This window comes from Streptomyces noursei, assembly GCF_001646665.1.
In the GTDB taxonomy this organism is placed as follows: Bacteria; Actinomycetota; Actinomycetes; order Streptomycetales; family Streptomycetaceae; genus Streptomyces; species Streptomyces lavendulocolor.
Window position 1 is genome coordinate 1 of the sequence record NZ_LWBU01000376.1, and the last position, 56132, is coordinate 56132.

General features: G+C 76.1%; 50 protein-coding genes. 24 read left to right on the forward strand and 26 right to left on the reverse strand.

Annotation, left to right across the window (positions count from 1 at the left end):
• From A4V12_RS29440 to A4V12_RS29470, 7 genes are all read right to left on the reverse strand, one after another.
• Positions 1 to 1953 (reverse strand): SWIM zinc finger family protein (locus A4V12_RS29440; protein ID WP_064072509.1); only part of this gene is annotated, 1953 nt, incomplete at its 3' end.
• On the reverse strand, positions 1950 to 5900 hold the full coding sequence (locus tag A4V12_RS29445) for a vWA domain-containing protein (protein WP_079137441.1): 3951 nt from the start codon (positions 5898 to 5900) through the stop codon (positions 1950 to 1952). The genes A4V12_RS29445 and A4V12_RS29440, both read right to left, overlap by 4 nt.
• Positions 5897 to 7075: an ATP-binding protein gene (locus A4V12_RS29450; RefSeq protein ID WP_064072510.1), complete on the reverse strand. Its 1179-nt coding sequence runs from the start codon at positions 7073 to 7075 to the stop codon at positions 5897 to 5899. The genes A4V12_RS29445 and A4V12_RS29450 overlap by 4 nt, the downstream gene beginning before the upstream one ends.
• 241 nt (positions 7076 to 7316) lie before the next feature.
• Entirely contained in the window at positions 7317 to 12365 is a 5049-nt protein-coding gene (locus tag A4V12_RS29455) for a DNA-binding protein (RefSeq protein ID WP_234372373.1), read from the reverse strand.
• Positions 12362 to 13228, reverse strand: coding sequence for a DUF4132 domain-containing protein (locus A4V12_RS29460; protein WP_064072511.1), 867 nt, complete (start codon positions 13226 to 13228; stop codon positions 12362 to 12364). The genes A4V12_RS29455 and A4V12_RS29460 overlap by 4 nt, the downstream gene beginning before the upstream one ends.
• Before the next feature lie 193 nt (positions 13229 to 13421).
• Entirely contained in the window at positions 13422 to 14963 is a 1542-nt protein-coding gene (locus tag A4V12_RS29465) for a PH domain-containing protein (RefSeq protein ID WP_064072512.1), read from the reverse strand.
• Positions 14960 to 15595 (reverse strand): PH domain-containing protein, encoded by a 636-nt coding sequence (locus A4V12_RS29470; RefSeq protein ID WP_079137442.1) that lies wholly within the window; start codon positions 15593 to 15595, stop codon positions 14960 to 14962. Before A4V12_RS29470 ends, A4V12_RS29465 begins: the two co-directional genes overlap by 4 nt.
• A 116-nt stretch (positions 15596 to 15711) precedes the next feature.
• On the opposite strand from A4V12_RS29470, the gene A4V12_RS29475 reads away from it, so the two are divergent.
• The 4 genes from A4V12_RS29475 (at position 15712) to A4V12_RS29490 (ending at position 18060) form a co-directional block, all read left to right on the forward strand.
• Positions 15712 to 16392, forward strand: a complete 681-nt coding sequence (locus A4V12_RS29475; RefSeq protein ID WP_064072513.1) for a TetR/AcrR family transcriptional regulator — start codon at positions 15712 to 15714, stop codon at positions 16390 to 16392.
• A gap of 199 nt (positions 16393 to 16591) precedes the next feature.
• Positions 16592 to 16999 carry an SH3 domain-containing protein gene (locus A4V12_RS29480; RefSeq protein ID WP_079137443.1) on the forward strand — a complete coding sequence of 136 codons (408 nt, stop codon included), beginning with the start codon at positions 16592 to 16594 and terminating at the stop codon, positions 16997 to 16999.
• 255 nt (positions 17000 to 17254) lie between these two features.
• Complete coding sequence (locus A4V12_RS29485; RefSeq protein WP_064072514.1) at positions 17255 to 17761, forward strand: hypothetical protein; 507 nt, start codon at positions 17255 to 17257, stop codon at positions 17759 to 17761.
• 41 nt (positions 17762 to 17802) lie between these two features.
• The gene (locus A4V12_RS29490; RefSeq protein ID WP_064072549.1) at positions 17803 to 18060 is read left to right on the forward strand and encodes an EF-hand domain-containing protein; all 258 of its coding nucleotides are present in this window, start codon (positions 17803 to 17805) and stop codon (positions 18058 to 18060) included.
• 185 nt (positions 18061 to 18245) lie between these two features.
• Here the strand turns inward: A4V12_RS29490 and A4V12_RS29495 are convergent, their stop codons facing one another.
• Positions 18246 to 18662, reverse strand: a complete 417-nt coding sequence (locus A4V12_RS29495; protein ID WP_064072515.1) for a CBS domain-containing protein — start codon at positions 18660 to 18662, stop codon at positions 18246 to 18248.
• 531 nt (positions 18663 to 19193) lie between these two features.
• Here A4V12_RS29495 and A4V12_RS29500 point away from each other — a divergent pair.
• The 3 genes from A4V12_RS29500 (at position 19194) to A4V12_RS29510 (ending at position 20676) form a co-directional block, all read left to right on the forward strand.
• Entirely contained in the window at positions 19194 to 19397 is a 204-nt protein-coding gene (locus A4V12_RS29500) for a hypothetical protein (protein ID WP_064072516.1), read from the forward strand.
• A gap of 259 nt (positions 19398 to 19656) precedes the next feature.
• On the forward strand, positions 19657 to 20055 hold the full coding sequence (locus A4V12_RS29505; protein ID WP_064072517.1) for a YunG family protein: 399 nt from the start codon (positions 19657 to 19659) through the stop codon (positions 20053 to 20055).
• Positions 20056 to 20112: 57 nt separating this feature from the next.
• A complete protein-coding gene (locus A4V12_RS29510) occupies positions 20113 to 20676 on the forward strand; it encodes a GNAT family N-acetyltransferase (protein WP_079137444.1) in 564 nt (187 codons plus the stop codon).
• Between the two features lie 39 nt (positions 20677 to 20715).
• Here the strand turns inward: A4V12_RS29510 and A4V12_RS29515 are convergent, their stop codons facing one another.
• The gene (locus A4V12_RS29515; RefSeq protein WP_064072519.1) at positions 20716 to 21297 is read right to left on the reverse strand and encodes a TetR/AcrR family transcriptional regulator; all 582 of its coding nucleotides are present in this window, start codon (positions 21295 to 21297) and stop codon (positions 20716 to 20718) included.
• 60 nt (positions 21298 to 21357) lie between these two features.
• On the opposite strand from A4V12_RS29515, the gene A4V12_RS29520 reads away from it, so the two are divergent.
• Positions 21358 to 21885 (forward strand): hypothetical protein, encoded by a 528-nt coding sequence (locus A4V12_RS29520; RefSeq protein ID WP_064072520.1) that lies wholly within the window; start codon positions 21358 to 21360, stop codon positions 21883 to 21885.
• Between the two features lie 19 nt (positions 21886 to 21904).
• Here the strand turns inward: A4V12_RS29520 and A4V12_RS29525 are convergent, their stop codons facing one another.
• The 4 genes from A4V12_RS29525 to A4V12_RS29540 all read right to left on the reverse strand — a co-directional run bounded on the left by A4V12_RS29525 (position 21905) and on the right by A4V12_RS29540 (position 25048).
• On the reverse strand, positions 21905 to 22510 hold the full coding sequence (locus A4V12_RS29525) for an HD domain-containing protein (protein WP_423549025.1): 606 nt from the start codon (positions 22508 to 22510) through the stop codon (positions 21905 to 21907).
• 210 nt (positions 22511 to 22720) lie between these two features.
• On the reverse strand, positions 22721 to 23377 hold the full coding sequence (locus A4V12_RS29530; protein WP_064072521.1) for a maleylpyruvate isomerase N-terminal domain-containing protein: 657 nt from the start codon (positions 23375 to 23377) through the stop codon (positions 22721 to 22723).
• A gap of 89 nt (positions 23378 to 23466) precedes the next feature.
• On the reverse strand, positions 23467 to 24198 hold the full coding sequence (locus A4V12_RS29535) for an alpha/beta fold hydrolase (RefSeq protein WP_064072522.1): 732 nt from the start codon (positions 24196 to 24198) through the stop codon (positions 23467 to 23469).
• Between the two features lie 70 nt (positions 24199 to 24268).
• Positions 24269 to 25048 carry a MerR family transcriptional regulator gene (locus A4V12_RS29540; protein ID WP_064072523.1) on the reverse strand — a complete coding sequence of 260 codons (780 nt, stop codon included), beginning with the start codon at positions 25046 to 25048 and terminating at the stop codon, positions 24269 to 24271.
• A 99-nt stretch (positions 25049 to 25147) separates the two neighbouring features.
• On the opposite strand from A4V12_RS29540, the gene A4V12_RS29545 reads away from it, so the two are divergent.
• Together A4V12_RS29545 and A4V12_RS29550 are read left to right on the forward strand one after the other, a co-directional pair.
• Positions 25148 to 26458 (forward strand): erythromycin esterase family protein, encoded by a 1311-nt coding sequence (locus A4V12_RS29545; protein WP_079137445.1) that lies wholly within the window; start codon positions 25148 to 25150, stop codon positions 26456 to 26458.
• A 117-nt stretch (positions 26459 to 26575) separates the two neighbouring features.
• On the forward strand, positions 26576 to 26839 hold the full coding sequence (locus A4V12_RS29550) for a hypothetical protein (RefSeq protein ID WP_064072552.1): 264 nt from the start codon (positions 26576 to 26578) through the stop codon (positions 26837 to 26839).
• A gap of 84 nt (positions 26840 to 26923) precedes the next feature.
• Here the strand turns inward: A4V12_RS29550 and A4V12_RS29555 are convergent, their stop codons facing one another.
• A complete protein-coding gene (locus A4V12_RS29555) occupies positions 26924 to 27502 on the reverse strand; it encodes a sigma-70 family RNA polymerase sigma factor (RefSeq protein ID WP_064072524.1) in 579 nt (192 codons plus the stop codon).
• Positions 27503 to 27662: 160 nt separating this feature from the next.
• Between A4V12_RS29555 and A4V12_RS29560 the strand changes: the two genes are divergently transcribed.
• Positions 27663 to 28826, forward strand: coding sequence for a MerR family transcriptional regulator (locus tag A4V12_RS29560; RefSeq protein WP_064072525.1), 1164 nt, complete (start codon positions 27663 to 27665; stop codon positions 28824 to 28826).
• On the opposite strand, the gene A4V12_RS29565 is transcribed toward A4V12_RS29560, so the two are convergent.
• The gene (locus A4V12_RS29565) at positions 28801 to 30174 is read right to left on the reverse strand and encodes a cryptochrome/photolyase family protein (protein WP_064072526.1); all 1374 of its coding nucleotides are present in this window, start codon (positions 30172 to 30174) and stop codon (positions 28801 to 28803) included. The genes A4V12_RS29560 and A4V12_RS29565 overlap by 26 nt on opposite strands.
• Positions 30171 to 31703 (reverse strand): SDR family oxidoreductase, encoded by a 1533-nt coding sequence (locus A4V12_RS29570; RefSeq protein WP_064072527.1) that lies wholly within the window; start codon positions 31701 to 31703, stop codon positions 30171 to 30173. The genes A4V12_RS29565 and A4V12_RS29570 overlap by 4 nt, the downstream gene beginning before the upstream one ends.
• 311 nt (positions 31704 to 32014) lie before the next feature.
• On the opposite strand from A4V12_RS29570, the gene A4V12_RS29575 reads away from it, so the two are divergent.
• From A4V12_RS29575 to A4V12_RS29585, 3 genes are read left to right on the forward strand one after another with little or no spacing between them, the layout of a single operon-like run.
• Positions 32015 to 33523 carry a phytoene desaturase gene (locus tag A4V12_RS29575; RefSeq protein ID WP_064072528.1) on the forward strand — a complete coding sequence of 503 codons (1509 nt, stop codon included), beginning with the start codon at positions 32015 to 32017 and terminating at the stop codon, positions 33521 to 33523.
• Positions 33510 to 34463 (forward strand): phytoene/squalene synthase family protein, encoded by a 954-nt coding sequence (locus A4V12_RS29580; RefSeq protein ID WP_064072529.1) that lies wholly within the window; start codon positions 33510 to 33512, stop codon positions 34461 to 34463. The genes A4V12_RS29575 and A4V12_RS29580 overlap by 14 nt, the downstream gene beginning before the upstream one ends.
• Positions 34460 to 35458, forward strand: a complete 999-nt coding sequence (locus tag A4V12_RS29585) for a DUF5914 domain-containing protein (RefSeq protein WP_064072530.1) — start codon at positions 34460 to 34462, stop codon at positions 35456 to 35458. The genes A4V12_RS29580 and A4V12_RS29585 overlap by 4 nt, the downstream gene beginning before the upstream one ends.
• 138 nt (positions 35459 to 35596) lie before the next feature.
• Here the strand turns inward: A4V12_RS29585 and A4V12_RS29590 are convergent, their stop codons facing one another.
• The 3 genes from A4V12_RS29590 to A4V12_RS29600 form a co-directional block, all read right to left on the reverse strand.
• Entirely contained in the window at positions 35597 to 37294 is a 1698-nt protein-coding gene (locus A4V12_RS29590) for an FAD-dependent oxidoreductase (protein WP_079137446.1), read from the reverse strand.
• The gene (locus A4V12_RS29595; protein ID WP_064072554.1) at positions 37291 to 38499 is read right to left on the reverse strand and encodes a lycopene cyclase family protein; all 1209 of its coding nucleotides are present in this window, start codon (positions 38497 to 38499) and stop codon (positions 37291 to 37293) included. Before A4V12_RS29595 ends, A4V12_RS29590 begins: the two co-directional genes overlap by 4 nt.
• Positions 38500 to 38785: 286 nt before the next feature.
• On the reverse strand, positions 38786 to 39454 hold the full coding sequence (locus A4V12_RS29600; RefSeq protein WP_064072531.1) for a maltokinase N-terminal cap-like domain-containing protein: 669 nt from the start codon (positions 39452 to 39454) through the stop codon (positions 38786 to 38788).
• Positions 39455 to 39636: 182 nt separating this feature from the next.
• Between A4V12_RS29600 and A4V12_RS29605 the strand changes: the two genes are divergently transcribed.
• Together A4V12_RS29605 and A4V12_RS29610 are read left to right on the forward strand one after the other, a co-directional pair.
• Positions 39637 to 40515 (forward strand): hypothetical protein, encoded by an 879-nt coding sequence (locus A4V12_RS29605; protein ID WP_064072532.1) that lies wholly within the window; start codon positions 39637 to 39639, stop codon positions 40513 to 40515.
• A 316-nt stretch (positions 40516 to 40831) separates the two neighbouring features.
• The gene (locus A4V12_RS29610; RefSeq protein ID WP_064072555.1) at positions 40832 to 41203 is read left to right on the forward strand and encodes an MmcQ/YjbR family DNA-binding protein; all 372 of its coding nucleotides are present in this window, start codon (positions 40832 to 40834) and stop codon (positions 41201 to 41203) included.
• 156 nt (positions 41204 to 41359) lie between these two features.
• On the opposite strand, the gene A4V12_RS29615 is transcribed toward A4V12_RS29610, so the two are convergent.
• Entirely contained in the window at positions 41360 to 42268 is a 909-nt protein-coding gene (locus tag A4V12_RS29615) for an ATP-grasp domain-containing protein (RefSeq protein ID WP_064072533.1), read from the reverse strand.
• A gap of 171 nt (positions 42269 to 42439) precedes the next feature.
• Between A4V12_RS29615 and A4V12_RS29620 the strand changes: the two genes are divergently transcribed.
• Positions 42440 to 42709: a hypothetical protein gene (locus A4V12_RS29620; RefSeq protein WP_064072556.1), complete on the forward strand. Its 270-nt coding sequence runs from the start codon at positions 42440 to 42442 to the stop codon at positions 42707 to 42709.
• Between the two features lie 29 nt (positions 42710 to 42738).
• Here A4V12_RS29620 and pstS read toward each other — a convergent pair whose 3' ends face one another.
• From pstS to A4V12_RS29635, 3 genes are all read right to left on the reverse strand, one after another.
• Entirely contained in the window at positions 42739 to 43833 is a 1095-nt protein-coding gene (gene pstS, locus A4V12_RS29625) for a phosphate ABC transporter substrate-binding protein PstS (protein ID WP_234372374.1), read from the reverse strand.
• 154 nt (positions 43834 to 43987) lie between these two features.
• Positions 43988 to 48652: a hypothetical protein gene (locus A4V12_RS29630; RefSeq protein ID WP_064072535.1), complete on the reverse strand. Its 4665-nt coding sequence runs from the start codon at positions 48650 to 48652 to the stop codon at positions 43988 to 43990.
• Between the two features lie 288 nt (positions 48653 to 48940).
• Positions 48941 to 49126, reverse strand: a complete 186-nt coding sequence (locus tag A4V12_RS29635; protein ID WP_064072536.1) for a hypothetical protein — start codon at positions 49124 to 49126, stop codon at positions 48941 to 48943.
• A gap of 213 nt (positions 49127 to 49339) precedes the next feature.
• Here A4V12_RS29635 and A4V12_RS37750 point away from each other — a divergent pair, with 213 nt between their 5' ends.
• Genes A4V12_RS37750 through A4V12_RS29655 form a run of 4 tightly spaced genes read left to right on the forward strand, consistent with a single transcriptional unit; the run spans position 49340 to position 52385 of the window.
• Positions 49340 to 49624: a hypothetical protein gene (locus A4V12_RS37750; protein ID WP_064072537.1), complete on the forward strand. Its 285-nt coding sequence runs from the start codon at positions 49340 to 49342 to the stop codon at positions 49622 to 49624.
• Positions 49621 to 50214: an RNA polymerase sigma factor gene (locus A4V12_RS29645; protein ID WP_159028953.1), complete on the forward strand. Its 594-nt coding sequence runs from the start codon at positions 49621 to 49623 to the stop codon at positions 50212 to 50214. The genes A4V12_RS37750 and A4V12_RS29645 overlap by 4 nt, the downstream gene beginning before the upstream one ends.
• Positions 50215 to 50219: 5 nt before the next feature.
• Positions 50220 to 51875: an IclR family transcriptional regulator domain-containing protein gene (locus A4V12_RS39590; RefSeq protein ID WP_064072539.1), complete on the forward strand. Its 1656-nt coding sequence runs from the start codon at positions 50220 to 50222 to the stop codon at positions 51873 to 51875.
• Between the two features lie 51 nt (positions 51876 to 51926).
• A complete protein-coding gene (locus A4V12_RS29655; protein ID WP_064072540.1) occupies positions 51927 to 52385 on the forward strand; it encodes an archease in 459 nt (152 codons plus the stop codon).
• Between the two features lie 98 nt (positions 52386 to 52483).
• On the opposite strand, the gene A4V12_RS29660 is transcribed toward A4V12_RS29655, so the two are convergent.
• Positions 52484 to 53893 carry an RtcB family protein gene (locus tag A4V12_RS29660; protein WP_064072541.1) on the reverse strand — a complete coding sequence of 470 codons (1410 nt, stop codon included), beginning with the start codon at positions 53891 to 53893 and terminating at the stop codon, positions 52484 to 52486.
• Positions 53894 to 54096: 203 nt separating this feature from the next.
• Here A4V12_RS29660 and A4V12_RS29665 point away from each other — a divergent pair, with 203 nt between their 5' ends.
• From A4V12_RS29665 to A4V12_RS38175, 3 genes are all read left to right on the forward strand, one after another.
• Entirely contained in the window at positions 54097 to 54303 is a 207-nt protein-coding gene (locus A4V12_RS29665) for a hypothetical protein (protein WP_064072542.1), read from the forward strand.
• 106 nt (positions 54304 to 54409) lie between these two features.
• A complete protein-coding gene (locus tag A4V12_RS29670) occupies positions 54410 to 54835 on the forward strand; it encodes an Hsp20/alpha crystallin family protein (protein ID WP_064072543.1) in 426 nt (141 codons plus the stop codon).
• Between the two features lie 79 nt (positions 54836 to 54914).
• Positions 54915 to 55079, forward strand: coding sequence for a hypothetical protein (locus A4V12_RS38175; protein WP_199831416.1), 165 nt, complete (start codon positions 54915 to 54917; stop codon positions 55077 to 55079).
• Positions 55080 to 55214: 135 nt separating this feature from the next.
• Here A4V12_RS38175 and A4V12_RS29675 read toward each other — a convergent pair whose 3' ends face one another.
• Together A4V12_RS29675 and A4V12_RS29680 are read right to left on the reverse strand one after the other, a co-directional pair.
• Positions 55215 to 55520, reverse strand: coding sequence for a DUF3040 domain-containing protein (locus tag A4V12_RS29675; RefSeq protein WP_064072544.1), 306 nt, complete (start codon positions 55518 to 55520; stop codon positions 55215 to 55217).
• A 102-nt stretch (positions 55521 to 55622) separates the two neighbouring features.
• On the reverse strand, positions 55623 to 56126 hold the full coding sequence (locus tag A4V12_RS29680) for an FBP domain-containing protein (RefSeq protein WP_064072545.1): 504 nt from the start codon (positions 56124 to 56126) through the stop codon (positions 55623 to 55625).
• Positions 56127 to 56132: the final 6 nt, after the last annotated feature.

The following is a 56132-nucleotide window of genomic DNA, read 5'->3' on the forward strand; positions in this document are numbered from 1 at the left end:
GCGGGCGCCCGCGGGGCGGGGGGGGCGGGGGGGGAGGGGGGGGGGGAGGAGACGGAACGGGCCGGGGAGCAGGAAGGGCGCGCCGGGCGGGGGGGGCCCGGCGAGGGCGGCGCGGCCCGCGCCAGGGGGGGGGGCCCGCCCGCCCCCCCCCCCCGGGCCCCGCCCGCCCCCCCCCCCCCCCCCCCCCCCCCCCCCCCCCCCCAGCAGCCCGCGCACCCGCCACAACGGCGATTCGGCCAGCGGATCCGGGGCGGGGCCGGCCGGACCCGGCGGGTCGCCGGCCGGGCGGTGCTCCGCAGGTGGCAGGTGCACGCCCTGGATCCGGTCGTAGCCGAGGTCGGCCCGGCCCAGCCACTCGTCCGGCAGGCGCAGCGTGTACTCCGCTCCGGGCACCGGCCCGGCAGCGAGCGCGCGCAGGGTCGCCGCCCGGGTCAGGTCCGGGCGTCCCAGCACCCGCAGCCGCAGGCCCGGGCGCTCACCCAGGCGGCGGAGGTTCCCCGTGTGCGCCAGCTCGGGGTGCGGGTGCCCGGGCAACAGGCGCAGGAGCGGCGCGTCCGGGGGAACCGTGCCGTCCGGGGAGAGCTCGCGGACCAGCAGGTGGTCGTCGGCCGGGGCCACCACCGCGACGTCGCAGCCGAGCAGCGTCTCCGCGGCGTCCGGGTCCGCCGTACGGGCGGCCACGGCCCGGGCCGCCGGGCGGGCGAAGAGCCCCGCCGCGGGCGCTTCCGTCCACGGGACGCCGCGCAGCGGGGTCGCCTTGACGCCCCGTCCGGCGCCGAGACGGCCGTCCGCGGAGACGGTGGCGCCCACGATCAGCAGGCCGCCGCGGGACAGCCCGGCGTGGTCGAGGGTGGCGCCGCCGAGCGCGACGGACGCGGAGCCTGCGCCGCGGGCCCGGGCGAGTCCGCCCGGCCGCACGTCGGACACCTGGTGCTGGGCGCCGTCCGGGGTGATCAGGTGCGTCACCACTCCCCCGTACCCCGTGGCGGAGAGCACGGGCTCGCGGCACAGGCCGTACGTGCGGAGGCTGCCGCCCTCCCGGTAGGCGCGCCGGGTGGTGCCGGTGAGGGACGGGCCGCCGCGGCCGGCGGCGACGGACCCGCAGACGTGGAGCAGGTCGCGGAACGCCTCCGCGAGGTGGGTCAGCCGCTGGGCGGCGCGCCGGTCACGGGTGTTGCGCAGACCGCGCACCACGCGCAGGGCGGCCGCCTCGGCGCGGGGCAGCCCGGCGAGCCGGGCTCCGTGCGCCGCCCGCAGCAACTCCGCCTGGACCACCGCGCCGGCCGCCGGCACCCCTCCCGCGAGCGCGTTGGCGGCCACGTGCCACAGGGCGCCCGCCGCCGCGGACTGGGCGGCGGTCGGGGCCGTGGTGCCGGCGTCGGCCGGTGCCGACGGGAGGCCGGCGGGGGACGGGAACGCGGGAGCGGCCCGGACCGCGGCCTGCACGGCGGTCGCGGTCGTGTTCCCGGTCGTGGTCCCGGCCGGTCGGGTGTCCGCTCCGGCGGAGGTCGTCACGGGCGTTCCGGGCGTGGTCGCGGGCGCCGGCGCGGTGCCGGGCGCCGGCTCCTCCGACGGGGCGTCCGGGGCCGGGTCCGGGGCGAGGTCCGGGCCGTGTTCCGGAGGAAGGTCCTCCGGTCCGGCGAGCGGCGCGGCGCCGAGCACGGCGGCGCGGTGCAGGCAGCGGGGGGCCAGCAGGCAGGTGCAGGTGGCCTGTTCGGGCCGGGTCACCGCGCCCGAGGGGCCGGGGCGCACCGTGACCTCGGCGTCCTCGCCGAAGCGGACGGCGACGGTGCCGTCCTCGCCGGGCCTGGCCAGGTCGGCGCAGCTCGCGACGGCCGCGTCGAGCTTCTTGCGCAGCCGCCCGGTCAGCCCCTCGACGGCTTCCGCGAGGACTTCCGGGGCGACGGGAGGGAAGGGCCCGGTGCCGGGTTCGCAGGGGTGCGTGGTGCTCAACGGGCTTCTCCACGGAGGCGGTCGCCGACCCAGCGGGCGAGGGCGAGGGGGCTGAGGGCGGCCACCGGCATCCCGGCCGCGACGAGTTGCCGGGCGACGGGGACCGAGTAGCGGGGGGTGCCCGTGTCGTCGAGGGCGGCGCACCCGAGCAGGTGGGCGCCGGAGCCGGCGAGGGCGCGCACCTCGGCGAGCAGCCCGCCGAGCGGGGCGCCCTCCTCGAAGTCGCTGACGACGACGACCAGGGTGCGGCTGGGGACCGTGACGAGCGTACGGGCGTGCGCCAGGGCCGACGCGATGTGGGTGCCGCCGCCGACGCGTACGTCGAGGAGGAGGGAGAGCGGGTCGTCGACCCGGTCGGTGAGGTCCACCACTTGGGTGGAGAAGGCGAGGAAGTGGGTGGACAGGGTCGGTACGCCGCCCAGCACGGCGGCGGTCAGCGCGGACCAGACGACCGATGCCTCCATCGAGCCGGAGACGTCGACGACCAGGACCAGCCGCCAGTCCGCGGCACGGCTCACCCTGGTGTGGAACACCGGTCGTTCGGGGACGACGACCGGGGTGCCGTCCTCCAGGAGCCGGGTGTGCGCCAGGTTGGCCCGCAGGGTGCGGGGCAGGTCGAGCCGTCCGCCGGGGCGGCGGGTGGGGCGGGGCGAGGTGATGCCGGTGAGCGCGGGGCGCAGCCGGGTGGACAGCTGCTCGGCCAACTCGTCGACCAGGCGCTTCACCAACGGGCGGAGGTGTTGCAATTGGCGTTCGGGCAGCCCTCCGGCGAGCGAGAGCACGGAGGTGAGCAGTTCCACGGACGGGCGGACGGCGGCGGGGTCGAGGTGGGTGAGCACGTCCGTACGGCCCGCGTCGGCCGCGCCGGCGAGCACTTCCTCGCGGACGTCGGCGCCGAACAGCGCCTCCAGTTCCTCGGACCACTCACGGGCGGTGGGGAACGGGGCCTCTTGTCCACCGCCCGCACCGCCTCCCCCGATCTCTTCGGCTCCTTCGCCGCGGCCCGCGCCGTACAGCTCGTCGAGGGCCGTGGCGTAGCGGCGGGCGTGGGAGGGCAGCCGGTCGTGCTGCCGGCCGAGCAGCAGCCGCCAGCGGTCGGCCGGCTGGATGCGCCGCGCCGGGCCGGCCGAGGCGGCGGCCGCTCGGGGGACCTCGGTGGCCGTCTGCGTGGAGTCGGTGTCCGCTTCGGCCCCGACGGCGGCAACGGGCCCGGCGTGGACGGCTTCGCTGTCCATGGCCTCGGTTTGCACCGTCGTGATGTCCACGGCCTTGGTGTCCACCGCTTCGGTGTCCACGTCCGCCCCGGCGGCATCGACGGTGTCCGGGCGCAGGCCGGCGGGGAGCGACGCCACCGCCGCCAGGCCGGCCGCGTCGGCGGCCGCCCACAGGGCGAGGAGCGCCGCCGGGGCGTCGAGGGAGAGGTCTACGCGGTCGCCGAGCCGGGCGGTGACCGTGTGCAGCAGCCGGTCGCGCGCGGCGGGGCTGAGCGCGTCGAAGCCCCCGCGCAGGGCCGGCAACCGGTCCAGGAAGTCCGGGTCGGTGAGGCCGTCCACCCGGTCCAGGAGCGGGTCCAGGGCCGTGGCCGACGTCGCCAGGAGAGGGCCGGCGGCGGACAGCAGGCCCCGCAGCCGGCGGGTGAGCCGGCGCCGGCCGTCCGCGTCCGTGGCGGTGTCGATCCAGCCGGTGACCCGACGGCCGAGCGCGGCGGCCGGTTCGAGGTCGAGCAGGACCCGGACGGCCAGCGCCGCACCCTGCATCAGGGGTGAGCCGGTCGCCACCAGCTCGCCCAGGGTCCCGTCGAGGCGCAGGCCGAGGAAGCGGCCCGCCGCCCGGTCGGCGAGGGCCACCAGGGCGGCCGCGTCGGCGTCGTCGTCGCTGCCGGCCAGGCCGGGCAGGGCTCCGACGGCGGACTCCAGCAGTTCGGCGGCGAGGTCGGAGGCGGCTGCCCGGCCCTCGGGCCCGGTGCCCGGCAGGTGCCCCCGGTGCAGGGCCTCCAGCAGGTCGACGGCTTGCAGGAGTTCGGGCAGGGTCGCCGAGGCGGGCAGCACGGCGGCGGCCTCGGCGAGCCGCTCGGTGACCAGTTCGGGCAGGTCGCAGCGGGCGGCGGCGTCCAGTCCGGCGAGGATCCGGGCGCAGGTGGCCCCGCCGTCGGCCGCCTCCCGGCGGGCGGTCTCCCGCAGGGTCCCGGCCGCGGCCATGGCCGCCGTCACGCCCCGGACGCCGGCCAGGTCGAGGCGGGCGGGCACGGTGGGTGTCCAGGACAGGCGCCACCGGGTGCCGAGCGCGGTGCCGTCCCCGGTCGCCGCGACGGGCAGGGGCGTGCCGTAGCCCGCGCCGCATGCCGCGAGCCGCTGGAGCAGGATCTCGCGGCGGCTGTCGAGTTCGGAGCGCAGCGGGTCGAGGCGTATCTCCCGGGACTCGGGGTTCTCAGGGCACGGCAGGCGCAGCCGCGCCAACTCCGCCTCCACGTCGGGGCCGAGGCCCGAGCGCGGGGTGCCCGGCGCGAGGACCCCGCGGCCGGTGCCGACCAGGACCGTCTCCAGCGCGGCGGCGAGGGCCCGGCCGCGGCCGAGCGGTTCTCCGTGGCCGAGCACGGTGGTGACGGCCTCCAGCAGCTCGCCGCGGCCGGGCGCGGGCAGGCCGCGCAGCCGGGCGAGGTCGCAGGCGAGGCGGAGGGTCTCGGCGGCCTCGCCGGTGCCGGCGGTGTGGCCGGCGGCGCGCAGTTCGCGGCAGACGTCGGTGACGGCGCGCGCGGCGGCGGCGTGCAGCCGGTCGGGGTCGCCGCCGGCCCGCAGCACGGCCTGCTGCCAGAGCGGGTCGCGGATGCCCGCCGGGTATCCGGAGCGGGAGTCGAGCAGGTCGAAGGAGTACGGGACCAGGGACGTCACCGCCGCGTCGGGCCCTGCCGGGGGCGCGCCGGCGCCGGCGGCCGGAACCGAGGGGCCGGCCGGGGCGGCAGGTTCCGCCGGGCCCGACAGGGCCGACGGGTCCGCCGGGTCCGACGGATGCGCCGGGTCGTCGGCCGTCCGGAGGCCGTCGGCCGGCACCGGGACGGCTGCCGTGAGGAGCGCGGGTGCGTGGAAGGCGCCGACGACCGCGGCGACGGTGCCGCCCTCCGCCGCGGCGGAGGCGACGACCCGCCGCATGTGGGCCTCGCGGGCGAGGTCCGTGGCCGGTATCCCGCCGTGGGCGGCGGCATCCTGGCGCAGTGCCCACCCGACGCCGAGGGCGGCGCGGCGGACCGCCTCGGGCGTGCAGCCCGGGGCGAGCACCTCGACGGCCCGGTCCCACAGGTCGTCGCCGTCGCGGCCGGTCCCGGCCGCGGTGAGGGCGTCGGCGAAGGACGGCGGTGCCCCGGGGCCCCGGGGCGTGTCCGTGCCGCGCGCAGGGTCCGGTGCGGTGGGGGCGGCGTCCGCGACGGAGCCGTCCTCGGCCGCCTCCGCCGGCGGCGCCCAGCCGCGGTCCGCCATTGGCAGGTCGCAGCAGAGCACGCGGGCGCCGCGCTCGCGGGCCCAGCGCAGGGCGGCGAGTTCCGGCGAGAAGTCGGCGAACGGGTAGAACGCGAGCCGGCCGTCGGTTCCGGCGCCGGCCAGCGCCACCGGGGCCCGGGTCTCCGGGTCGGCCAGGTGGGGCAGCCAGTCCTGGAAGTCGGCGGGCAGCTCCACGCAGACCACGTCCGCGCCCGAGGCGTCCAGCAGCGCGGGGATCACCGCGGCGAGGGCGGGGCTGTGGTGGCGTACGCCGAGGAGGTACGGCGTACGGGAGGTGGTGAGGGCGTCGACGGCGGACCGCGGGTCGGGGCGGTCCGCCCCGGCGCCGGACGCCCGGGCCGCGTCCGGGCCGGTGCCGGTCGGCGCCGGGACGGAGCCGTCCCGGTCGCCGGTCGTGCGGGCCCCGGGGCCGTGCGGCGGCGCACCGGAGGGTACGGGGGTGGGGGCGTGGTTCACCGGAGGCTCCCGCGCAGGTCCCACAGGCGGCGCCACATGGCGGAGCCGTCCTCGGCGCGGCGGCGGACCGGGCCGTCCCAGTAGCCCAGCAGCCTGCCGTGGTCGGCGGGGTCGTCCTTGCGGACGACGCCGAGCAGGTGGCCGGGGAGCAGGTCCAGGACGTCGCCGCCGGGGAGGTAGGCGGCGGCCACGCCCAGGGACGCGGCGACCTGCACGGCCTCGGCGGTGGACATCACCGTGCCGGGCCGCTCCACGTCCCAGCCCTCGGCGGAACGGCCGGTGCGCAGGTCCCGGAAGACGGTGACGAGGGCGTCCAGCACGGAGTCGTCCACCCCGAACGCGGCTCCGGCCCGCTGCACCGCGCCGACCGCCTGGCGGCGGATCAGGGCGGTCTCGGTGTCCGGGTCGGCGATGGGGTCCACGGTCTCGAAGTTGAAGCGCCGCTTGAGGGCGGCGGACATCTCGGAGACGCCGCGGTCGCGGAGGTTGGCGGTGGCGATGACGGTGAAGCCGGGTGCGGCGCTGATCTGCCCCTCCGCCTCGGCGCCCAGCTCCGGGACGCTGACGCGGCGGTCGGACAGGAGGGAGACCAGGGCGTCCTGGACCTCGGGCAGGCAGCGGGTGATCTCCTCGATCCGGGCGACCCGGCCGGTGCGCATGGCGGTGAGGACCGGGGAGTCGACGAGCGCCTGCGGGGTGGGGCCCTGTGCGAGGAGCAGGGCGTAGTTCCAGCCGTAGCGGAAGGCGTCCTCCGTGGTGCCGGCGGTGCCCTGGACGGTGAGGGCGCTGGTGCCGCAGACGGCGGCGGAGAGCAGCTCGGACAGCAGCGACTTGGCCGTGCCCGGTTCACCGACGAGCAGCAGGCCGCGCTCGCCCGCCAGGGTGACCACGCAGCGCTCGACCAGGGCGCGCTCGCCGACGAACTTGGGGGCGACGGCCATACGGGTGGGAAGCCCGGCGCGCGGCTCGGGGAGGGCGAGTTCCTCGCCGTCGCTGCCGCAGACGAAGGTGACCACCGCGCGCGGGGTCAGGGCCCAGCCGGGCGGCCGGGGGCCGGTGTCCTGGGCCGCGAGGAAGGCGAGTTCGGCTGCGTACCGCTCCTCTGCGGGGAGTACCTGCCGGGCGGCGGGGGGTGCCGCCGAGGGTGCGGCCGCGGGCTGGTCGGTGGTGGTCATCGGTTGTTCGTCCTGTTCTCGGTGGTGTGGGTGGGTGCGGCCGGTCCCCCGGGCCGGCCCGCGGCCTGCCCCGGAGGGAGGACGGCGGGCCGGCCGGGCCGGGACCGGGAGGAGCGGCCCGGGGACCGGGCCTGAGGTGGCACGAGCCGTGGTGGCGTGCGCGCGGTGGTTGTACGCGGTGAATGTGCGCGGGCCCTGGTGGGCGGGGCTCCGCGGGACCGGACGGTCCCGCGGGGACCGCTCAGCGCCGGCGAGCGCGGCGGCGGACCTTCAGCTCCGCGAAGCGCGGGGTGTCGCCCTCGCATATCCGCTGCCACGCCCTGCCGTAGAGCTCGGCCGCGGGCTCGGTGGGCACCAGGACGCCGAGGTGCGCCGTCCGGTCGGCCAGCAGGTCGAACAGCGGTGCCTTCCACTGCTCCAGCGGGACGGCGGGCGCGTGGGCCTCGACCCAGCCGCCGGGCAGGAAGAGACCGCGCCCGGCCCTGGTGCGGCGGGCCGCCACCACCAGGTCGGTGGCGGCCAGTTCGGCGCGGGCGGCCTTGGCCCGGGCCGGCTTCCAGCCCATCCACCGGGCGGTGTTGCGGTCGGTGGGGTCGGGCATCGCGAGCAGCATCAGGTAGAGGGCGGCGGCGTCGGTCCCCAGGCCGTACGTGGTCGCCGCCTCCGCCACTAGTTCGGGCACGGACCTGCCCGGGTCCTGGGGCCACCAGGTGCCCTCGGCGTCCGTCGCGCCCGCCACCGGGGCGCCCGGGTCGGCGAGGAGGGCGGCGAAGCGCGGGTCGGCGACGATCCGCAGGGCCGCCTCCACGGGCAGGAGGTTCTGGTCCGCGTTGCGCAGCAGCGGCAGGTAGGGGTCGCTGCCGGCCGAGTCCAGCAGGGCCGGGTACACCGCGGGCATGGGCTGGTCGTCGTGCGTGGCCATGACGACCGCGCCGTACTGCTCGAAGTGCTCGGTGGTGCGGGTCGGGGCGCCGGCCGCCTTGCGGAACGGGCCGAGGGCCACGTACCCGCGCAGGTTCAGCATCAGTTCGGGGAAGGCGAGCCGCCGGCGGACGGCGGTGAGCGCCGTGGGGAGCTGTGCCCGGAGGGGGTGGCCGGCGGGCAGGCGGTGTGCCAGCCAGGCGAGCGTGGCGACGGCTCCGGTGAGCACGTCGGCGGTGAATCTGTCGTCGGAGTCGGCCCGGCCGCCGGTGGTTCCGAGGGCGGCCGGCTGCTGGGGCGCGATCCGGTCGCCCTTGACCGTCCACGCCACGTCGGTGCCGAGGGCGGGCGAGGACGCTGGGTCGAGGACGGCCGGCAGGGCGCGGAGCGCCGGCCAGCTGCCCTTGAGGTGGGAGTGTGCCTCGGTGATCAGCCACTCCGGGAGCGGGGTGCGGCGGCCGACGCACCGGTTCCAGACCTCGGCGGCCGCGGCCACGTCCGGTCCGTCCGTCCACAGCCGGGCGGGGTCGGCCGGCAGCAGCGCGGCGACCAGCCGGCGGCGCACCTCGCCGGTCAGGGTGCGGATGTCCTCGCGGGCCACCGCGGCTTCGGCGACCTTGACGCCGAGGACGGACCGCTGTTCGGCGGTGAGGAAGCCGCGCTCGTACGCGTCCAGGCCGGGCAGGCCGGCCACCACGAGGCGGGCGACGGTGCCGGAGGCGCCGGTCAGGCGGACGAACTCCTCGGCGGCCTCCGGCAGCCAGGGCGCGGCCCCCCGCTCGGTGGCCATGGTCAGGAAGTCCGTGAGCCAGCCGGCCTCGCGGGCGGGGTCGCCGACGGGGCTCCCGCTGCGCGGCACGTAGGGCTCGGGCAGGGCGAACCGGCCCGCCGGATCGTGCTGGAGCGCCCCGATCTCGAAGCCTCCGGGCACCTGGGCGCAGTATTCGGTGGTGGCGAGGAACGCCCCTCCGCCCAGGGGGAGGACGGACTGGTGGTGGGCGTTGTGCAGGGTGCCGTCCGCCCGGCGGAGCTCCTGCTGCGCGAGGTGGACGACGACGCGGCGCCAGCGGCCGGTCGCGGCGGACGCCAGGCCCGCCTGGTCGACCTGGGCGAGCAGGGCCAGCAGGGCGGCGCGGTGCTCCTCGGAGGTGCCGGCGGCTGCCGCGCGGTAGGCGAGGGCGGCGGGGTGGTCCAGCAGCGACGTCCACGGGAGGACGGAGTGCGGAAGGGCGGGCATCTCGGTGTGCAGCCGGCGCGGGGCGGCGGCTGCCCCGGTGTCCGCGGCCGCCGTGGTGAAGGCGTGCAGGGCCTGGGAGACGCCGTCGTCCTCCCCGCCGGACCAGCCGTAGCGCATGGTGCCGGTCAGGCCGTTCAGGGCTTCGTCGAGCACCCGGTCGGCGGGGCCCCGGGGGGTCCGGCGGACGGTGTCGCCGCGGACGGCGGAGGCCAGCCGGGCGGCGATGCCGTCCAGGGTCGCCCGCTGGGTGAGGGCGAAGAGGAGGACGCTCACGATGCCCTGGACCAGGATGGGGTCGGTGACCCCGGGCAGGGCGGCCGTCACGAGGGCGGGCAGTTCGTCGTCGGTGGTGGCGTCGGCGGCCGTGGCGAGCAGGCGGGCCGCCGTGTCGCGGTCGACGGCACGGAGCGCCAGGGAGCCGTGCGGGTCGCGCGGGCGCAGGCAGAACCAGTGGTGGGTGGGCGGCAGTTTGGGGGCCCGGCCGCCCGGGGCGCCGTGGCCGGCGTGGCAGCGCGACTCGGCGGTGACCGCGCCGTCCGGGTCGGTGAGCCGGAATTCCCGCCAGTGCGCGGAGAGCGACCGGGGCCGGTCGTCGCCGGGGAAGGTGACCGCCGCGAGGGGGAAGTCGCCGCCGCCGGGGACGGTGACGGTGCGTCCGGCGGTGTCGCCGGCCTGCCAGCCCCCTCCGGGGAGTCGCACGACGCGCCAGCCGAGCAGGCCGTCCACGGGTGCGCCGAGCACGGATCCCTCGACGGTGGGCGCGGGGCGCAGCCAGCTGACGTCGGGCAACAGGGTGCTGCCCCGGGGGTGGCCCTCGACGGCGTCGGTGAGGAAGGCGGGCAGGGAGCGCCGGCCGGTGGTGCCGTCCGCCGGGTCGTACTCGACCCAGCCGGCGGCGGCCCGCCGTTCGCCGTCGGTCCGTCCGTCGTCGGTCGGTCCGCCGTCGCGGTCGGTCCGTGCGCCGTGGGCGGCCTCCTCGCGGGTCTGCCAGGTCCAGTAGGACCGGCCGTCGGAGATGATCGGGCGTTCCTCCGGGAGCCCGGTGTCGCCGCGGTGCAGGACGCCGGCGCCGGTGGCGCGGCCGCCGCCGGGCAGGGGCAGCCCGGCGAGCTGGAAGCTCAGTCGCCAGGGGTTCTTGCCAGTGTCCAGGCTGAAGACCCGGTCGGGTGCGGTATGCCAGTAGGCCTGTGCGGCGCCGTTGCCGTGCCAGGGGCGCCAGCAGACCAGCAGGGCGCCGTCGACGTAGTGGAACCCGACGGTGCGCTGGGTGCCCGCCGGTATGCGCAGGTCGTGGACGAGCACGGTGGAGTCGGCGTCGAGCACCCGCACCTGGCGCTGGTTGGCCACGATCAGGTGGGGCCAGGCGGTGATGACGGTGAGGTCGGAGTTGCGGTGGGGGGCCAGCTCGGCCAGCGCCTCCTCCCAGGCGGGCCAGGCCAGTTCCTCGAACAGGCCGCCGCGCAGGGTACGGGCGAGGAGCGCTCCGAGGTCGGTGGCGCCCGCGGCGGCCACCTCCTCCTCGGCGAGGACGAGTGCTTCGGCGGGCAGCCAGGTCAGGCGCTCGACGGCCTGGGGGAAGCCGGGCAGGCCGGTGCCTGCGGTCGACCGCGCGACGTCGCGCACCCAGTCGGCCAGTACGGGCCGGCCGCCGGGCGATCCGGCCAGCCGGCGCATCACGGTCCTGGCGGTGTCGTGGTCGCCGAGGGCGGACAGGGCGTGGGTGAAGGCGGTGCGGAAGCGTGCGTCTGCGGCGAGTCCCCGCAGGTCGCGGCGCTCGTCGGCGAGCGCCCAGTCCTCCAGGTTCAGCGCGGCCTGCTCCGCCGGGTCGGCGACCGGGATGCCCAGGCACAGCAGCAGGTCGAGCAGGTCGGCGTCCTGGACACCGATGCGCAGGCCCTTCTCGCGTCCGGGCTCGGCGAGTTCGGCGCGCAGCCGGTCCGCGGCGCGCTCGACGACGTCGAGCAGGACCGGGAGGGTGGGGCGTCGGCCCCAGCCGGTGTGGCGGGCGGCGTGGAAGCGCTCGAGCCAGCCGGCGGTGCCGTCGGCGCTGCGCTCCTCGGCGGGCACGGCAGCCCGGATCAGGCCCGCGGTGGCGCCCGACTCGTGCAGGATGTCCAGCCACAGCTGGGTGGTCTCGCCGCCGTTGTAGTCGTCGGACTGGGGCATCGCGTTCAGCAGGGTGCCGCGTACGGCCGGTTCGCGGCGTGCCAGGGCCACCAGTGCGGGCCGGTGGGTCTTCCACCAGCCGGTGGCCGCGCGGAGGGTGGCGGGCAGCGGGAGCAGTTCGGCGAGGTAGTCCTGTTCGCTCACGGCGGGGTCGAGTCCGGCGGCCCGGGCCAGGCGGCGCAGGGCGGCGGCAACCTGGGCGGAGGGCACCATGCCGCCCGCGGTGCGGCGTACGCACAGCCGGCGGAACCGCTCGTACGCCTGGGGGGCGGGGACCCGCAGCTCCAGCTCCTTGGCGTACGAGGTGAGGACCCGCACCGGCAGCGCGCCGGCCAGGGCGAACTCCAGGAACGCGGCGTCGAGCCGGTCCTCGTCGATCGTCAGGCCGTGGTTGGCCTCGCTCTTGCGGGCCTTGGTGAACAGCTGCGCGGCGTAGGTGGGGTTCTCCACCGCCAGGAAGACGCGTGCGGCCTCCTCGTAGAAGACCGGCAGGAAGTGCGGGAGGGAGGCGGCCAGCCGGTCGGCCAGTTCCTGGACGGCCTCCAGGGCGGCCTTCGGCTTGGTCTTGGCGCGGCGGGCGACGCCCTCCAGTTCGGGTACGAGTGCCAGGGCGTGGTGGCCGTCCTCGGGGTGGTGGACGAGCACCCACTCCGGGAAGCCGAGTGCCTGCCGGCGGCCGAGGCCGACGACGGCCGGGTCGGCGTCGGGTACCAGGCCGAGGAAGCCGGCGGCGAGGTCTTCGGCGGCGCCCAGTTCGGCGGCGGCGAGGCGGACCACGACGCGGCCCTCGGGCAGGCCGGGGTGGCGGTAGACGCGGGCGGTGAGGTCGACGGCGTCGGGGCCGGCGCCCTCGGTCCCGGCCGGCAGGACCGCGCCGGCGTCCAGCAGCAGCGCGGCCTCGGCGGCGGGCGCCGGATCCGGGGCGGCGGCGCCCGCGGTGGTGGTCGTGGTGATGGTGGTGCTCATGCGTTCCCGCCCTCTTCGATCGTGCGGCCGGCGTACAGCGCGGCGGCCATCCGCATTCCCTCGGACCAGGCGACCGGTCCGACCTCCCGCAGCCGGACGGCCCGGCCGTTCTCGTCCTGCCAGGTCAGCGCTCCGGTGGTGGCGTCGCCGTCCCAGTAGGGTTCGCCGATCCAGACGGCCGCCTCCAGGCTGCGGCCGGCGTCGCGGACCGGGCAGGTGGCGTAGCCGCCGGAGATCCGGTAGCCGAGGCCGGTGGCACGGGCGGCCAGGCGGAACCGGTTGGGGTAGGAGCCGCCGGCGAAGTCGCGCACCTCGGTGGCGGTGGCCGCGAGGTCCTGCGGCTTGTGCCAGGTGGCGCGGTGGATCTGCTCGACCCGCTGCACGATGCCGAGCTCGGCCGCGAACTCCCGTACGTCGTCCAGGTCTGGGAGGAGCACGGGGTGGGGCAGGGTCACGGTGGGGGCGGTGAGGCGGACCGTCTCGCCGTCGAGGTTGACCACGCGCAGTTCGCCGGTGGTGGTGGCGTCGCGCAGGAAGCCGACCTCGTCGGGGTCGTCGCCGACCACGGCGACGTCGCGCAGCGCGCCCTGCCACGCCTCGTCCGGCCAGACCCCGGCGAGGAGCGCGGTGGGGACCGGGAGGGAGGAGACCATCCAGGCGTCCACCTGCGCCACGCACGCGGCCTCGTGCCGCTCCAGCCACTCGGCGAGGCGGCGCAGCCGGTCGACCTCGGGGTGGTCCCGCAGTGCCTTGGGGATGGTCTTCAACTGCCGCCCCGCGGCCCGTCCGGTCACGGCGCGTGCCGTCACCCGGCCCTCCATCAGGGCGATTTCATACCCTTCGCCCGCTGTCAGCCAACCCATTCGTCGCTGCCCCCCTCGCCGTTCCGCATCGATCGCGCGCAGCCGGAACCAGGGGGCCTGATCCCCCTGAGCTGCGGTATGAGCGGGACACTAGCGGGCCCCACTGACAACGTCCGCGCGCGGTCGCCGCTGAGACCGCCTCAGCCGCCCGTGCCGCACTGCCTGTTACGCAGCGTGCGCAGCGAGTCGGGGCTCAGGCCGGTCGCCGCGCCGTACCGTGCGCGGCGCTCCGGACAGGCCCGGGCTCCAGGAACTCCTCCAGCACGCCGGGCAGCGCGGCGACGGCGAGGGGCACCGCGTCGCGGGCCGCCAGGTCCCGTACGGGGTAGGCGTGTTCCCCCGCCGCGACGGCCGCCGTGAGGGTGACGAGACCGGCGCGGCGGGCGGACGGCGAGGTCGTGAAGGTCCACGCGATGACGGCCGAGCGCTCCAGGGCGAGGGTGTCACGGCTGAACGTACCGGCCCGTACGAGGAGGTGGGGGCCGCGCAGGGCGTGGCCGAGGCTCCGGTGGGCGTCCCGGGCCAGCAGCCACGTCACCGCCGTCGCGGCCGTCGCGTACACCCACGCGGCGTGCAGGAGCACGGGCGCGAGGAGCAGGCCCGCGGCGAGCAGGGCGACCGTCCCCGGCAGAACGGCGAACAGGACGCCCCGCACCACCCGGCGCCGCAGCGCGGCCCTCGGGTGCGGCGTGAGCGGGACCGCGTCCAGCGGCCGCGAGGGGGCGCGGAGCGCGCCGGCGACCACGCGCAGCGCCTCGTCGCGCGGCGCGGGCGGGAGCAGGGCGCCGCGCCGGTGGGCCTCCTCCTTGTCGCCGAGCCCGCCGGCCACGGCGGCCACGCTCGCTCCTCCGGCGGCGCGCAGCAGGAGGGGCTCGCGCAGCAGTACGCCGTGCAGCCGGTCGCGTTCGAGGGCGACCGAGCGGGTGGTCAGCAGTCCGCGCCGTACGGTGAGCGTGTCGGCGTCGGTCCAGGCGGCGCTGTAGCGCCACCAGTTCTCCAGGTAGACGGCGAGCGCGCCGAGGGATCCGAGGGCGGCGACGGCGGCGAGCGCCATGGGGGCGGTCAGCCACCACGCGCGGTCGCCGAACGCGGCGAAGGCGTCCCGGACGACGGCCGTCCGCCACGGATCGACGCCCATGCCGTCGAGGACGCGGTACGCCGTGCCCGCGACGACGCCCACGCCGCCGAACACCCAGAAGGTGAACGGCGCGTAGCGCAACCAGCGCCAGTCGATGCGGCTGAGCACGGTGTCTCCGGCGGCGTCCCCGGGGCGGGCGTGTTCGAGGAGCGCGGCCCGCAGGCGGTGCGCCTCGGGGACGGTGACCGCCTCCAGGGTGACCGCACCGTGCCCCTCGCCCGAGCCGGTGGTGCCGATCCGTACGGCGGTGAGGCCGAGGAGCCGTTGCGGCACGGTGGCCGTGAGGTCGACGCTGCGCACGCGGTGGAGGGGGACGGTGCGGCGCCGCCTGCTGAAGGCCCCGTGGTGCAGCGTGAACGCGTCGGCGGTGAGCCGGTACCGGGTGCGGGACCAGCGGATCAGCCCGGCGAGGGTGACGGCGGCGAACGAGAGGGCGAGGACGGTCAGCGTGACGCGGGCTCCTGCGGGGACCTCGCCGCCGGTGGCGAGCACGGTGAGGGCGAGGGACCCCAGCGGAGGGGCGAGCCAGCCGCAGTGCACGAGCAGGGTGCGGGCGGCCGGCCGCCGCCAGGCGTCATGGTCGCGGTGGCGGCTCACGCGGCACCCTCCGTGCCGGGGCGGTCCACGCGCGCGTGGGCGCCGGGGGCGGGGGTGGTGGTGGCATGGGCGTCGGGGGCGGGGGTGGTGTGGGCGTCGGGGGCGGGGGCGGCGTGGGCGGCGGGCGTGCGGGCCGTGTGGGTCGCCCGGCCGATCAGCCGTGCCAATTCCTCGGCGTCGGCATCCGCCAGTCCGGCGATCCTGACCTCGCCGGCGGTGGAGGCGGTGGTGACGGTGAGCGTGGCGAGTCCGTAGCGCCGCTGGATCGGCCCACGGACCGTGTCGACGGTCTGCACCTGCGACAGCGGGGTGATCCGGCGCCGCCGCCATATCCAGCCGTCCGCCGCGTAGACGGCGTGGGCGCCCAGCTCCCAGGCATGACCGGCGTACCGGCGGCGCGGCATGAGGAACGCGTAGGCGAGCGCGGGTGCCACGAGCGTGACGACGAGGAGCGGGACGAGCCAGGGCAGCGCGCCGGCGAAGAACAGGACGGAGAGCAGGCCCAGGGCCAGGGCGGTCAGCAGCATCGGCCCGCTCACCGTCACCAGCGCCTGCGCCGTCCACCACGTGCGGGCCCGGGGGTGGACGGGGTGGCGGGGCGGCCTGAGGCCGGGGACATCGGACAAGGACATGGGTACCGACCACTTTCCAAGTCAACTGTATTGGATGACGATACGTTACAACGGTACGAGTGACTTGGAAAAGCGGCCGGGCGTCTCCGCCCGTCGCAGGGAGAAGGGGCCGGCCGGTGCCGAAGAAGGTGGACCACGAGGCCAGACGCCTGGAGATCGCGGAGGCGCTGTGGCGCATCGCGAGTACGCGCGGCCTCGACGGCGTGAGCCTGCGGGACGTGGCGGCGGAGGCCGACATCTCGCTGGGCCGGTTGCAGCACTACTTCCGTACCAAGGACGAGATGCTGCTCTTCGCCCTGCGCCACATCAACTCCTTGGCGGACCAGCGCATCCGCGAACGCATCGGCGCGCTCGCGGCGGGGCCCGGGTCGGGTACGGGTACGGATACGGGGACGGGGCCGAGCGCGGAGTCGGAGGCCGAGGCGGGCCAGGGTCCGCCGCCGCGCGCCGTGCTGCGCGAGTGCCTGATGGGGATGCTCCCGCTGGACGAGAAGAGCCGGGTGGGCACGCTGGTCGGCGCGGCGTACTTCGCACGCGCCATCCATGACGAGCGCCTGCGCGAAGAGGCCCGGGAAGGCATCCCCAGGCTGGCGGAGTTCCTGGCGAGCCTTCTGCGAAGCGCGCGGGAACGGGGCGAGACGGCCGGGGGGCGGGCTCTCGACCCGTACACCGAGGCGATGCTGCTGATCAGCCTGGTGGACGGGTTGACGGCGTACACACTGCTCGGGGTGCAGACCGGCGAGGAGGCCGCGCAGCGGCTGGACGCGCACCTGGACCGGCTCTTCGCCGACCGGTGACGCCCCGGCGGCCGGTGGTAGGGGCGGTCGACCGGCACGCGGCGGGCCGCGACCTGCGGGCGGCTGAAGGCGGGCGCCCGGACACTCGCCGGCGATCCGTGTCATACGCGCGTGTCGCGGGATCCGTCCCCCGGACGCCACCACCGCCACGCCGGCTCCCGCCGGCGGGTGCGGGCACGGACACCGTCAGGAGAACGCAGTGATCGCACGCAACGCCGCACGGACACTGGCCGCGATGTTCCTCGCCACCGCCGCGGCGGTGGCCGGTCCCGCCGCCACCGTCTCCGCGGCCCCGGCAGGTGCCGCGGACTACACCGAGGTGCACGTCTGGGCCTCGGACGTCAACGTACGCAACGCGCCCTCCGGCACCGCCTTCGAGCAGTGCAAGTCCTACCCCTCCCGAGCGAACTGCCAGGTCGTGGCGGCCGTGTCCCGGACCACGGTGACCGCGTACTGCCAGAAGGTCGGCGAGACCGTCTCGGACGCGGGTTACAGCAGCCGGTGGTGGACCTACCTCAAGTCACCCAGCGGCCAGTGGGGGTGGGTGAACAACGTCTACATCACCGGCGACGAGCACCTGGCTCACGTCGCGGACTGCGGGTTCTGACACGGCACCGGCACCGCACCGGCCGCTCGACGGACGGGAGCGACGAAGGCGGCGGCGAGAAGATCAAGAACAACGCTTCCGCCCACCACTGGGTGCACTCCTGCACCGAGGACGCGCTGTAAACAACCCGGGCCGGGCGGGCCGTCTACGGGAGCGCGGTACCCCGGGCCTGCCCCGGTGCGGCCCTCACACGCCCCGTCGGTGGGAGGCAGAACCCGGTTGGCGGTGGGACACGGGGGGACTACCGTCACCGCGGTGGAGATGCACTTCAGGAAGCTGCCGGCCCAGCCCACCGGTCCCACCATGCCGCACGACCTGGTGCACGCGGTCGTCGAGACGGCGCTCGGCATCGACGACGGGTTCTGGGGCTCGATGGCCCGGGGCGCCACCTTCCAGGGGTTCGCGCTCGTGGAACCCGGTCGGCACCGCCGCTCCGGGCTGAAGGTGCTGCGGCGCGGCGGCGACGCGGTGATGGCCGCCGAGCTGTCCGTGAACTGGGCGTACCGCGTGTGGCGCGGCCTGCCCACCGAGGGCCGCGGGGTGGGCCGCCCGCCCCTCACCGGCGACGAGCCTGCCCGGACCACGGGGCCCCTGGACGCGGCGGCGGCCCGCTGGTCCACTGGTCCGCTGTCCCCGAGGGTGGCACACTGCCGTGGCGCTGGGGCACGGACCGCTGACGGCACCCCTGGCCGGACGCCCGGAGCGGGAGCAGGGGCGGGACAACGGGAACCGGGGTGGCCCGGGACGCGTTGTGATCCGTGAGCGGGCTGACCGGCCCGCCCGGGGGAAAGGACACCGACGGCGTGACCAGCGACAAGGCTCGCAAACTGTTCGAGGCGCTCGACCTCGACGGAAACGGGACGCTCACCCGCGAAGAAGTGATCACCGCCCTGCGCACGAAGGGCCCCTCCCTCGTGGCGACGGGCGTCCTGCCGCCCTGGGGCGTGGGAAACGCCGACGACTCCTCCGCCCTGTTCGACACGGCGGACCAGAACGGCGACACGGTCCTGACGCTGGAGGAGTTCGCGGCGGTGGTCGACCGCCGCTTCGGCTGGCACTGACGGTCGGCACCCACGCACACCGACCCGCGTGCTCGGCACCGGTCACCGATCTCCGGGTCACCCGGCCGGCACACGCCGGCCGGAGCGGGCGGGCCCGGTTGCGACCCACCGGCTCCGGCAGTCACGGGCGCTGTCGGACCGGCATGACCGGCCGGGACCGGCGGTGACCGGTCCACGGGGCCCGGTCAGTCTGTCGACAGGGCCTGGAGCAGGTCGCCCGTCGTGGGGTCGGGCAGGGCACGGGCGACATCCGCCTGCGCCACGACACCGACCAGACGGTGACCGTCGATCACCGGGAGGCGGCGCACCTTGTGCTCCGTCATGGTGCGCAGGATCTCCTCGGCCTTGTCGTCCGCGCCGATGGTGACCGCCTCGCCCTGCGCCAGGTCACCGGCCTTGACCTGGCCCGGGTCCTTGCCCGCGCCGAGGACCTTCACCACGATGTCCCGGTCGGTGAGCATCCCCTTGAGCCGGTCGTCGGTGCCGCAGATGGGCAGCGCGCCGACACCCAGCTCGGTCATCTTCTTCGCGGCATCGAGCACTGTCTCCTCGGCACCGACACACTCGGCGCCTTCGGTCATGATCTCGCGTGCCGTCGTCATACCGCAGCCTCCCTGGGCCTGTTGTGTACGGATTCGTCGCCCGGCCACCGGCGAGGATGGCCCGGGCGCAATGACAGGTGCCCCGGGGGCGCGGTCGCTAACGTGCCTGTTCGGCCACCGCTCCTTCGGCAGGGGATCACCCGATCGGCGCAGTATGCCGCCCGCGGGCCCGGGCAGGCGGGGTGTCATCAGGCCCGGCCCACTCCTCCGAGCCTGGTGTGTGGGGTGTGCCGCAGCCGAACTCCCAGCCGGCTGCGGCACCGCCGCGGCAGCCTTCTCGCTGCCGCCGCGCCGCCCCGATCGCTGCCGCGGTCCGTCTCCCGGCACTTCGCGTACGCCTCGCACCGGCACGCCGATCCGCAGGCCCCGCACGGCCGGTCGGACCACCCGGTGGCGGCCCGTCACGGTGGATCGTTTCCTCTTCCTCGTACGGGTGATGGAGGCGTACACGCCGGGGCGGTGTGGGTAGCCAGGGGCCGACCCGCACCTCCGCGAGTCGCTGCCTCCACTCCTGTCAGGAAGGAAACCCGTATGCGTCGCATCGCGGCCGTCGTCCTCGGAACCGTGGCGTTCCTCGGGTCCGGCGCTCTCACCTCCACGGCCGTGGCCGTGCCCGATCCCGTCGCCACCGTCGAATGCGCCACCGCGAGTGTGACCGACCTGACGACACTCGTCGACCCGGCGTCACCGGCCCTCCCCTCGGAAGTCCCGGGCGTGGCCTGCCTGGCCGTCTGAACGAGGGGCCCGCGACCTGGCCGTCCGGCATGAGCCGACCGGCAACGGCCGACCGGTCGGGCCACGAGCCCCGGACTTCACCGCACGCCGTACGCCGCGTGCCACGTGCCCGCCCATCGGATGCCGACTGCCGTGCGACCGCGCCCTGGTGGCCGCCCGGCACCACCCGGAGGGGCAGCGCCCACCACCGCCCGTGACCCGTCGTACCCGTGGCGGCGCCGCCGGCCTCGGTGTCAGTGCCCGGTGCCATGCTGCCGGGATGACTCCCTGGAACCTGCGCGATCTCGACGCGGCCCTGCGGGCCGGCTGGGCAGCCGACACCTGCTCGCCCGACGACCGGGCCGACTGGCGGCCGGACAACCCCGCTCGGGGCCACTGCGACATCACGGCGCTGCTCGTCCACGACCTCTTCGGCGGTGACCTGGTGGTCGGAGAGGTCCACCACGGCGGCGTGCGGCGCGGCTACCACTGGTGGAACCGGCTGGTCGGCGGCGTCGAACTCGACCTGACCCGCGAACAGTTCGGCGCGGACGAGGAGGTCACGGGCGGCCGGGTCGTCGAACGGCCGCCGGGCCCCACGCCCCGCCGCTGGGAGGAGTACCTGCTGCTGCGCCGGCGCGTCGAGGAGCGCCTCGGGCCACTCCCGGAGCCCGCGTGAACGGGCGTACAGGGGTCGGCCGATGGGGCGGGGACGGTGTCGTGCGAGGATCGCGGCGTGACCGACCTGCGCCTTCGCCTCGCCACCGGAGCCGATCTCCCCACGCTCGTCCGGCTGCGTGACGACGCCGCCCGCTGGATGCTGGGCCGGGGCATCACCGGTCAGTGGCGGCCCGGCGAGCTGACGGAGGACCACTTCCGCCGGACCATGGCGACCGGCGAGGTGTGGCTCGCCGAGTCGGGCGGCCGGGCGGTGGGCGCCTGGGAGCTGTGGTGGCGGGACGAGGACGCCTGGGGGGCGCAGCCGCCCGTGGCGGGTTACGTGCACCGGCTGATGGTGGACCGCGCCGCCGCCGCGCCCGGAACCGGCCGGCTGCTGCTGCGGGCCGCCGAGCGCCGCGTGACCGAGGCGGGGCGGTCCTTCGTGCGCCTGGACTGCCTGGCCGGCAACGAGCGTCTCCGGTCGTACTACCTGGACGCCGGGTACCGGGTCGTCGGCCACAAGACGGGGAAGCCGCAGCCCGACGGGACGTCCAAGTCCTTCACCCTGCTGGAGAAGCACCTCGCGGCGGGACCCGCCGGGACGAACGTGCCGCACCGGGCGGCCCGTTCTACTCACTGACGGCACGTCAGCACCACGCCCCGTCAGCACTGAAGACTCTCAGCCGACCAGGGCGGCCGCGCACTCCTCGGCCAGGTCCTCCGCGTAGGGCGGCAGCTCCGTGCCCGCGCGCAGGTGGCGGCGGATGACGGTCAGCGGCAGGTCGACCAGCGCCAGGGCGATGCGCTCGCGCCCCCGCGCGTCCGTGGCGCCCAGGGCGTCGGCCAGCGCGCCCAGGGAGGCGAACACCCGCTCGTTCCCCTCGTCCGCACGCCGGGTGTGCTCCTCGGACCAGTCGGCGCGGCCGAAGTCGGCGGCGCCGTAGAACAGGAGGGTGGCCTCGGCCGGGTGCCGGCGGCTCCAGGCCACCACGTGGCGGGCGGCGGCGCGGGCGGCGCGGCGGGGGTCGCTCTCCGCGTCGAGCACGGCCATGTAGCCGGCCTGGAAGGACTCCACGGTCCGCAGCCACACCTCCGCGAGCAGGGCGGGGCGCCCCGGGAAGCGGTGGTAGACGGAGCCGCTCGGTGCACCCACGGCCTGCGCGACCGCCGACATGGTGACGGCCGGTGGCCCGCCGGCGGCCGCGAGGCGCACGGCCGCGTCCAGGAGCTGATCGACGTCGAATCGGGATGGTCTCGCCATGTTTCAGAGAGTACCCTCTACATTAATTGGAGAGCAGTCTCCATTACCCGAGGAGGACCCATGGGCGTCTACAACGTGCACGAGCGACTTCTGGCCGCGGGCGAGAAGGACGTCGGCGCGCTCATCGATTCACTGGCGAGCGGGGAGCGTGACCTGCTGTGGCCCGGCCGCCACTGGTCGCCGATGGAGTTCGACCGCCCGCTCGGCGTCGGCGCGGTGGGCGGGCACGGACCGGTGCGCTACACCGTGTCGGGGTACGCGCCCGGGCGCTGGATCAGGTTCCGGTTCACCGGCCCCCGGGGGTTCCACGGCTTCCACGAGCTGGCCGTGCTTCCCGTCGACGAGGAGCACACGGTGCTGCACCACACCCTCGCGATGACGACCAGCGGCCTGTCCCGCTTCACCTGGCCGCTGGCGTGGCGGCCGCTGCACGACGCCTGCCTGGAGGACGGCCTCGACCGCGCCGAACTCGCCTGCACGGGCACGGTCGCCCGCCCGGCCCGCTGGTCCCCCTACGTCCGCCTGCTGCAGTCCCTGGGCGCCCGCTTCGAGCGCCTGCGCCCCGGCGCCCCGGCGGAGGCGAGGTGACCGGGGTGGCGCGGACGGGTCAGACGAGGGCGTGGCCGTACGCGGCGGACAGGTCGTCGAGCCGCGGCTCCCCGAAAGCGGCGCCCAGCGCCCGGAACGCGGCGACCTTGTCCTCGCCGAACCGCCGCAGGTACGCCGCATAGGCGTCCGGGGAGTTGAACCTCGGCGGGGTGGACTTGCTGTGGAACGTGTCCGCGTACATCACCAGCCGCTCCTCGGGAGTGACCGCCAGGTAGTCGGCCGGCGGGAGCGGCAGCCCCTGCCGGAGCACGTCCTCCTTGGTGAGCCCCACGCCCGTGTGGCAGGAGCAGAACCGGCACAGCACGTCCGGGTACCCCTCCTCCGCCAGGAGTTCGTGCCCCAGCAGGCCGTGACGCAGGTAGTTGGGCCGGTCGAGACGCCCCTCGGCGTCGTACAGCCGGTAGACCCCGATGTCGTGCAGCAGGCACCCCGCCCGCACCAGACCGGCGTCGACATCGCATCCGGCGGCGGCGATCAGGCGCTCCGCGATGCGCCACACGATCTCGCAGTGCGTGAACACCAGCCTGAACGCCTCGTCGCTCGGAGCGTGCTTCACGTGCAGCGCACGGATCTCGTCCACCGTAGGAACATCCACGCGCGCCATCCAATCACGCACCCGGCACCGGCCGTGCCCGGCGTCACAGGCACGGCCGGTGCCGGTCGAGGTGGCGTGGGACGCTTCCGGGACCCCCGTTCCTGGACCGGACGGGTCGTCCCCGCCGCGACGGGCGGCGCGTCGGCCCCGATCGATGCCTGAGGCCGGCGGACGGGGGCGCGTGCCCGACCACCGCGCTGGGGGCGCAGGGCGGGGCGGTCAGCCGAGGACGAAGGGCAACCGGTCGGCGAGGGCGCCCAGTTCCGCTCGTTCCGCCGCGGTCGGGGTACGGCGCCCCGTGCCGATCAGCAGGGCGTCCTGGTCGGAGAAGGAGGCGGGGAACGCGGCTCCGGCGATGCGCTCCAGCATCCCGCGCGACCGGGCGAGGCCCTCGCGGGGCGGACCCGCCACGTCCGGGAGGTGAGCGACCAGGTCGAGATGGTGCAGGGTCCGTTCCAGGACGTACGCGGAGAGGTAGTCGCCCGCGGTGAGCACCACGTCGCGGGTGGCCACCCGCAGCTCGGGGTCGGCGAGCCGGGCGGCGCGGCCGGCGGCGGAGCCGACGTCGTCCAGGTGGAACGTGAGCAGCCGGGGTTCCTCGTACGCGGCGGCCAGCCGGACGACCAGCGCGTCGAGCGGGTCGTCACCGGTCGGCGGCGTCGCGCCGACCTCCCAGTAGGTCACCGCGTCACGCGTGGGTTCCGCGCGGGCGGGGGTCACCAGGGTGATGAGGACGTCCTGCGCGTCGATGATCAGGTGGCACACCAGATCCCGTACCAGCCAGCCGACGCAGCCGGACCGTTGGGCGAAGTGCGCGTCCGGCAACGCGGCGACCGCCGCGCGCAGCGCCGTCCACGAGTGCGAGAAGAGATCCACACCGGCACGGTAGTGCGGTGCCGGAACGGCGGACAAGCGCCCGCTCGGCCGACCGCCACCCCGTACACGGCGCCGGTCCTGCGTGCCTGTCACACCGCACGGGAAACCTCGCGGGCGAAGCGGCGTACCGCGGAGGTGAACGCCTCCGGGGCGTCGAAGTTGGCGAGGTGCCCGGCCCGGGGGACCAGTTCGACGCGCGCGTGCGGGTGGGCGCGGGCGAAGTCGGCCTCACCCGAGCGGAAGACGGTGTCCTTCTCGCCGTTCAGGATCAGCACCGGGGCGGCCACCTGCCGCAGGGACTCCGCGTCGAAGCGTCCCAGCACCTCGTTCCACGCGGCGGGCAGCGCGTGGAACGCGTAACCGTTGCGGATGGTCTCCCCCACGACCTCCGGAGGGTAGAGCCGCCGCAGCAACCGGTCGTTCCACCGGGTGAGCCTGTCGGCCGGCAGGCGCGGGACCAGCCCGGCGATCCAGCGGTACGGAGCGGTCCACGGGCCCCGGGTGGAGGCGCTGGCGCCGGCGAGGACCAGTCCGCGCAGTCGCTCCGGGTGGCGCCCGGCGAACTCCAGCGCGGCGTAGCCGCCGAGCGAGTGGCCCACCACCAGGGCCGGCCCGGCACCGAGGGCGTCCACCGCGGAGGCGATGACCTCCGTCGCGGCGTCCAGGCTCCAGGGCCGGTCCGAGCGCGCGCCGTGACCGGGCAGGTCGACGGCGGCCACCGGGAACTCCTCGCGCAGCGCCCCGACTTGTGGGCTCCACTGCCCCGCGCTGAACCGCGTCCCGTGCACGAACACGATCGGCGGTGCGTCCTGTGCCGTCATCCATGCCCCCCGTGGCCACGTCCGGTGCCGACTGTACCGGCGGCCGGCCTCCCGGGCGGGTTCCAGGACCTCAGCGGCCGTCGGGACGCGGGGCCTCGCATGCGCCGAGGTATTCGGCGAGGGCCGCGGCGGCCGTGAGCATGGCGCGTCCCCGTCCGGTGAGCCGCCGTCGCCAGTCGTCCAGGGAACGGACGAGGGGTTCGTGGCCGCCGGCGCCCCGGACCTGGTCGATGACGGTGGCGATGTGACCGAGCGGATGGCCGCCGCGGCGGAGCAGGTGGGCGAGTTCGGCGTCCCGGACGTCGGCGGCCGTGTAGTGGCGGTGTCCGGTGCCCGCGTCCCGCCGGGGCAGGAGGATCCCGGCCCGCTCCCACTTGCGCAGGGTCGCCGGTGAGACGCCGAGCCGGTGGGCGAGGTGCCCGATCGGCAGCGGGCGCTCCGGGAGGCCGGAGGCCGGGGAACCACCGGGCCGGCGGGACACTGGCTGGTGATCCTGGAGCCCGGCGGCGGACCCGCGGCCGAGGGCCTCGACCGCCGCCTCGACGGCGTCGAGCGTTTCCCGGTCGCGGAGCAGCTGGGCGTGGCTGCGGTCGACGGCCCGCAGCGCGGTGTCCAGGTCGCCCCGGCCGGCGGCCCGCATGACCTCGGCGCCGGTCGCGTGGCCGTGTGCCGCGACGAGGGCCAGGTAGGCCCGCAGGGCGCGCAGGTGCACCGCGGAGTAGACGCGGTGGCCGGCGGCCGTGCGGGCGGCCGGCGGGATCAGGCCGTCGCGCTCGTAGTTGCGCACCGCCTGGGTGGAGATCCCGTGCTCCCGGGCGAGGTGCACCGGGCGGTACCGCCGACCCTCCACCTGCACCTCCGTTTGAGGTTTCACACCCGTGCCCCCGCCTGCTCCGGGGCGACTTGTCGCCCAGGTCTTCCACGAGGGTTCAACGATACGGTGAAGGTCATGACATCGACCTCCCCCTTTGCCCCTGCTCTGCACGGATCGTTCGGTCCCGAGGGCGGCCGGCGGCTCGCCGCCGCCCTGTCCGCCTTCTTCGAGGCGCGAGAAATACCGCCGGAGACACTGGCGTTCGGCGAGCCGACCCATCTCGAGCCGGCGTTCGGGTACGTGCGCAACCGGATGCTGCGGGAACTCGTCGGGCACGGCTTCCGCTCCGTGGCGCTGGAGTCCGACCGGGTCGCCGCGCTGCGGGTCGACGCGTTCGTCCGGGGTGGGACCGGGACGCTCGACCGGGTCATGGCCGAGGGCTTCAGCCATGACTTCGGCCGGTTCGACGCCAACCGCGAGCTGGTGGCCTGGCTGCGCGCGTACAACGACGGCCGGCCGGACGGCGAGCAGGTGGCGTTCCACGGCTTCGACGCGCCCATGGAGACGATGAGCGCGCCCGCCCCGCGCGCCTTCCTGCTGCACCTGCACCGCTATCTGACCGAGCACCTGGGGCCCGACGGGTTCCTGCACGGCCGCGCGGACCTGGAGCGGCTGCTCGGGGACGACGAGCGCTGGAGCTCCACCGCGGCGGTACTGGCCGCCGAGCACTCCCCCGGCGCCTCGGCGGAGGCCTCGGCGCTGCGGGGCATCACCGACGACCTGCTGGTCACCCTGAACGCCCAGGCGCCGAGGCTCGTCGCGGCCACCTCGCTCGCCGACTGGCGGCGGGCGCGCACGCACGGCCGGGCCGCGATGGGGCTGTTGCGCTACCACGCCCAGCTCGCCGACCCGGCGGCACCCGCCGAGCGCCTGTCCCGGATGAGCGCGGTGCGGGACGCGCTGATGGTCGAGAACCTGCACGGCATACGGGACGGGGAGCGGGACCGGGGCCCGACACTGGTGTGCGGCCACAACGCGCACCTGCGCCGCGACCGCAGCTCCCTGCGCATGGGCGGCATGGACGTCGTGTGGTTCGGCGCGGGGGCCATCCTCGCCACCCTGGTGGGCGACGGTTACGCCTTCGTCGCCGGCAGCCTCGGCCGGAGCGCCACGCTGGGCCTGGACGAACCCCCGGCGGGCACCTACGAGGGCGCGTTGCGGCGGGTGAGCGGGGAGTACGCGCTCCTCGACGCGCGCCGGCTCCTCGAAGCGACCGGAGACACGTCGTACGAAGTCCGCGAGGACGTCCGGCCCGAACAGGGGTACGCCCCGCTCGACGACGCGACGCTGCGGCACTGCGACGCCGTCCTCCACATCGCCGCCGCCGGGCGCGGCCGGCCCGGGGAAGAAGGCGCGGAGGTGGGACCGGGAGACGGAGCGGTGTGAGTCCTCCCCCCCTTCGTACGCCGTGCGGGTGCGGGCCCGGCCGGGGGCGGTCAGGCTGGGACGGACGGGTGACCGTACGGAGCGGGCTCCCCGGACGGATGGGAACGCGTGGCGCACATGGACAAGTCGAGGCTGATCGAAGCGACCGCCGAGAAGGCCGCGGCGGCGGGTTCCGACCGGTCGTTGCGGGCGGAGGACGTCGAGCGGGTCGTGGACGCCCTGTTCGGCACCGTGGAACGGCCGGGCACGATCGCGGAGGCGCTGGCGGGCGGCGAACCGGTCGTCCTGGGCAGCTTCGGCGGGTTCGAGCACGCCGGCGGCACCGCGGCCTTCCGGCCGGGCAAGGCGCTCACCGAGTACCTCGAAGGTGCGACGGGCTGACGGCCCGGCAGGCCCCTGGGGCGGGAGTCTCGGAGGGCGTACGGCGGTGTGCACCGGCCCCGTCCCGGTTGTGGCGGCGGGGGTTCAGCACGCGCCCGGCGGTGCCAGACGGCGCCGCAGCCGGTGCAGGCCGCGCCGGGCGTGGCTCTTGACGGTGCCCAGCGGCAGCCCGGTGCGGCGGGCGATCTGCGCCTGGCTCAGGTCGTCGTAGAACGCCATGCGCAGCACCACGCGCTGCGCTTCGGGCAGGCGCGCCATCTCGTCGCCCACGCAGACCCGGTCGAGGACGTCCTCGGGCCGGGGCGCGGCGGGCGGCGTGTGCCGTTCGCGCTCGGCGCGGGCGGCGAGGTCGGCGCGGCGGGTGCGGGCGGTGAGCGCGTCGGCGATCTTGCGGCGGGTGATGCCCCCCAGCCAGGCGGACAGCGGGCCGCGTTCCCGCCGGTAGCCCGCGCGTCCGTGCCAGGCCGCGAAGAACACCTGCTGGGTGACGTCCTCGGCCTCGGCGGGGTCGCCGAGCGCGCGGAGGGCCAGCCCGTGGACGAGGGCGCTCCACCGCGCGTACGCGGCCGCGACGGCCTCCTCCTCGCCCCGGGCGAGCCGCTCGGCGATGTCCTCGTCCGGTGTCCCCGGGCGGGCGGGGGCGGCAAGGGTCTTCTCCGTCATGGTGGCTACTCCTCGGCACCGGTGCGGGGCCCGGGTCGTTCCGCTTCCGGCGCCCGGGGCACCGCGCTGTGGCCACCGTGCGTAGAGCAAGATCACTGAGGCAACTCGCAACGCTTGTGCATCGGATAATCGATGCGTGAACGATTCCGTGGAGCCCGGTATGACGACCGGAGCCGTGGCGCGCCTGCTGGGCGTCTCGCCGGTGACGCTGCGGTCGTGGGACCGGAGATACGGCATAGGCCCGGCGGGCCGCCGGGACGGCGGCCACCGCCGGTGGCGCCCGGCCGACATTGCGGTGCTGCGGGAGATGTGCCGCCTCACCGCCGCGGGGCTCCCGCCCGCGGAGTCGGCCCGCGCCGCCCGCGAGCGGTACCACCCGGCGGACGGCGGGCCCGCCGCCGGACCCGAGCGGCACGGGGACGGGGACGGGAGCGGGGACGACGGGCCCGAGCGGCACGGGGTCGCGGACGGCGGGCCGGTCGCCGGACACGGGCGGGACGGCGACTCGGGCGGTGTGTCCGGTACGGGCCGGAGGCGGCGCGGTGTGCGGGTGGGCGCGGCCGCCGGCGGTGACGGCGCCGTCCCCGAGCCGCCCGTCGGCGGTGGGGTGCCGCGGCCGCGGTCGGCGTCCCCGGCCGACGGGGTGACGGCGGCGGACGTCCGGCGGGAGTGCCGGGGTCTCGCGCGGGCCGCCGTCCGGCTGGACGCCCCGGCCGTCGACGAGTCGCTGAGCGCCCTGGTGGCGCGGTACGGGCCCGTCGTCGCCTGGGAGAAGGTGATGGTCCCGGTGCTGCACGCGGTGGGCCGCACATGGGAGACGTCCGGCGACCGGTACGTGGAGGTGGAGCACCTGCTGTCGTGGCACGTGTCGACGGCGCTGCGCCGGGTGGCGCCGCCGCCCGCGCGGTCGCCCGTGGGCGAGGCGTCGCCCGGGCCCGTCCTGCTGGCGTGCGTACCGGACGAGCAGCACTCGCTGGCGCTGGAGGCGCTGGCGGCCGGGCTGGGCGGGTCGGGCGTGCCGTACCGGATGCTGGGGGCCGCCGTGCCGGTGGAGGCCCTGGGCGCGGCGGTGCGCCGGACCGGACCGGCCGCGGTGGTGCTGTGGTCGCAGGCGCGGTCGACGGCGAACCTCCCGCTGGCGCGTGACGTGGCCGCCACCGGCTGGGGCGTGCGGGGGGCCAGGAACGCCCCGGCGGTGCTCACCGCCGGGCCGGGGTGGGCGGGACCGCGGCCGGCCGGGGTGCTGCGGCCGCTGTCGCTGCGCGAGGCGCTGTCCGCCCTGGCCGGGGTGTGCGGGCTCAGTCCAGGTCCCGCGCCCGCCTGAACCGGGCGAGGGCCTCGCCGAGGTCGACGATCGGTTCCGGATAGTCGTACCGGGCGCGTTCGGCGGCCGGCAGCTTCCACGGCTCGTGGACGGCCGGGCCGCTCACGTCGGCGAGTTCGGGCACCCAGCGGCGTACGTAGGCGCCGTCGGGATCGTAGCGCCGGCCCTGGAGGACCGGGTTGAGGACCCGGTTGGGGCGGGAGTCGGTGCCGGTTCCGGCCACCCACTGCCAGTTGAGCTGGTTGTTGGCGATGTCGCCGTCGACCAGCAGACCGAGGAAGTGGTCGGCGCCGATGCGCCAGTCGACGTAGAGCGTCTTGGCGAGGAAGCTCGCCGTGAGGAGCCTGCCCCGGTTGTGCATCCAGCCCTCGTGGGCGAGCTGCCGCATGGCGGCGTCGACGACCGGATAGCCCGTCATGCCCCGGCGCCACGCCTCGATGTCGTCCGCCGCGGTCCTCGCGGTGCGCCAGTGGTCGTGCCGGGTGCGGTAGTCCCGCGCGGAGGCGGCCGGGCGGGCGGCGAGCACCTGGCGGTGGAAGTCGCGCCAGCACAGTTGCCGGACGAAGGCCTCGGCGCCCGGCCCGCCCGCGCGCCGGGCCCGGTGGACGGCCTCGGTGGCCGAGACGGTGCCGAAGTGCAGGTGCGGCGAGAGCCGTGAGGTGGCGTCACCGGCGAGGTCGTCGTGGCGTTCCTCGTAGGCGCCGGCGCCGGCCCGCAGCCAGGCCGTCAGGCGCCTGCGCCCTTCCGTCTCGCCGCCCGCCGCCAGGCCGGGTGACGTGCCGGCCACCTCCGTGCGGACGGGCAGCGGCTCGGAGTGCACGCCGTCGGGCACCGGTACCCGGCGCGGGGCGCCGAGGGGTTCGCGCAGCCGGTGCCCGGTCCAGCGCCGGTGGTAGGGGGTGAACACCGCGAAGTGGTCGGATCCGGCCGGGGTGAGCGTGCCGGGGTCCACCGCCGTGACCACGCCGTCGTGGACGTACAGGCGCCGCCCGTCCGCCTCCAGCGCGGCCCGGAGGCGGTCCTCCCGGTGGCGGGCGTAGCGGGTGTGCTCGCCGGACATGTGGACCTCGTCCGCCCCGGACTGCGCGGCGACCGCGCAGGTCTCCCGCACCACGTCCCCGGAGCGGACGACGAGGCGTCCGCCCCGCCCGCGCAGGCCCTCGTCGAGGTCGCGGAGGCAGTCGGCGAGGAACGCCCGCCGGTTGGGCACCGCGAAGCCGGCCGCCTCGACGGCGCTGTCGCGGACGAAGAGCGGCACGACCTGCCGGCCGCCGCCCAGCGCGGCCCGCAGCGGCGGGTGGTCGTGGAGCCGGAGGTCGCCCGTGAAGAGCACGACGGAGACGCTCATGCCGCCGCTCCGGTCCGCCGGCCGGAGCCCGGCCGGGCCCGCTCCTCGTTCTGCGCCGCGCGGGTGATGTTGCGGGCCATCCCCCCGAAGACGATCGCGTGGAACGGGGACACGCTCCACCAGTAGGCGTGACCGACGAGGCCGCGCGGGTGGAACAGGGCGCGCTGGCGGTAGCGGCTGCGGCCCTCGCCGTCCTCCTCGGCATACATCTCCAGCCAGGCCAGGCCCGGCAGCCGCATCTCGGCACGCAGCCGCAGCAGCCTGCCCCGCTGGATCTCCTCGACGCGCCAGAAGTCCAGGGAGTCGCCCACCCGGAGGCGGTGGGCGTCGCGGCGTCCGCGGCGCAGTCCGACGCCGCCGAGGAGCCGGTCGAGCCAGCCGCGCACCGCCCAGGCGAGGGGGAAGGAGTACCAGCCGTTCTCGCCGCCGATGCCCTCGATGACCCGCCACAGGGCCTCGGCCGAGGCGTCGACCCGCCGGTCGCGCCGGTCGGTGTAGAGGCTTCCGCCCGCCCAGTCGGGGTCGGTCGGCAGCGGGTCGCTGGGCGCGCCGGGCACCGACGCCGAGGACCACCGGGTGGTGACCTGGGCCTCGCGGACCCGCCGCAGGGCGAGGGCGAGCGCCTCGTCGCAGCCGATGGGGTGGCCGGGCGGGTCGGGGACGTGGTCGGCGATGTCGTGTTCGCGGCACACAACCTCGTACCGCAGCGACTCGGCGAGCGGCCGGGCGATGGCGGGCGGCACGGGGGTGACGAGGCCGACCCAGTGGCTCGACAGGTTCGGGGTGAGGACGGGCACCGGCAGGATGACCCGGCGGGGCAGGCCGGCCACGGTGGCGTACTGACGCATCAGGTCGCGGTAGGTGAGGATGTCGGGGCCGCCGATGTCGAACGTGCGGTTCACGTCGGGGGGCATGCCGGCGCTGCCGACGAGGTAGCGCAGGACGTCCCGCACGGCGATGGGCTGGATGCGGGTGCGGACCCAGCTGGGCGTGATCATGACGGGGAGGCGCTCGGTGAGGTAACGGAGCATCTCGAAGGAGGCGGAGCCGGACCCGAGGACGACGGCGGCGCGCAGCACGGTGGTGGGCACGCCGGAGTCGAGCAGGATCCGGCCGACCTCCGCGCGTGAACGCAGGTGCGGGGAGAGTTCGCTCTCCGGGACGCTCTCCGGGGTGAGGCCACCGAGGTACACGATGCGTCGTACGCCCGCCTCCCGGGCGCGGCGGCCGAAGATCCGGGCCGCCGTGCGGTCGGTCTCCTCGAAACCCCGCCCGCTGCCGAGGGCGTGGACGAGGTAGTACGCGACGTCCACGCCCTGCATCGCGGCCCGTACCGACTCCTCGTCGGTGACGTCGCCCTTCGCCACCTCGACCCGGTCGGCCCAGGGGAGGTCGCGGAGCTTGCCGGGTGAGCGCGCCAGGCAGCGGACGCGGTGGCCGGCGGCCAGCAGTTCGGGGACGAGCCGCCCGCCGATGTAACCGCTGGCACCGGTGACCAGGCACAGACCGGTGCCGTTCGGGTGGGTCATGGGGGCTCCTTGCCGGACGGTCCTGTCATTTCCACGTTCCCCCTTGTCCGTTCCTTCCGCCCGGCGGCCACGTCCGGATGCGCGTCACCGGTACGCGCACCGGCGGGCCGGGAGGGACGGGCGGCGGGTGGGCCCCGGACGGAAGCGTCCGGAAGGCGGGGCGTTCCGGGCGGTGATCCACTGCGGGTACGGCTGTCGCGGGGCCGCGTCGCGCGACAGCCGTACCTCCGGTCGTGCGCCGGGTGCATCCGGAGCGCGTACCGGCGGCGAAGAGTCGTCGACGGTGCCGTAGACGCGTGAGGGGATGCCGGATGAGGACCGTGCCGGGACGTACGGACCACGTGGTGGTCGTCGGTGCGGGATTGGCGGGGCTGTCGGCGGCCCTGCACCTGCTGGGGGCGGGGCGCCGGGTCACGGTCGTGGAGCGCTTCGCGGTGCCGGGCGGGCGGGCCGGCCTGGAGACGCGGGGCGGCTACCGCATGGACACCGGCCCGACCGTGCTGACGATGCCGGACCTGCTGGAGGAGGCGTTCGCGGCCGTCGGCTCCCGCATGGCCGACCGGCTCGACCTGGTGCCCCTGCACCCGGCGTACCGGGCGCGGTTCGCCGACGGGGCGACGCTGGACGTGCACACCGGCGCGGACGCGATGGCCGCCGAGGTGGAGCGGTTCGCCGGGAGCCGGGAGGCCCTCGGCTACCGGCGGCTGCGGGAGTGGCTGGAGCAGTTGTACCGGGCGCAGATGCGCCGGTTCATCGACGTGAACTTCGACTCGCCGTTCCAGCTGTTCGGCCCGGACCTGGCGCGGCTCGCCGCCCTGGGCGGCTTCGGGCGGCTGGAGGGCCGGATCGGCCGGTTCCTGTCGGACGAGCGGCTGCGCCGGGTGTTCTCCTTCCAGGCCCTGTACGCGGGTGTGCCGCCGGCGCGCGCACTGGCCGCGTACGCCGTGATCGCCTACATGGACACGGTGGCCGGGGTGTACTTCCCCCGGGGCGGCATGCACGCCGTGCCGCGGGCGCTGGCGGACGCGGCGGCCGAGGCGGGCGGGGTGTTCCGGTACGGCGAGACGGTCACCCGTCTGGAGCGGTCCGGGGACCGGGTCACGGCCGTGGTCACCGACCGGGACCGGATCCCGTGCGACGCGGTGGTCCTCACCGCCGACCTGCCGGGCGCCTACCGGCTGCTGGGGCGCCGCCCGAGCCGGCCGCTGCGGCTGCGCCACTCCCCCTCCGCCGTGGTGCTGCACCTGGGCACGGACCGGGCCTGGCCGGAACTGGGCCACCACACCCTGTCGTTCGGCAGGGCCTGGGCCCGCACGTTCGGCGAGATCACCCGCGAGGGCCGGCTGATGTCGGACCCGTCCCTGCTCATCACCAGCCCCACCGCCACCGACCCGTCCCTGGCGCCGCCGGGCCGGCACCTGCACTACGTGCTGGCGCCGTGCCCCAACACCGACATCGGCCCCGGCGCCCGCGAATGGCGTGACCTGGGGCCCCGCTACCGCGCCGGACTCCTCACCGAGCTGGAGCGCCGGGGCCTGCCCGGGCTCGCCGACTCCGTCGAGGAGGAACTACTGGTCACCCCGGCCGACTGGACGGGCTGGGGGCACGCGGCGGGCACGCCGTTCTCCGCCGCCCACACCTTCGCGCAGACCGGCCCGTTCCGGCCGCGCAACCTCGTCCGGGGCACCCGCAACGCGGTGCTCGCCGGGTGCGGCACCACGCCGGGCGTGGGGGTGCCCACCGTACTGCTGTCCGGAAAGCTCGCCGCCGCCCGCATCACCGGCGCGCGGCACCAGGGGAGGTCGTATGACGGTCCGTGAACTCGACGCGGCGGGGATCACCGACCCCGGCCTGCGCGTCGCCTACAGCCGCTCGCGTCACCTGAACGCGCGGTACGGCAGGACGTACTTCCTGGCCACCCGGCTGCTGCCGCCCGAACGGCGCCCGGCCGTGCACGCGCTGTACGGCTTCGCGCGGCGGGCCGACGACATCGTCGACGACCTCGGCGACACGGCCACGACCGCCGAACGCTCCGCCGCCCTGCGGGCGCTGGAGGAACGGCTGGACGCGGCGCTGGCCGGGGCGCCGGTGTCGGAGCCCGTGGTCCGGGCGCTCGCGCACACCGCCGACGCGTACGCCATCGACCCGTCCCTCTTCCGGGACTTCCTGGTGTCCATGCGCGCGGACCTGGAGGTCACCGACTACGCCACCTACGAGGACCTGCGCGCCTACATGCACGGATCGGCCGCCGTCATCGGGCTCCAGATGCTCCCGGTGCTCGGCACGGTGGTGCCCCCCGAGGAGGCGGCCCCGCACGCCGCGGCGCTGGGCGTGGCGTTCCAGCTGACCAACTTCGTCCGTGACGTGGGCGAGGACCTGGACCGGGGCAGGGTCTACCTCCCGGCCGACCTGCTGGCGGCGCACGGCGCGCACCGGGACCTGCTGCTGTGGAGCCGGCGCACCGGGCGCCGCGACCGCAGGATCGTCTCCGCACTGGCGGCCGCCGCGGCCCTCACCCGCGACGTGTACCGGGAGGCGGCACCGGGCCTGGCCATGCTGAACCCGGTGGCCCGGCCGTGCATCGGTGCGGCGTTCGTGCTGTACGGCGAGATCCTGGACGCGGTGCGGCGGGACGGCTGGTCCTCGGTGCACCGGCGCTCGGTGGTGCCCCGGCGGCGGCGGGCCGCGGTCGCGGCCGCCGGCGTGGCGCGGGTGACGGCCGCCCGGGTCGGCGCGGCCATGCGCAAGGGGGCGGCATGAGCGCGAGGACGCCCCGCAGGGGCCGGTTCCCGCTCGCGCTGCGCGGGTCGTCCGTCGCCTGGGAGCGGCAGCGGCCCACCTGGCGCGAGGCGCGCCCCGGGCTGATCGCCGACGCCCTGAAGCGGGCCACCGCCCGCCCGTCCGGCAACTGGTACGTGCTGTGCGCCGCCCGGGACCTGGTGGCGGACCGGCCCCGGGGGCTCACGGTGGCCGGCGAGGAGGTGGTGGTCTGGCGCGGCGCGGACGGCCGGGTGCACGCCGGTCCCGGCGCGTGCCCGCACCTCGGGGCGCCGCTGGCGCAGAGCCGGGTGCGGTGCGGGACGCTGGTGTGCCACTGGCACGGACTGGCGCTGGACGGCGGCCCGTTCGCCGGCTGGGAGCCCTTCCCGGCGTACGACGACGGGGTGCTCGTGTGGGTGCGGCTGGACCGCAGCGGCGGCGAGGAGCCGACGGAGCGGCCCGCGGTGCCGGTGCGCCCGGACCCGGCGGGGGCGGTCGCGGCGGTCTGGTCGGGCGTGGGGGTCTGCGAACCGGAGGACGTCGTGGCGAACCGGCTCGATCCGTGGCACGGCGCCTGGTTCCACCCGTACTCGTTCGTCGACCTGACGGTGCTCGACGCCGACGCGGAGGCGGACTGCTTCCTGGTGGACGTCTCGTTCCGGCTGGCCGGCCGGGTGGTGGTGCCGGTGCGGGCGCGGTTCACCGCCCCGGGACCGAGGACGGTGGTGATGGAGATCGTGGAGGGCGAGGGGCTCGGCTCGGTCGTCGAGACGCACGCCACGCCGCTCGGGCAGGACGACCGCGGCCGCCCGCGGACCAGGGTGGTGGAAGCGGTGGTCGCCGCCTCCGACCGGCCGGGCTTCGGTGTCGCGCGGGCCGCCGCGCCCCTGGTGCGGCCGCTGATGAGGGCGGCGGCGGGCCGGCTGTGGCGCGACGACCTGGCGTACGCCGAGCGGCGCTGGGAACTGCGCTCGGAGGGCCGCTTCCCGGGCTGAACCGCCCGCGCCCGCGCGCCCCGTGGGTCGCCGCCCGCGGGGCGCGCGGGCGCGGGCACCGGCCACGGGGGCGGGCCGGGCAGGTGGGCCGGGCAGGTGGGGCGAGCAGGTGGGCAGGCCCCGCACGCCGCCCGTGCGTCAGTCGGCCGCCAGCCGGGCGAGTGCGCGCAGGGGGGCCGACCTGCCGCGCGGGGGCACGGTCCACAGCGTCTGCCCCCGTACGCCCCACCGCTCCAGCAGCGCGTTCGCGGCCAGGAACCCACTGGTGGCGGCGCGTTCCATCAGCGCGACCGGCAGCTCGGTGCGGACCAGGTCGCCCGCCACCATCACGCCCGGGTCGGGGGTCCGCACGGTGGGGCGGTCCTGGTAGCCCCCCACCGGGAAGTGCGGGCAGTCGGCACGCCATTCGTGCCGCTCGTCGATGACGAGGGCGTCCCGGATCTCCGGGTAGAGCGTGCGCAGCCTGGTCAGCATGCCCTCCTGGAACGTGGGCCGGTGGATGCCCGGAGCGGTGGCGTAGGCGTGCAGTTCCACGACGCTGCCCCCGGTGCGGGCCGCCCAGCGCGCCGCCTCGCCCTCCCAGCGCTCCAGGACGCTGACGTTGTCCAGGCCGTCGTACCCGCTGGTGGCCAGGAAGCCGTGGCGGTGCCGGTCCACGGGGCGGTCGAGCCAGTACCGGGACACGAGGAACGGCGGCGCCGTGCGCAGGCGGCGGATCCGGGTCCGCCAGGCGCGGTCGCCCAGCCGGGGCGACTGCGCGACGACGCGGCGCAGGCCCGCCGTGTCGAGGGCGAGGACCACGGCGTCGTGGTGGTCGGCGCGGTCCCCCGCCACCACGGTGAACCCCCCGTTCGGTCCCGGCTCCACCGTGTCGACCGGCCGGCCCTCCAGCAACCGGACGCCGTGCCCCGCGAGGTAGTCGCCGAGGGGCTCCCACAGCGCCTGCGGGAAGGGCTCGTCGGGGACGTCGAAGAGCAGGCCCTCGCTGGACCCCAGGAAGTAGATGTGGAACATCAGCGCCAGTTCGGCCGCCGACAGGGTGCGCGGGTGGACGAAGAAGCTGCGCGAGAACACCTCGAAGGCCAGGTGGTGCGCCGCCTCCGGGAACCGGATGCGCTCCAGCAGATCGGCCGCGCTGATGCCGTCGAGCCGCTCGTAGACCTCAGGGACGCGGACGTCGAACAGGGGCAGCGCCGCGCGCGGGTCCATCGCCGCCAGGTCCGCGGCCCGGAAGCTCGGGCTGAGCGCGGCGAAGGCGAGGGCGTTCCACGGCGGGGTGCGCGGGATGCGGGCGAAGCTGTCGCGCAGGCCGTCGCTGTGCCACAGGGGGTAGTCCGGCAGCCCGTGCAGCCGTTCGAGGCCCGGGTCGGCACGCCGCAGCAGTCCGCGCAGGTTGTAGTACTGGCGGAAGAAGGCGTGGAAGCCGCGGCTCATGGTCGCGGTGGTGCCGTCCGACAGGGTCACCGGCCGGCCGGCGAGCCGCCCGCCGAGCTGCTGTTCGCGTTCGTACAGGGTGACACGCACCCCGCGTTCGGCCAGCGCGGTCGCCGCGGCCAGGCCGGCGATGCCGCCGCCGACGACCGCCGTGCGCGGCGGCTCACCGGTGACGCGGGGGCGGCCGGGGCGCGGGGTCACGATCCGGGCCCTGCGGTCGCGGCCCCGCCGGGGTGCCGTGCGCGGGCCGGCGTTCCGGTCCGGTGCGGAGGCGCGGTGCGGGGACTGCGGGCGGTCCGGCGCGGGCGCGGGGTGGTGCGGGCGGTCGGGCGGTGCGGGGGCGGTGTGCGTCCGGTCCGGTACGTACGCGGGGTCCGGTGCGTCGTCGTGCGGCACGGTCATGGGCGGTTCCCTTCTCGGCGGTCGGCCGGCGCGTGGCTGCGGGCCAGGGCGGGGAGTTCGGCGACGGTGCGCAGCATGGGCAGCACCGGGGTGCGCAGCCCGATGCCGAAATCTTCGAGCAGGTGGGTCCCGCCGTCGAGGAACCGCAGCAGGCGTTCGGTCGGCACGGCGCGGAACAGGCCGGTGAAGAAGGCCGGTCCGTCCAGGCGGCCGGTGTCCAGCGCCCGCAGCACCACGGCGTCCATGGCGCGGGCCCGGCGCGGGTACGCGGACGGCGGCTCGGGGACCCGCCCCTCGCGCAACGCCCCGGCGACTGCGCGGGTCTGGCGCTGGATGCCGGCGAACGTGTAGCCGGTGGAGGGGCGGGTGGCACCGCCCGCCGTACCGATCCGGAAGACCGAGCGGCCCGCGCGGCGCCGGTGGTGTCCGTCGCCCATGGGGATCACGCCCTGCTCGGTGCCGGTCACCTCGTAGGGCCCGGTGCCCAGCACCTCGCCGACGTAGTGGCGCAGGGCGCGGTCGTAGCCCGTGGTGGAGAGGGGCGCCGCGGAGAACAGCGTGTACTCGACGAGCGCGCGGTGGGTGCCGATGGGCAGGACGTACCCGAAGGCGAGCCCGTGGCGGGGCTGGGGCACCCGGAAGTCCATCAGTTCGACGGTCGTGGGGTCGAACGCGGGCCGTTCCGTGCGCAGGAACCAGCCCCGGAAGTGCTGGAGCAGCAGGGTGCGGGCCGGTGGCGGGCGCAGCGGAGGGCGTGAGTCGAAGACCCACCGGGCGCGCACCCGCAGGTGCCGGCCGTCGGCGGTGACGCCGAGCACGTCGGCGCCGTCGGGCCGGTCCCGTACGGCGCGGACGGCGGCCTCCAGGCGGGTGATGCCACCGGCCCGTTCCCGGACCGCCCGGGCGAAGGTGCCCGAGCGCAGCATCTTGTACCGGAGGGGGGCCGGGCTGCCGGTGACGGTCGCGCCGTCGGCGCCCCGCACCCGCAGCCGGTCCCAGCACCGGACGAGCAGGTCGTCCCAGTCGCCGCCGGGCTCCTCCCAGTAGCACCAGGTGCGTTCGGGCGGTCGGAGGGGGCCGGCCGGGGCGTCGATCAGCGTGACGCGCGACGGCTCGGGAGCACCCGGCCCCGGCGCGCACAGGTGGTGGACGAGGGACAGTCCGGCGGCGCCCGCTCCCACGACGGCGACCTCGGTGTCCACCACCAGGGGTGTGTCGCGTCCGACGTGTGTCCCGGGCACGGGCGGCTCCTTCTCCTGCTGCGATTGCCCTTCCCATTCGGCTGGAGGGCCGCACTCGGATGCGCGCCGACCCGATCGAGCGGATCTGCGTTTCGCGCAGGAGGGTCAGGAGGGCCGGGCGGGAGGGGCGGGGGGCGGGCCCGGGCGCCGGTCCCGTGCCGGGGGGGCACGGGCCCGAGGGTGCCGTCCCGCCCTTCACCGCCGGGCCCCTCCCCTCCTCCGCGGACCGGGCCGGTCTCGCGGGCGCGGGTCAGGAACCGGTGCGCAGGGAGGCGAACGGGGAGCGGTGCTCGGTGCCGTCCGGGAGCTTCCAGGGGGCGGTGACGGAGGGGTGCGCGGGGAGGGGCGCGGCGGGGTCGAGGACGCGGACCACGGTGAGGGTCAGCGGCCCGTCGGCCGTCGGGACGGCGACAGCGGTGCCGTCCGGGCCGTCGCTGACGGTGCTTCGGCCGGCCGGTGAGGGGGGCGGCGGGAGGGCGTCGTCGCCGTGGCGGGCGACGGTCCGGTCGGGGGTGTCGGTCTCGCTCTGCGCCTGCGGCTCCGCCCGGCCCTGGAAGAGGGCGAGGAGCTGTGCGACGAAGACCGGGTCGCCGGTGGCGTCGTAGATCCAGCGCCGGCCCAGCACGCCGTGCTCGGAGGTGCCGACGAGTGCGTCCCGGCCGTCCTGGTGCGGCGCTTCGAGCGGGGCGCCCCGGTACGTGAGCGGGACGTGATAGGTGACGGGCCGGTCGCCGGACCCGTCGGTGACCACCATGAATTCGATGCCGACCTCCCCCTCCGGGTCGTCCAGCCGGAAGCCGCCCGCGCGGGACAGCACCGGCGCGCTGCCCGTGGGGACGTACCAGGGACGCGTCGGCAGCCAGGACTCCAGCAGTTCCAGCTTGCCCGGTTCCATCGTGGTCCGGTGAACGACAGCCATGCCTTCGTGGTCCTCCCGTGTCGGGGGTGCCCGCGCGTACGTGCGAACACCATCTGTCCGCCACGCTACTTGGTGCGCGTGCGCCCCACGCGGAGTCGGGCGCTCTGGGAAGCGTGCCCGTACCGTGGCACGATGGGCGGACGGACAGTGCCGAGGGTCGGCACTCGTTCTCTGGGGCAGCAATGAACGTCCGGTTCCGCCTCCGCCTCACCGGTGTCGCGCTCGCGACCGGCCTGTCGCTGCTGGCGTGCAGCGGCACGGACGGACGCCAGGACACGACCGCGACATCCCCGCCCGTGGCGTCGCCGACGACCGCCCCGAGACCCTCCTCGCCGCCGGCACCCGCACCCGCACCGAGCGGCGAACCGTCCACGACGCCGGCCGGCCCTTCCTCGCCGGCACCCGGTGCGCCGTCCACGGCGGCCCCGGCGCCCGGCGGCGGCGGACCGGTCACCGGTCTGGGCCGGCTCCAGCCGATCTGGCCCTTCACCACGCTCGGCCAGGCGCAGGCCTGGCAGCGCGAGCACCGCGCGGGCGGCCACCAGCCGTGGCACCTGGACCCGGAGCAGACCGCCCTGTCGTTCACCCGGGGCTACCTCGGCTTCACGGAGATCGACCGCGTCACGTCACGTTCGATCGGTGCGACACGGGCCCGCGTCGGCGTGGGGCTGAGCGGGTCCGAGGACTCGGGCAGCGCGGCGGTCGTGCACCTCGCGCGGTACGGGACCGGCCGTGACGCGCCCTGGGTGGTGGTGGGCACCGACGACACCACGTTCACCCTGACCCGGCCCGTGTACGGCTCGGTGGCCCGCTCTCCCCTGACCGTCGGCGGGCGCATCAGCGGCGTGGACGAGAGCATCCGCGTCCAGGTGCGGCAGCCGTCGTCCCGGGCGCCGTTGGGCACGTCGTGCTGCACCCCGGCCGGCGGCTCCGGTCAACCGTGGTCGGCCTCCGTGTCCTTCAAGGGGGCCGAGGACGCGGTCCTGACGGTGGTGGCGGCGACCGGCGGGCACATCGCCGAGGTCGAGCGCTTCACGGTCACGGCCGTAAGGACCGGTTGACGCGCCGACGCGCGACGGACCGGCCGACGCGGACGGGCCGGCGGGCGCGGGCGGGCCGGCGGGCGCGCGGGGCCGTCAGCCGGTCGCCGCCGGCAGCCGGCGGGCGAGCCGTCTCGCCTCCAGGTCCGGGTGCATGGTTCCGTCGCAGGGGAAACCGGGGAATGGAGTGGAGCAGCGGGGGCCGCTCCGGCACGCCCAGGGTCACCGACGGGGGCCGTCCGTTGCGTACCGGTGGGATCTGTGGCCGGCCGCCGCTGGACCGGGGCGGGGTGGCTGAGGAGCCGGTGTGTCAGTGGCACTGGCTACCGTGTGCGCCATGATCGACGCTGATGACGTCCGCCGGATCGCGCTCTCCTTTCCCGAGACGGTGGAGAAGGAAGCATGGAGCATGCCCACCTTCAGGGTGGCGGGAAAGATGTACGTCACGGTCCCCGACGACCAGACGTCCTTCGCGGTGCGCTGCCCGAAGATCGAGCGTGAGGAGCTGATCGCCGCCGAGCCGGAGAAGTTCTGGGTGCCGCCGCACGAGGCGAGTTCGGCGTGGGTCCGGGTGCGGCTCGCCGCGCTGGAGGACCTGGAGGAACTGCGCGACATCCTGGTCGACTCCTGGAGACAGGCGGCACCGGACCGCCTCGTCGACGAGCACCCCCACCTGCGCCCGGGCGCGGGCTCCGGCAACCCTCGATGAGTTCGAGCGGGTCGCCGCGGATCCGGACGGCCTCGCGGCGCACCCGCTCGGCGTCCGGGCCGCCGCCGCGCGCGGGACGGCGCGCTGTGACGTGCTGTTCCACGAGGAGGTGAACTCCGCGGCGGGCGGCGGGACCCAGGGTCCGCCCGGGTGTCCCTACGCCCCGGGGGCCGCACCGGTGCCACCGGCGTCACCGGCCGTGGCAAGGCGCTGGAGCAGCGGCTGCGCCGGGGCACCCCGTGGCAGGTCGCTGACCTGGCCGTCGCCCACCTCCACCACCCGCCATCGGCCGTCCTCCCGCAGGGCGAGGTCCGTCGTGACGAAGCGGCAGCCGAGTGCGGTGACGAGCGGCCGGACGAAGGCGGTGTCCGGCTCCGGTTCGGGGCGCAGGCCCGGGGTGTCAGGGTGCGCGGTGAGGAGGACCGGGTCGCCGTCGACCCACCAGACGCGCACCTCGCCGAGGGCGGTGCGGAAGTTCTCGAAGGCCCGGATCACCACCCCGCCGACGAGGGCGTCGGCCCGCAGTTCCAGGAAGCGGCCGACGACGGACGCCAGGCGGTCCGTGTCCGTCAGGTCGGGTACGTAACAGGCCTCGTCCCACTCGTGCTTGTGGGACTTCACGTAGTCCTTGACGATCCCGGGGCCGCCGCCGAGCGCGGTCGCCGCCGTGGCGAGCGAGCGCTGGTCGGGAGGTGTGCCGGGCGCGCAGGGGAGCCACATGCTGCGCGGGGTGCGGGGGGCGAACACGTCGTACCAGCCGGGGAGTTCGTGGGCCCGCCGGTAGTCATCGGGAGTGGTGACCAGTGTCACGCCCCGGGCGGCCAGGGCCGTGTCGAGCGCACCGTACTGAGCGGCGGTGAGCATCCAGCCCCGGTACCAGGCCGGGCCCGCACCCTTCGGGACCCGTGCCACGGCGGCGGCCGGGTCGCCGGCCGTCAGCGCGTCGTGGTCGACCAGGGCGACCGGGTGCCCGAGTGCGCGCACCGCATGTGCCTCGTCCGCGAAGTGCCGGTCGGTGCTGCGCGGCCGCAGCGGATCCGCGCAGAAGATGAACGTCGCCCCCATGCGCGTCACCCTATCCGCGCGGGTGAGCGCTGGGTGCGGCCTCGGTGATCGAGCCGGCGGGGCTGCGGCTCCGTCCGTGTGCCGCCTCCGGTCCGTGGCTGCGGTCGGGGGTGCCGGGGGTGCCCGTCCGGGGGACCGGCGTTGTCAGTGCCGGATGTGAAGCTGATCGGTATGGACGACAGCATCCTCAGGCGCCGGGTGTACGGCGCGGACCACGACGACCCCGATCCCGGTCCCCGTCCCGGCCGGGTCTACGGCGAGCTGGTGGGCGGCCCGCTGGACGGGCTCCTCCTCGACGTGACGGGCTGGAGCGGCAGCCGGCTCGCCGAGGAGGCCCGGTTGCCCACGGAGATAGGGCGGTACGGCGCCGGCGGGCGTGCGCACTACCGGCGGCGGGCGGCCGATCCCGACCGCTGGGACTGGACGGGCGACAGTCGGTGACGGCCGTCCGGCGGCGGGGCCGGCCGGGGTCAGGACAGGCCGGCGACGACCTGCCGGACGCGTGCGGCCACGTCGTCCGGCAGCGGGGCGTAGTGGATCCGGGCGAGGTCCCGCTGCCCCTCCGCGCTCGCCGTGTAGGTGAGGAAGGACCTGAGGGCGGGCAGCACCTCGATCTGGTTGCCGGTGTCGCAGACGATCTCGTACGTGACGAGGACGATCGGGTACGCGCCGCTCGCCTTCGTCCGGTAGTCGAAGGCCAGCGCCATGTCCTGGCCCGTGCCCTTCACATGGGCCGTGGCGATCCCGGCCGAGGCGGTCGCGGCGGAGACGGCGACGGGTTCCGGCGCGCCGGTGTCGAGCCGCACCGTCGGGAGGTCCTTCGCCTTGGCGAAGGACAGCTCGAAGTAGCCGATCGCGCCGTCGGTGACCTGCACCCGGGACGCCACGCCGTCGGAACCCGCCGCCGCCTGGCCGCCCTTGGCCTGCCAGGCCTTGTCCTTCGGGTAGGGCCACTCGTCGGGTGCGGCGCCGGCGAGGTACGCGTTCAGGTTCTGGGTGGTGCCCGACTCGTCGGAGCGGTGGACCGTGCTGATGGGCGTCGCGGGGAAGCGGGTGCCCGGGTTGAGGCGCTGGATCTCGGGCGCGTTCCACATGGTGATCTCGGAGTCGAAGATCTTCGCGAGGGTGGGCGCGTCGAGGACCACGTCCCGCACACCGGACAGATTGTAGCCGATGGCGATGGGCCCGCCGACCATGGGCAGGTCGATGGCCCGGCCGCCCCGGCACACCTCCCGGGACCGCTCCACCTCCTCGGCCTTCAGCGGACTGTCGGTGCCCCCTATGACGGTCGCCCCGCGCAGGAACTGGGCGACGCCCCCGCCCGAGCCGATGGGCACGTAGCGGATCTCCACCCCGGGGCAGGCCTTCCGGTAGGTGCGCATCCAGTGCTTCATCGCGTTCTGCTGCGCGCTGGAACCGGACGCGGCCAACTGCCCCCGCGTCGCACACGCGATGGTGCTGGTGCGCGTGGGCTCCGGACCGTCGTCGATGACAGCGGTGGTGCTGCCGCAGGCGGACAGCAGCAGGGCACCCCCCGCCACTGCCGCCGCCACGCTGGTGCCCACCAGTCTCCCGCGAACTGCCCGTCGACGCTGCACCTGTCGTTCCTCTCCGAAGCCGGGAACACCGATGCTTCCCCACGCGGGCGGTCCGATGGTGAAGCCCCGGCGAACAACCGCTGTCCTTGCGGAGAAGGGGCAGTTCGCCGCGGGCGGCCGGTCACCGCCGGGCCTCCTCCCATGCCCGGGCGAAGAGTTCGTGCACCGGCAGCGGGGGCAGCAGACGGGTGAACGGGCCCCGCACGGTGGTGCCGTCCGTCGTGGCGCCGTACGCGGTGAGCTTCGCCGTCTCCAGGGGCAGGTGCGGGGACGCGATGTCGGTCCACGGGCCGGGGACGAAAGCAGTGCGGCCCGCGCGGGAGCGCTTCCCCGTCTCGACGGCGCCGGTCGCCGCCAGCTCGGCCTGTGCCTTCTTGTGCCGGGCCGCCGTCCAGCCGTTCCAGCGCCGTACGTTCTGGTCCGTCGGCCGTGCCAGGGCCAGGAGTTGGAGGTACAGGGCGGCGGCGTCCGGGCCCACGGCGAGGTGGTCGGACACCTCGGCGTTCAGGTCGGGCGCGCTGTGGCGGGGGTTCGCCTCGTACGCGCCCGCCGGCACCGGCGTCTCCTCGGCGCGCCGGACCATGCGGGCCAGGCCGCCCTCCGCGTCGTACAGCACGTCGATCCGGCGCGCGGCCTCCTCGACGCGGGTGTCCTTCCGGCGGGTGGCCAGCCCCGACGGGCGGAGGAAGACCTCCGTGCCCGGTACGGCGACGACGAGGCACCCGTCGCTGTAGGGCACCGACGGGTTGTCGCGGCCGTAGTCGGACCACGTACAGGGCACCACCGGGCCGTCGTAGGGCCTGAACGCCGGGTCGGCGGCGGCGGCGCGGGCCAGGTGGGCGTCCCGGCCGGCGGGGACGAGCATGCCGGGGTCGTCCAGAATGCGGAGCACCTCCGCGTGGAGCGCACGGGCGTGCTCCCGGGCGGGGTCTCCGACCGGGCGTTCGGTGAGGAGCCAGACCAGTGCGGTGGCGGGCAGGATGAACGGCAGGTTCGTGGGCCAGACGGTCTCCCCGGGACGGCCGTCGTCCTGTGCGTGGTGGAGGCTCAGGCCGCCGGTGCTGGTCCCCGCGAGGACGAAGCGCGGGGCCGTGCCGTCCTGTTCGGGCGCCGTCCGGGCCTCCCGGCCGCCGGCGGGGGCGGAGAGGCGGCGGGCCCATGCGATGCCGAGGCCCAGGTCGGCGTCGAGGGCGCCCGCCAGGTCCTCGTCGGCGTACGGCTGCCGGCCGACCAGGCGGTTCCACACGTCGGCCATCCGCTCGGCGGCGCGGACCGTTCCGCCGTCCGCCCACAGGTCGGCCGGGTCGTCGGGGATGCCGGCGGCAAGGATCGCCCCGGTGCCCGACGGGCCGATGGTGTGGGGCAGTCCCTCGTACACGGACGCGGCGTCCTTGTCGGCCTTGTAGGGCGACGAACGCAGCAGCTTCTTCCGGTCGTCGTAGTCCCGGGGACGGGGCATCCCGGCCAGGACCAGGGTCGCGAGGGAACGCCGGGCCCCGGTGCGGCGGCAGAAGGCGAGCACGGCGTCGGGGTCAGGCGCCAGCGGTCCGTGTTCCGCGAGGAGTTCCAGGAACCGGATCAGCCGGGAGGCGTCGTCCCGGGTCACCGTGACGGTCACGGTGTGGGGCGCGCTCGCCCGGTCCGGGTTGGTCACCTCCTCGGCGGTGATCGTCCCGGCGGGGGCCGGGGCGTCGGCCGGCTGGACGAAGCGCACCCTGCCCGCCCAGTCGGGCGGCCCGGAGAACGCGGTCCGCGGGTGCGCGCCGCCCGGGGCGCCGGGGGCACCATGGCCGGCGCTCGTGTCGGGGGCGACGGTGGCCCGGCCGGTGCGCCAGCTGCTGCCCCGTACGGCGAAGGGCTGGTCGGCCCAGGTGCTCAGCAGCGCCGTGAGCGCGGCCCGGTGGTCGTCGGCCGTGACGGACACGGCGGCACGCCACACCACGGCGTCGATGTGCCCGAGCAGGACGCTCCAGTCGAACGGCGGCGTGTGCGGGGCGAGCCGGCGTGTCTCGTCGTCCAGGTCGCCGCGCAGGAACGCGCCGTCCGCGGCGACGGCGGTGAGCGTCGCCGGATGGGGCTGGGGGTCGCGGTGGTCGCTGTATGCGCGGAACTCCGGCAGGAGGCCCCACAGTGCGGGGACCAGTTCGGTGTCGGGGACCGGGGCGGGCAGCCGGACCGCCGGTCCGGAGCGCATGATGGCGACCCGCCGGGACAGCTCGCGGCGGCGGTGGAGCACGTCGGCCGCCAGCCGGGCGGCCCGGCGGACCGCGTCCGCGACCCTGGCGTCGGACACTCCTGCCGGGACCTGCCCCGGGTCGGCGAGAAGGGCACGCGCCGCCTCGTCGGTCGTGGCGCGCAGGGCGGCCGAGGTGGCGGTGTCGCGCGGGGTGAGGAAGTGCCAGAAGGCGGGCGGGGGAAAGGGCGTGTCGGTGTGGGAGCGGCGCCCGGTCTGGTAACGGGGCGCGTCCGCGGCGGGGAAGCCGCGCACCTCCCACAGCAGGGAGCCGTCCTCGGAGGCGTGGCAGCGGATGCTCGTCTCTTCGGCGAGGACGCCCTCCTCGCCGCCCTCGGGCATACGGAGGATGCCCCAGGGTTCCTGTCCGGGTGCCGAGACCCGGTAGGTGGCACTGCGCCCGTCGACGCCTTCGAGGACGAACGCGGTGGGGGCCTCCCCCTGGTGGTCGGTGCGGCGCAGTACCCGGCAGCCGGCCAGGTGGCCCGCCTGTCCGAGCGGGGAGGCGGGGGCGCCCGGCGGGAGCGGTGCGAGGGTGGCGCCCCTGGGGAACGGCGCGGTGTGCGGGGGCAGGTCGCCGGTGGTGTGGAACTCGGGGAGCGCGGTGTCCTCGGTGCGGGCGCCGGTCACGGGGTCGAGCCGGGCCCAGCCGTGGAAGTAGGTGTCGGAGCTCCACAGGCGGCGCCCGTCGGACATCTGCAGGTCGAACCCGCCGATGCCCTCGCGCCCGCCGGGGCGCAGGACGCGCTCGCCGTCGTGGCGGCCGGTGCCGTCGGCCGTCGCGAAGTGGTAGCCGAGGCCGCCCCTGATCGAGCCGTCGAACGCGGTGATCCCGTGGACGTTCTCGGGGGTGAAGACGTCCTCGGGCCGGTCGGTCCAGAAGGCGTGCTCGGCGTAACCGGATCCGGTGGTGGTCCAGCCGATGAGGAAGTGCCCGCCGACGAAGTGCGCGGAGCAGGCGGTGACGTCAGCCGGGAGGGAGAAGGTGCAGGAGGCGCGTCGTCCGGCGTGGTCGACGGCGACGGCCCGGGTGGCCGAGTACACGGTGAGTACCGGCCAGGTGCAGGTGACGCCGGTGACGGTGTCGCCTGCCCGGTGGAACTCGGCGAGCGCGTCGTCGAGGGCCGGCCAGCCCAGCTCGTCGGGCAGCCCGGCGCGCAGCGAACGGGCCAGCGGGCCCACCAGGTCCAGCTCCGCCAGCGCCTCCTCGATGCCGTCGAGTGCGGTCGCGGTGGGCCGGTCGAGCAGGGTCGCCAGCTCGTCCACGGCCTCGTCGGCGGCCCCCAGCCCGCCGCCGCGCAGGGCGTCGAGCAGCCGGTCGACCCGGCGGTGCACCTCGGCGGCGATGCCCGAGTTCTCGGGGAGGCGGGTGATCGCCGTGCCGGGCGCGCGGGAGCCGGAGAAGCGTCCGCGCAGCAGCTCCTCCTGGACGGTGCCCTCCAGGCGCGGCCCGAAGACGGGGTCGGCGGCGAGGGCCTTCAGGTCGCGGCGCGAGCGGTCGCCCCAGAACTCCAGGCGTACGCGTCCGCCCGGGTCCTCGATGGGGATGCCCTCGGCGAGGCAGGCGTCGAGCAGGTCGGCGTCGAGGCCGGTGGAGCGCCACTTCCTCTCGTGGAGGCGCACGGCGACGCCGGCGGCGCGCAGCCGCGGGGCGAGGAGGGTGACGATGTCGAACAGTTCCGGTGGCATCGGCTGGCTGACGATGCCACCGCCGGACGGGCGGAAGGCGTAGTCGCAGGCGAACCGGCCCAGCCAGGCGGCGTGTCCGCCCTCGGGGACGATCCGGCCGGCCGCCAGCGCCGCGGTCGCTCCGCAGCCGTGCAGCAGTCGCAGCCAGGAGGCGGCGTCGCTCTTCGAGGTGGGGAAGAGGTCGACGAGGGCGGCGTTCACCCCGTCGCCCTGCGGGTGCTCGGCCAGGACGGGGGTCGCCGCCGCCAGCAGGGCGTCGGGCACGGCCTTGCCGCGTGCCTGGGCGAGGACCGCGCCGAGGACCCGGGCCTCCTCGTCGGTGCCCATGCCCGCCGACCGGGCCGACGCCCTGACGCGGCGCGCCAGGTCGGCGGGGAGTTCACCGGGGGAGGCCGCCCAGACGGTCAGCAGCCGGACGTACTCCTCGTGGGCCTCCGTCGGCGGGAGGGTGTCCGCGAGCCACTGCTGATGGGCCGTCAGCTCCTTGGCGGGCAGCGCGCCGGCGCGGGCGAACAGCAGTGTGTTCTCGCGGTGGTGGTCCGCGTCGACGGTCAGGGCGTGCTCCCGCTCCGCCTTCCTGGCCTCCGCGTACGCCCGCCCCGCGTGGCGCGGGGAGCGCACCGCGGCCGTGAGCCAGTGCCCCACCGTGTCCCAGAACCAGGGCCGGTGGTCGGGCGGCAGCTGCCCGGCCCGTATCGCGACACGGTCCAGGAACCGCCCCGGCTTCTCCCACGCCACGGGCAGGTCCTTGCCGGTGGCGTCGAGCAGCTCCCGGGCCGCGGGCGCGGATCCGGGGTCGTGGGCCAGGACCCAATCGGCGTACATCCGGGAGGAGATGGGCTTGGCGGGCAGCGCGACGTTCATGGGAGGAATCCTGGCACGGGCCACTGACAGCGCCGGATGCGGTGTCCGGCCGCCGGCGCGGGGCGGTGTGCGCGGGGCGGCGGGCGGCCGGAGACCCGCTTCTCGAACCCGTTGTGGGCGTACGGCTCGTCGTCGAGGGCCGGGACCTCCTGAAGCCGCACGCGTGGGGGGCCCGGGCACTCGCGCAACCGCCGCACGCCCTGTTCCCGCTCCCCGGTCTCCCGGTGGAGCGCCCCGACTCCGGCCGGAGAACGGGTGGCGGGGCCGCATCCGGCCCGTGCGCCCGGCTCAGTCGTCGGGGTGGGTCTCGGTCCGCACCGACCACGAACGGCCCTCGCACCCGGCGGGCAGGGGCGGGAAGCGGTGCCCCTTCACGTCGGTGCTCCAGTGGTGGCCGGCTCCGCAGTCGCACTCGTGGATCCCGCTGGCGGGCACGATCTCGCCGGGGTGCCACCAGGTCTTCTCCTCGTTCATGACTTCTGTCCACGGCGTCGTCCCCGGCTCCGCGACCCGGCGACCGGTCGGTCACTTGCGGTCCGGACACGCCAGAAGAACGCCGTGTACGAGCACTGACCGGCCATCTTCGGCCGTTTCCGATCACGCGTTAATCTCCCTCCCCTCCTGGGCGTCCAGGGGTGACGGCGCAATCCGCGCCGCGCTCTCTCACGGAAGATCGGGAGCCCTTGCATGACGTCGTCCCTGGACTGGGTCGGATGGGTCACGGCCGCGCTGGGCGCCGCTCAGGCGCTGGGCGCCGTACGGCGCCTGCTGTGGAGGCGGCGGCCCGCCCGGCGCGCGCCGGACGCGGGCATCCGCGCGGGCCTCGGCACGGGCTACGGAACGGAGCAGCGACCGTGCGGGTGCCTGGTGCCCCGGGTGCTGCGGTACGAGGCGGCCGACGGCAGCACGCTGACCGTCTGGACGGTGCGGCCGGTGCCGGACGGGTGCCGCGAGGAGAGCCGCCTGTGGTGACCGACGTACCGCCCGACGAACCGCTCCGGCTGCCGGGGAGCCTCGGCCGGCAGCTGCTGGAGATCTACCCGGCGTACATCGAGCGGGCACCGCACGCCCTGCGCCGGGCCTTCGGGATCTCGCTGGTCCAGGGGCAGGACGTCGCGCAGGAGGCGTTCCTGCGGGTGGCCCGCGCGTGCCTCACCGGCCGGGCCGCGCCCGGCGAGCGGCTGATGGCCTACCTGCTGGGCGCGGCCCGCAACCTGGCCGTCAGCACGTTCCGTCAGGAGCGGTCCGTGCTGGTGGCGGACCCCGTGCTGAGCCGGCTCCAGGAGCGGCGGCGGACCGCGCCGGCCGGTGACCTGCGGGTGCTGCACGAACTGGTGGTGCCCGCGATCGAGGAGATGGCACCCGGGTCGCGGCGGCGGATCGTCGAGCTCCAGGCCCGGGGGCTGGAGGACCGGGAGATCGCCGAAGCGCCCGGGATATCCCTGGAGAACCTGAGGGTCCAGCGGCACAGGGCGATCGTCGAGCTGCGGCGCAGGCTCGGACGGCATTGCCGCCCCCAGCGGCGGAAGGACACGGCGGTGCACGGAAAGGGAATCAGGTGAGTGATGTGAGCAGGTACGACGGTCCCCGGGACGAGTGCTCAGAACCGCCGGTTCCGGCCGGGCTCACCGATCTGCTGCGGGAGTTGGAGGGAACCGGGGACTTCTGGGACCGCCCGTACGGGACGGGCGGCCCCGCCTGCGACGGTGCGGCCGAGGAGGAGCGGGCCCTGGTGAACTCCCTCTACCGGCTGGGCACCAAGGCGCTGCGCCGCGGGGAGCTGGCCGCGGCGGCGGACCTGCTGGGGCGGGCCGGCGAGCAGGGCCACCCCGGAGCGCTGTTCCGCCTGGCGGTCGTCGTCCACCGCCGGTACGGGGACGAGGGCCGTGAGGACGCCGAGTTCCTGGTGGCCGAGGCGGCCCGGCTGGGACACGGTGACGCCCGGGCGATGCTGGAGGCGGCCCTGGCCCCGGAGACGGCCGGGGGCACGGCCACGACCACGGGCACGACCGGGGACCACGGTCACGGGATCGCGGCACAGGACGCGGAGTTCTCCGGCGAGGTCCGCGCCGCCCTGGGACTGTCCCCGGCCGCGGCCGCGCGGAGCCGCAATCCGGCCGGGCACCCGCCTTCGCCCCCGGCCGCCCCTTCCCGGGGCGCGCCCCCGCGGGACGACGGCGCCGGCGCGGCGGTGGTGGCGCACGTCGTCACGCCCGCACCCCCTCCCCCACCCGCACCCGCGCTCCGCCCGCCGCCCGTCGGCCTGTGGGTGCCGGGCGGCCGGGCCGGGCCCGGCACCCTGTGGACGCCGTCGCCGCTGCGGTCCCCGTACCTGGTGGACCTCGCCCGGCAGGTGCCGGCCGCACACGAGTCGGCCGAGCGGTGGCGGCAGGCCATGCGCGTGCTGGACGTCCTCCGCACCATCGGCGGCGCGGACGGGCCGCTGAGCGCCGACCGGATCGCACGCGGCACCGGCCTGGAGACGACGGCGCTCGAACAGCTGCTGACCTGGCTGGCCGAGCAGCGGCTGGTGGCGGTCCCGGAACCCGGTGCCTACGGGGCGGGCCCGCTCCTGCGCCTCTGGGCCGAGCACGAGGGCACCGAGCGCGAGAACGCCCTGCGGAAGGTGCTGTCCGAGCTGCGGGACCGGGTGGGGGCGGCGGTGTACGTGAGCCACTACGCCGACGGGGAAGTACGCGTCACCCAGTGCGCCGCCGGGCCGGACGCGCCCGCGGTGCGCGAGCACGTGCCCTTCCGCGAGGCCGCGCACGCCAGCGCGGTCGGCAAGAGCCTGCTGGCGCAGCTGGACTTCGAGGGCCGCATGGACCACCTCGACCGGCGCAGGCCCGTCCCGCTGACCCAGCGGACCATCACCGATCACCGGCACCTGTTCCAGGCGCTCGACCACCACGGGCCGCAGGCCGCCCAGTTCGACCTGCTCGAGTACTCCGACGACGAGGTGTGCGTCGCCTTCCCGCTCACCGTCGCCGGCCGGGCCGGCTGCGTGGCCCTGTCGCTGCCGCTCACGCAGAAGCACCGGCTCCTGGAAGCGGCCGACGCCCTGAGCAGCCGCTCGGCGACCCTCCTGGCGACCCTGCTCCTCGCCGAGGACCCGCCCGCCGCGGACGGACAGGACGCCACCCGGGACGGACAGTGCGCCGCCCGGGACGAGGGGGAGGCGGAGGTCTTCGTCCGCACGGGCGCGCCGCCCCGGGTGGAGTAACCGGTGGCGCCGGGGAGGCATGCGGCGGGGCCGGAGGGGCACGCGGTCGGCATGGCCGGTGACACGGACGACGACACACGGGTCCGCCGCCCCGGGGCCTGCGGGCACCGGACGGTGCCGCACACGGCTGACGTGCGCGTCGAGGCATGGGGCGCGAGCCGTGAGCAGTGCCTGGTGGAGGCGGTGCTCGGCATGGTCGAGTGCTTCGCGGACCTCACGGGGCAGCGCGCGACCGCCGTACGGCAGGTGCAGGTGGCCGAGGGCAGCGACGACGACCTGCTGGCCGCGCTGCTGGACGAGGTGGTCTTCCGACTGGAGGTGGACGGTGACGTGCCGGTGGACGTCGAGGTGGAGACGGTGGACGGCGGCGGGCTGGACGTGCGGATGGCGGTGACGGACGTGCGGTCGGTGCCGATCACCGGCGCCGTCCCGAAGGCCGTGTCCTGGCACGAACTGCACCTGGCACCGGGCCCGTACGGGTGGTCGTGCGCGGTGACGGTCGACGTCTGAAGCCTCCGTCCGGCGCCACCTGGCCGGACGCCCGCCCGGGCACCGGACGACCCGCGCCGGTCACCCGACCGGACCGGACGCGCCCGCCCGCCGGACGGTCACCCCTTGACGACGCCGAGCGGGACGAGCCGGGCCACCTTCCGGCAGAGTCCCGCGCCCTCGCTCGCCGCCACCACCTCGTCGACGTCCTTGTAGGCCTCGGGGGTCTCCTCCGCCAGTCCGCGCCAGGACACCGGGCGCACCGCGATGCCGTCGCCCTCCAGCCGCGCCCGCAGCCGCTTGCCGTCGGTGGTCCGCGCGGCCTCGTGGCGGCTCATCACCCGGCCCGCGCCGTGGCAGGTGGAGTGGAAGGCGCCGCCGCCCGGGACGCCGGTGAGCACGTACGAGGCGGTCCCCATGGTGCCGGGGATGAGCACCGGCTGGCCCGCGGGGCGCAGGTCGTCGGGGAGCTCCGGGTGCCCGGGCGGGAACGCCCGCGTGGCCCCCTTGCGGTGGACGCACAGCCGGCGCGGCTCGCCGCGCACCTGGTGGGTCTCCGTCTTGGCGAGGTTGTGCGACACGTCGTACACCAGCGTCAGGCGGGCGCCGGCCTCGCGCCGGAACACCCCGCGGGCGGCCTCGGCGAGCAGCTGCCGGTTGGCGCGGCCGTAGTTCGCCGCGGCGGCCATCGCTCCGAGGTAGGCGCGGCCCTCCGGCGAGTCGACCGGGGCGCAGGCCAGTTGCCGGTCCGGCACGGTGATCCCGTACCGGGCCATGGCTCTCTCCATCAGCCGTACGTGGTCGGAGCAGATCTGGTGCCCGAGCCCGCGCGAGCCGCAGTGGATCATCACGCACACCTGGCCGGCGGTGATCCCGAACGCGTCGGCCACGGACTCGTCGTAGACCTCGGTGACCAGCTGGACCTCCAGGAAGTGGTTCCCCGACCCGAGGCTGCCGACCTGTCCGAGTCCCCGTTCGCGGGCCCGCCGGTCCACCTGATCGGGGTCCGCGTCGGCGACGGCCCCGCCGTCCTCGCAGCGCCGCAGGTCCCGCTCCTCGCCGTGTCCCTCCTCCACCGCGTACCGGGATCCGCTCCGGAGGATGCCTTCCAGCTGCCGTCCGGTCACGGGCCAGACCCCGCCCGGTCCGGCGCCGCGCGGGACGACGCGGCCGAGGCCGTCCATGAGCGGGTGCAGCACGGGCTGCAGGGCCCGCCGGTCGCAGTCGGCCGCCAGGAGCCGCACCCCGCAGGAGATGTCGAATCCGACGCCGCCGGGCGACACCACACCACCGTCGCCGGGGTCGGTGGCGGCCACTCCCCCGATGGGGAAGCCGTAGCCCCAGTGGACGTCGGGCATGGCGTACGAGGCGCCCACGATCCCCGGCAGCGTCGCCACGTCGACGACCTGCCGCAGGGACATCTCCGCGTCCCGCAGCAGTTCCCGGGACGCGAACACCACGCCCGGCACCCGCATGGTCCCCCGGCGGGTGATGCGGAAGCGGTAGGGACCTTCTTCCACGTACTCCATGGCGGCCTCCCGAGGCGCCCGCGCCCCCCGGTTTCCGTTCTCCGGCACGTGCCGCGTTTCCCGCGCGGGCACCGGCAAACACGTCGCCGCGCGCGGACGGGCACGGACGCGCGGGGACGCGCGGGGGCCGCGGGAACGGGTGTCGCGCTCCGTCCCCGCCGGGCGCGGGGGCCGCCGGTGGGCGGCTGCTGGCTTCGTACGCCATGCGATCACATGACTACGACCTGGACTTCCGCGACCGGGCCAGGCGGGTGCGCGCCTGGGGCATCGGCCTGTCGGTGCCCGTCTCGGTCGCCGGGGCGATGCTGTTCACCGGCGGCAGCGTGAGCAGCCGGATGAGCGCGCACGCGGAGGCCGTGCGCATGCTCGACGGGCTCGCCGAGCGGCCTCCCACGAAGCAGCAAAGTTGAGCCGCGACTTGTCAACTTGCCTGGTGCGAGTTATATAAATGTCGAGCAGGCCGGATGGCCTGACCCTTCGACGACGAATGGACGACCACGAGGAGGCGACGACTCGATGCTCATGCAGACGGACCCCTTCCGTGAGCTGGACCGTTTCACCCAGCAGCTCTTCGACGGTGCGCGGCGTCCCACGGCGATGCCCATGGACGCCTGGCGCGAGGACGGCTCGGTGCGCGTCATGTTCGACCTGCCGGGCGTCGACCCCGAGACGGTGGACCTGAAGGTCGAGCGGAACGTGCTGACCGTCCAGGCCGAGCGCAAGCCCGTGGCCACCGGGGAGGGCGTCGAGCCGGTCATCTCGGAGCGGCCCACGGGCACCTTCACCCGGCAGGTCTTCCTGGGCGAGACCCTGGACACCGAGCGCATCGAGGCCACGTACGACGCGGGCGTGCTGAGCCTGCGCATCCCGATCGCCGAGCAGGCGAAGCCGCGCAAGATCGAGATCATGAGCGGCGGCGGCCGCAAGGAGCTGCTGTCCTGAGCCCGACGGGTGGGCGCGCCCGCCCGGGGCCCGCCCACCCTCGCACACCGCCCCGCGACCGACGCGAAGGGAGACCACTGTGGCAGCACTGACCTGGCTGGCCGTCCCCCTGACGGCCGGCCTCGGCGCGAGCGTCTGGGCCTGGTACGTGTCGCGCCCCCACCCCACCGACGTCTGGACCGACGTGCGCGACCACGAGCGGCTCCGGGCCGCGTTCGGCCGCATCGCGCCCGGACGCGGCTGACGGTCCGAACGGCCCGGGACCGGACGGCCGGGCGGCCGGTGGCCCGGGACCGGACGGCCGGGCGGTCACGGGGCATGCGGGCGGACACCGGCGGCACACCCGGCCGCCGTCACGGCGGGCCGGGCGGCGCAGCGGTCACATGGAGACGGCCGGCGTGAGGCTTCCGGCCGGCGGCGCGGTCCCGTCCGACGAGGCGTTGAGGACGGCCGTCAGGAGCAGCCCCACGAGGGCGATGACGACCAGGACCAGGACGGTCCTCCTGCGCCGGCTCCGACGCGGCTTCGGCCGCGGCCCCGCCTCCGGCGGGACGGGTCCGCCACCGCGGCCCTGTCCGGAGAACTGGGCGTTGAGCGTGCTCATCCGGGCCGCGAGCTCGGGGTCGTCACTGGTGAGCCCCCGCTCGATCCGCCCGATGATGCGCCCTTCCGGCTCGTGTTCCATGGCGGCACCTGATTCATGGGAAGGAGTCACGCGCGGGAGAGGCCTCTCTCCATGCTCGTCATTCTCCCCCATCCGGACCGTTCCGGCCCGGGGGCGGCGCCCTCAGCCCGCGGTGACCCTGGCGGCGAAGGCCTCCAGGTTGCCCGCCATGCGCGCCACGCGCTCCTCGACGGTGAGGGACTCCTCGTACCGCCCCGAGCGCAGCTTGGGCTGCCGCTTGCCGCGCACGTACAAGGGACAGGCGAGGTCGGAGCAGACGTAGATGCCGACGGTGTCGCCCTCGCGGCCCCGCGCACCCGCCAGCGGGGCGGCGAGCAGGGTGACGCCGGAGGCGGCGTGCCCGGTGAGGCAGATCTGGCAGAGGCTCGACTTGACCGCGCTGGTGCGCCCCACCGCCGGGACGCGCAGGGTGATGCCCAGCGGTCCGTTCGCACGGGGCACGACGAGATGGGCCCGCAGCGGCGCCCCGGGATCCACCCACCCGAGGAAGTCCAGGTCCTCCCAGGGGAGGCCGGCGAAGTCCGCGGGCAGCTTCAGCCGCAGGGCCTCACCCTTGGTGCAGTTCACGAAGGACGAGCGGATCTGTTTCTCACTGAGCGGTTCCACGGGCGT

Bases quoted from the DNA above. Each gene is read 5' to 3' on its own strand.
- A4V12_RS29450 (WP_064072510.1), bottom strand. From the start codon at position 7,075: ATGACCACCACCGACCAGCCCGCGGCCGCACCCTCGGCGGCACCCCCC.
- A4V12_RS29455 (WP_234372373.1), bottom strand. From the start codon at position 12,365: ATGAGCACCACCATCACCACGACCACCACCGCGGGCGCCGCCGCCCCG.
- A4V12_RS29460 (WP_064072511.1), bottom strand. From the start codon at position 13,228: ATGGGTTGGCTGACAGCGGGCGAAGGGTATGAAATCGCCCTGATGGAG.
- A4V12_RS29470 (WP_079137442.1), bottom strand. From the start codon at position 15,595: ATGTCCTTGTCCGATGTCCCCGGCCTCAGGCCGCCCCGCCACCCCGTC.
- A4V12_RS29495 (WP_064072515.1), bottom strand. From the start codon at position 18,662: ATGACGACGGCACGCGAGATCATGACCGAAGGCGCCGAGTGTGTCGGT.
- A4V12_RS29500 (WP_064072516.1), top strand. From the start codon at position 19,194: ATGCGTCGCATCGCGGCCGTCGTCCTCGGAACCGTGGCGTTCCTCGGG.
- A4V12_RS29505 (WP_064072517.1), top strand. From the start codon at position 19,657: ATGACTCCCTGGAACCTGCGCGATCTCGACGCGGCCCTGCGGGCCGGC.
- A4V12_RS29515 (WP_064072519.1), bottom strand. From the start codon at position 21,297: ATGGCGAGACCATCCCGATTCGACGTCGATCAGCTCCTGGACGCGGCC.
- A4V12_RS29520 (WP_064072520.1), top strand. From the start codon at position 21,358: ATGGGCGTCTACAACGTGCACGAGCGACTTCTGGCCGCGGGCGAGAAG.
- A4V12_RS29525 (WP_423549025.1), bottom strand. From the start codon at position 22,510: ATGGCGCGCGTGGATGTTCCTACGGTGGACGAGATCCGTGCGCTGCAC.
- A4V12_RS29535 (WP_064072522.1), bottom strand. From the start codon at position 24,198: ATGACGGCACAGGACGCACCGCCGATCGTGTTCGTGCACGGGACGCGG.
- A4V12_RS29545 (WP_079137445.1), top strand. From the start codon at position 25,148: ATGACATCGACCTCCCCCTTTGCCCCTGCTCTGCACGGATCGTTCGGT.
- A4V12_RS29550 (WP_064072552.1), top strand. From the start codon at position 26,576: ATGGACAAGTCGAGGCTGATCGAAGCGACCGCCGAGAAGGCCGCGGCG.
- A4V12_RS29555 (WP_064072524.1), bottom strand. From the start codon at position 27,502: ATGACGGAGAAGACCCTTGCCGCCCCCGCCCGCCCGGGGACACCGGAC.
- A4V12_RS29560 (WP_064072525.1), top strand. From the start codon at position 27,663: ATGACGACCGGAGCCGTGGCGCGCCTGCTGGGCGTCTCGCCGGTGACG.
- A4V12_RS29565 (WP_064072526.1), bottom strand. From the start codon at position 30,174: ATGAGCGTCTCCGTCGTGCTCTTCACGGGCGACCTCCGGCTCCACGAC.
- A4V12_RS29570 (WP_064072527.1), bottom strand. From the start codon at position 31,703: ATGACCCACCCGAACGGCACCGGTCTGTGCCTGGTCACCGGTGCCAGC.
- A4V12_RS29575 (WP_064072528.1), top strand. From the start codon at position 32,015: ATGAGGACCGTGCCGGGACGTACGGACCACGTGGTGGTCGTCGGTGCG.
- A4V12_RS29580 (WP_064072529.1), top strand. From the start codon at position 33,510: ATGACGGTCCGTGAACTCGACGCGGCGGGGATCACCGACCCCGGCCTG.
- A4V12_RS29585 (WP_064072530.1), top strand. From the start codon at position 34,460: ATGAGCGCGAGGACGCCCCGCAGGGGCCGGTTCCCGCTCGCGCTGCGC.
- A4V12_RS29590 (WP_079137446.1), bottom strand. From the start codon at position 37,294: ATGACCGTGCCGCACGACGACGCACCGGACCCCGCGTACGTACCGGAC.
- A4V12_RS29600 (WP_064072531.1), bottom strand. From the start codon at position 39,454: ATGGCTGTCGTTCACCGGACCACGATGGAACCGGGCAAGCTGGAACTG.
- A4V12_RS29605 (WP_064072532.1), top strand. From the start codon at position 39,637: ATGAACGTCCGGTTCCGCCTCCGCCTCACCGGTGTCGCGCTCGCGACC.
- A4V12_RS29610 (WP_064072555.1), top strand. From the start codon at position 40,832: ATGATCGACGCTGATGACGTCCGCCGGATCGCGCTCTCCTTTCCCGAG.
- A4V12_RS29615 (WP_064072533.1), bottom strand. From the start codon at position 42,268: ATGGGGGCGACGTTCATCTTCTGCGCGGATCCGCTGCGGCCGCGCAGC.
- A4V12_RS29620 (WP_064072556.1), top strand. From the start codon at position 42,440: ATGGACGACAGCATCCTCAGGCGCCGGGTGTACGGCGCGGACCACGAC.
- A4V12_RS29630 (WP_064072535.1), bottom strand. From the start codon at position 48,652: ATGAACGTCGCGCTGCCCGCCAAGCCCATCTCCTCCCGGATGTACGCC.
- A4V12_RS29635 (WP_064072536.1), bottom strand. From the start codon at position 49,126: ATGAACGAGGAGAAGACCTGGTGGCACCCCGGCGAGATCGTGCCCGCC.
- A4V12_RS37750 (WP_064072537.1), top strand. From the start codon at position 49,340: ATGACGTCGTCCCTGGACTGGGTCGGATGGGTCACGGCCGCGCTGGGC.
- A4V12_RS29655 (WP_064072540.1), top strand. From the start codon at position 51,927: ATGGCCGGTGACACGGACGACGACACACGGGTCCGCCGCCCCGGGGCC.
- A4V12_RS29660 (WP_064072541.1), bottom strand. From the start codon at position 53,893: ATGGAGTACGTGGAAGAAGGTCCCTACCGCTTCCGCATCACCCGCCGG.
- A4V12_RS29665 (WP_064072542.1), top strand. From the start codon at position 54,097: ATGCGATCACATGACTACGACCTGGACTTCCGCGACCGGGCCAGGCGG.
- A4V12_RS29670 (WP_064072543.1), top strand. From the start codon at position 54,410: ATGCTCATGCAGACGGACCCCTTCCGTGAGCTGGACCGTTTCACCCAG.
- A4V12_RS29675 (WP_064072544.1), bottom strand. From the start codon at position 55,520: ATGGAACACGAGCCGGAAGGGCGCATCATCGGGCGGATCGAGCGGGGG.